Source organism: Nocardia rhizosphaerihabitans, assembly GCF_014646295.1.
Classification (GTDB): Bacteria; Actinomycetota; Actinomycetes; order Mycobacteriales; family Mycobacteriaceae; genus Nocardia; species Nocardia rhizosphaerihabitans.
Genome location: NZ_BMNE01000009.1, coordinates 1 through 57036, shown reverse-complemented (window position 1 = coordinate 57036; position 57036 = coordinate 1). Strand labels below are relative to the sequence as shown.

Sequence of the window (57036 nt, the reverse complement as noted above, 5' to 3'; positions counted from 1 at the left end):
CGCAGCGCCTCCTCGACCACATCCGCCCAGGTGATGGCGCCCGCACGGACCTCGGCCAGCACATCGGGGTGGGTGAGCAGCGCGGTGATCGCCTGATCGAGGAGGTTGACGGTGGTCTCGTGTCCCGCGGAGATGACCAGCAGCAGGGTGCCGATCAGTTCCTCCTCGGTGAGCTGCCCGTCCTCGTCGTCGTCGCGCTGGGCGACGAGCAGGCTGGTCATGTCGTCACCGGGCTGCTCGCGGCGCAGGGCCACCAGTTCACCGAGGATCCGGTACATCTCCATGTAGTTGGCCTGGGACTGCTCCGGGGTGAGCGTGGTGTCGAAGATGCCGTCGACACACGTGCGCAGGCCGGGATTGAGCGACTCGGGGACGCCCATCAGCTCCGAGATCACCTGGATCGGCAGCGGATACGCGAAATGCTCGCGCAGATCGACAGCCTCGCCCTGCGGTGTCCGCGCCAGCTCGTCGAGCAGTTCGGTGGTGATCCGCTCGACCTGTTCGCGCATGGCCTCGGTGCGGCGCGCGGTGAACGCGGGCGCCACCAGGCGCCGTAGTCGCCGGTGGTCGGGGCCGTACGCGGTGAACATGTTCGCCACCGCCACCCACAGGAACAGCGGCCAGTCGGCGGGGATCTCGCCCGCGACGAACGCAGGCCAGTGCTGGCTGGCGTCCTTGGACACCCGCGGATCGGTCAGCAGCTTCTCCAGCAGCGCGGCGTCGGTGATCGACCACGCCTCCACCCCACCGGGCAGCTCGACCAGAGCTGCGGGACCCTGCTCCCGGATGCGCGTGATCTCGCCCTGGATGTCCTCCCCCGTCGTATCGATTACCAACCGACTCGTTACCGATTCCACCATGAACCTCTCGATCACCGGTTTCCCGGACCCCAATGCAGGCGATCGCATCGAAACATACTGCTGGACTAGATTTTCCGATCCGGTTAGCGATGCTACCGGTCGACGTTGTCCATCGCAGCGAGTCCGGCAGTCCGGATACCCCGGCGGTCAGGCCACCGATGCCCGATCACGCACGTAGGCAAGGGCGTTCGCGCCGCCGCTCGCCCCGCCGTGCTGCTCCAGGCACCGATGCAGGTGCGCGAGCGCCTCTTCCAGATGTGGGCCCGGTCCGCGATCCGCGAGGAGGACGACGATCGCCTCCGAGGTGGCGATTCCCGGGTCCGGATCGGCCAGCAGCTCGTCCAGGTAGTGATCGGGTTCGAGCAGTCGCAGGGCCCGGCGCGCATACGCGTGCACGCGGCGCGGCAGGTCGGCGCGAATCAGCTCGACATCCGCAGGCAAGGCCTGCTGCCCTTCCTGCGCCGGATCGACACGCAGCGACCACCATTCGGTGAGCTCGGCAGGCAAGCCGCGCGCATCGATCAGCCCGGGGCCGGTCGCCTCCTCGAGCCTCGCGGGTGGGCGGCCCAGCTGCGCATCGCGCCAGGCACAGAACTCCCACCAACTCGTCGGCGTGGCATTCACTTCCAGCCCGAAACGGACCACCTGCTGCCCGTCCGTCCACGTCCGCACGGTCCGGCTACGGCCGACCGACGCCACCCCACCCGGTGCCACACGCACCCACCTGGCTTCCGAACCCTGAAAGCCATAGGGCGCCAGCAGCTTTCCTGCCTCTCGCGTCAATCGCCGCAACGCCGTATCCACTCCGACCATTCCGGCAGATTAACCACACCCACCGACACCCCCCCGACGATCGGCGTACGGCTAGGAGGCCTCCTCCACGAGGTCGACCGCGTCGTCGGCGGCGTGGATGCGCAGCGCGAAGCGGAACCCACAGGCGGTCTCCAGCGACGAAGTGCGGCGCTCGGACCCGGGAACGCTGTGGACATCGATGCTGACGTCGATGTCCTCGAGGCCGACATGGAAGTGGCCCGCCATCCAGAATTCGGCGGGGCCTGCCGTCCGACCGGCGAGAACGTCGTCGAGATCGGGGTGGAAGTCGCTGCGGCGCAGACAGATCGGGGTGTGCCCATCGGAGTCGGACGGCAGGTAGAGGACGACCGGCCCGTGCATCACGGTCAGCAGTTGCAGGACGTGGCGGGCGTCTTCGGAGGTGTCGACCGCGCGGTGGCGGTTGTTCGGTGTGTGCACGCGCGGAGGGCTGTCACGGTGTCCGGACCCGGCTTGGTAGGGCATGGTGCTCCTTGCAAAGTTATCGACGGTTGTCGGGTTCGCCAGACACTATGGGTGCGCAAGGTTGGTCCAGGGTTGGTGCCGCGGAATCTCGCGCCGCCCGCTGCGTTGACAACGGTATGACGCCGATACCGGACTCGGTCCGCCTCTCGATCCTGGATCGCTCGCGCGTACGACGGGGACAGTCCCATGCCGACGCGCTGCGCGACACCGTCGAATTCGCGGTACGCGCCGAGCGGTGGGGTTATCACCGGTTCTGGGTCGCGGAGCATCACAGCGTGCCCGGCGTCGCCGGGACGGCGCCGACGGTGCTGGCAGCGGCGGTCGCGGCGGCGACCGACCGGATCCGGGTCGGCACCGGAGGGGTGATGCTGCCCAACCATCAGCCGCTGGTGGTCGCCGAACAGTTCGGTGTGCTCGGTTCGCTGTTCCCCGGGCGGATCGATATGGGCCTCGGGCGCTCGGTCGGATTCACCGACGGTGTCCGCCGGGCGCTGGCGCACGACCGTGCGGACGCCGAGGATTTCGATGCGGACCTGGCCGAGCTCCTCGACTACTTCGGCTCGGGCCGGTTCGGCGTGCACGCCAGGTCCGCGGAGGACACCGATATCCCCGCTTTCCTGCTGGCGACCGGCTCCGGCGCGGAGCGGGCAGCGAGGTTCGGATTGCCACTGGTCATCGCTCAGGTCGGGAGCCGCGCGGCCATGGTGCAGGCGATCGAGCGCTACCGGGCCGAGTTCCGCCCGTCGGCGCAGGCCGAACAGCCGTATGTCATCGTCTCGGCGACCGTCATGATCGCCGACTCGGCCGAGCGGGCGCACCGGCTGCTCCTGCCCGAGGCGTGGTCGAGTGCCTACGCACGCACCCACGGCGAGTTTCCCGCGTTGATCTCTCCCGAGGAGGTCGACGCCGCGACGATGACCGACCGCCAGCGCCGCCTGTTCGAGCAGGCGCTCGGCGACCAGATCCACGGCACCGAGGATGACGTCTCGGCGGCATTGGGCCGGTTGATTGCCCACACCGACGCCGATGAAATCCTGGTGCACACGAGCACTTTCGACCGCGAAGCACGGCTGGACTCGCATCGGCGCCTCGCCCAGCTGGCCGGCGCGCGCTCGTCGGCCCGGTAGCTATCCGGCCACGGCCTCGGCCCAGGCGCGGGACAGGATCTCGTCGACGGTCTCCTCCGGCGTCTGGTCGGAGGTGTCGAGCCAGAGGCCGAGATGCGGGGTGTGGTTGCGCAGACCGTCGTCGAGCACGTCGATGGTCCACCGGTTGTAAGCGTCCTTACCCCTGGCCGCCTCCCGTGCCGCGATGACATCCGGCTGGGGCGCGAGCACGACGACGAGCAGCGGACGGTGCCGGATCAGTTCGATCATCTCCGTGAGGTGCTCGCCGAGGACGACATCCTGCGCGATCACCGTGAAACCCTCGCGGAAGTACTCGTCGCAGGTCGCCGCCGTCAGCCGGTGCCGCAACCGCAGTTGCCGCACGGCTTCCTCGGAGGGTTCCGGCGCCATCTCCTCGCGGCCGTTGATCACCATGCGCCGGAACAGATCCCCGCGCACATGCACCGACCTGGGCAACCGCTCGGCCAGCAGCTGGGCCACCGTCGACTTGCCCGCGGCCTGGATCCCGGTGATGAGAATGATGACCTGTTGCAGCGGCGGAGTCATCCGGCGCCTCCTTCCCGATCGGTGGCGCGAACCCGTAGCCGGACAGCCTAGAGCGGGTCCGCGGTGCAGTGCGGCCGAGGCTACACCCACCGCCGGAGCGCCGACCGGCCGAAACTCGGCGGCGCCGACGCGGACGCCGCCTTTCCTCGTGCGACAAACTTCGCGCCGACACTTTTGCGCACGAGACAAACTGAGCGGTCCGCGCCACATATTCCGCCGAGTGGTGTTCCGTGAGGTCCCTCACGCCGAACCCTCGATCCCCCGGCACACGATCTCCGGAACAAGTCGCCGGGCGCCGATAGCCAGCGCGTAGCCGTACGCCGTAAAGCATCGAATCACTCATGTACGCAGCCCACAAGACCAAGATTGCCGATCAAATGTGACTTTCGGTCACATATACGTGTTTACGGAACAGCCGCCCGACCTCAGACCGCTCAGATCGTTTCCGGCACAACGCTTACTCTCCGGTAATGTTCCGTCGCACCGACCGTCGGAAATGATCCCAGGCGCACTCACAGACGTTCAGGAGTTCACGTGTTGCATTCACGTTTTGAATCGATCGGCGCATATCTTCCGTCGAATATCGTGTCGACAGCGGAATTGATTTCCCGTCTGAAAGTGCCACCCTCGTTCGACCTCGAGAAGATCACCGGGATCAAGGAACGGCGGGTGCGCGACACGCGGCCGGACAGCATGGAGGATTCGTTCGCGCTGGCGATGCGGGCCGCGCAGGATTGCCTGTCCCGGTCCCGGTATGGCGCAGGCGAATTGGATGTGATCATCTCCTGTTCGATCACCCGCAGCAATCAGGGCACCCGGATGTACATGGAGCCCTCCTTCGCCTCGACGATCGCGCAGGCGCTCGGCGCCGACGCGGCGATCACCTTCGACGTGTCGAACGCGTGCGCCGGAATGCTCACCGGCACCTACATTCTCGACCGGATGATCCGGGCGGGCGTTGTCCGCAACGGCATGGTCGTCAGCGGTGAGTCGATCACCCCGATCGCCGACACCGCGGTGAACGAGATCTCCGAGAAGTACGACCTGCAGTTCGCGTCGCTGTCGGTGGGCGACTCGGGTTGCGCGGTGGTGCTCGACCAGGCCGTCGACGAGGCCGACATGATCCACTATGTCGAATTGTTCACCGCGGCAGAGCATTCGCACCTGTGCCTGGGCATGCCCAGCGACAAGTCGGCGGGCGTCGCGCTCTACACCGACAACCGCAAGATGCACAACGAGGCCAGGTTCCTGTTGTGGCCGGACGCGCAGGGCACGTTCCTCGAGCAGCAGGGCCGTAGCTTCGCCGACGAGGACTTCGACTACATCATTCATCACCAGTTCGGCGCCGCGGCCGTGCCGTTCATGAACGGCGTCGCCGCGCGCGAGTTCGGCGCACCGATGCCACCGGATCTGAATGTGATCGAGAAGTACGGAAATACCTCGACCACTTCGCATTTCATCGTGCTGCACGATCAGCTGTCCGAACAGAGCATCGAGGCAGGATCGAAATTGCTCCTGGTGCCCGCCGCTTCGGGCGTGGTCGCCGGCTTCCTGTCCACCACCATCTCTTCGCTGAAGGTCTGAGGTTCGTCATGGGCGTGCGTATCCAAGCCACCGGCGCCGACAGGGCTGCCGACACCCACAGCATCGTCGAACACAGTGGCCGCGCGGCGCGGCAGTGCCTGGAGCGGGCCGGTATCCGGCCCGACCAGGTGGGCGTGCTCATCAACACCGGGATCTTCCGTGACTCGAACACGGTGGAACCCGCTGTCTCCGCGCTGATCCAGAAGGCGGCCGGCATCGGGCTCGACTACACCCGCGACGATGCGCGGACGTTCTCCTTCGATCTGATGAACGGCGCGGTCGGCGTGCTCGATGCCGTCCGGGTCGCCGGCTCGGTGCTGGCGACCGGGAGCACCGGACACGTGCTGATCGTCGCGGGCGACACCCACCCGTCGCTCACCCGCGGCACGGCCGATGCCGAATTCCCCTACGCCACCGCGGGTGCCGCGCTGCTGCTCGAGCAGGTCGACGGGCCGGAAGGCTTCGGGCCGGTGCACTCGGCGAGGTCGACGGGCAGTCCCGCCGAGAAGGCCTATGTCGACACCGCGACCATGGGCACCGTCGGCCGCAGCCTGATGACCGTCGAGCGCGACGCCGATTTCGAAGACCGGATCCTGGAGGTGGCGAGCAAGGCGGCGCGCGCCGCGATCGCGGAGGCCGGGACCGACAGCGCGAGCCTGGCATTGATCGCGTCCACTCCCACACCGCATTTCCCGAAGCGGCTGGCCGACGCCCTCGGCATCGACCAGGACGCGGTGCGCACTCCCGATCTGAGCGACGGCGACCCGCACACCGCCTCGCTGCCCCTGGCCTACGACCGCGCGATCACCGAGGGCTCGCTGACCGGCTACACCCACGTGCTGTTCGTCGCGGCGGGTGCCGGTCCGTCCGCGGCCGCCGCGCTCTACCGGCTCCCCGCGGAGACCACCGCGTGACGACGGCGACCTATTGGCAGACCATCGACGATTTCCGGCGCTTCGCCGCCGCGGAACCGGACCGGGCGGCGGTGATCTACCCCGACGGGCAGACCTCCGCCGGTCTGCCCGACTACCGCCGGATCACCTACCGCGAGCTCGACCAGTGGTCGGACGCGATCGCCCAGCAGCTCCTCCGATCGGGGGTGAGCAGCGGGACACGCACCATCGTGCTCGTGCTGCCCAGTGCGGAGCTGTACGCGATCCTGTTCGCGCTGTTGAAGATCGGCGCGGTGCCGGTGGTGATCGATCCGGGGATGGGTGTGCGCCGGATGGTGCACTGCCTGCGCGCGGTCGAGGCCGAGGCGTTCATCGGTATCCCGCAGGCGCATGCCCTGCGGGTGCTGTTCGCGCGCAGTTTCCGCGGCGTGCGCACCACGCTCACGGTCGGGCGGCGCTGGTTCTGGCGTGGCCCGACCCTGCGCGCGTGGGGCCGGACACCGTCGGGCACGCTGCCGGAGCGCTCGCCCGCCGCGCCCGAGGACGTGCTGATCATCGGATTCACCACCGGCAGCACCGGTCCGGCCAAGGCGGTGGAGCTGACCCACGGCAATCTCGCCGCCATGGTCGAGCAGGTGCACGCAGCTCGCGGCAACACTCCGCCGGAGACGTCGCTGATCACCCTGCCGCTGGTCGGCGTGCTCGATCTGCTGCTCGGGTCGCGGTGTGTGCTTCCGCCGTTGATTCCCAGCAAGGTCGGCTCGACAGATCCCGCGCATGTGGTGGACGCGATCGAACGGTTCGGCGTGCGTACCCTGTTCGCCTCCCCCGCCCTGCTCATTCCGTTGCTCGAGCATCTGCGCGCAAAGCCCGCCGAGCTGAGCACGCTGGCCAGTGTCTTCTCCGGTGGCGCGCCCGTCCCGGACTGGTGCGTGGCGGGCCTGCGTGAGGTGCTGAGTCCCGACGCCGAGATCTACGCGGGATACGGCTCGACCGAGGCCTTGCCGATGTCGACGATCGAATCCAGGGAACTCCTCGACGGTCTGGTCGAGCGGGCGCATCAGGGCGACGGGACGTGTATCGGCCGTGCGGCCGATCGCGTCGAGGTGCGGTTGCTCGCGATCACCGACGACCCGGTCGCGACCTGGGACGACGCGGATCGTCCCGCCGGTCCGCGCGCGGTGGGCGAGATCGTCGTGACCGGCCCGAATGTCAGTACCCGCTACTACTGGCCCGCGGCGGCGAACGCGGCGGGCAAGATCGCCGACGGCGAGCGGACCTGGCATCGCACCGGCGACCTGGGCTGGATCGACGAACAGGGCCGGATCTGGTTCTGCGGGCGCAAGAGTCAGCGGCTCGAGACCGCGCACGGGCCGATGTTCACCGTGCAGGTCGAGCAGGTGTTCAACGTGGTGCCCGGGGTCGCGCGGACCGCGCTCGTCGGTGTCGGCGCGCGCGGTGCGCAACGGCCGGTGCTGTGCGTCGAGCTCGAACCGGGCGCCGATCCGAGTGCGGTGCTGACCCGATTGCGCACGCGCGCGGTGGAATTCGAGACGGTGGAGCCGATCAGCGAGTTCCTGATGCATCCCCGGTTCCCCGTCGATATCCGGCACAACGCCAAGATCGGCCGCGAACAACTCGCCCAGTGGGCGGCCAAGCGTCTGGAGGGGCGACGATGAAGATTCTGGTCACCGGTGCGTCCGGATTCCTCGGGGGTGCGCTCGTGCGCGCGCTGGTCGCCGACGGTGCGCACGATGTGTCGATCCTGGTGCGGCCCACCAGCGTTCTCGACGATCTCGGCTCGGCGCTGGAGCACGTCACGGTCGTGCACGGCGATCTGGCCGACCCGGCGTCGCTGGTGCGGTCCGTCGAGGGCATGGACGTCGTGATCCACAGCGCGGCGCGGGTCGACGAGCGCGGTACCAGGGCTCGGTTCTGGGCGGAGAACGTGCAGGCCACCGAGCTGCTGCTGGCCGCGGCCCGCGGGAGCGGCGCCACCCGATTCGTCTTCGTGTCCAGTCCCAGTGCGCTGATGGACCGCGACGGCGGCGATCAGCTCGACGTCGACGAATCGCTGCCGTATCCGCGCCGGTATCTGAACTTCTACTCCGAGACCAAGGCCGCCGCCGAACGTGCTGTGCTCGCGGCGAACACCGACGGGTTCACCACGGTGGCGCTGCGACCTCGGGCGATCTGGGGCGCGGGCGACCGTTCGGGTCCGATCGTGCGGCTGCTCGGCCGGACCGCGGCGGGTTCGCTGCCGGATCTGTCATACGGCCGCACGGTCGAGGCCTCGCTGTGCCACGTGGACAACATCGTGCACGCGTGCCGGCTGGCCGTCACCGCGGACGCCGTGGGCGGCAAGGCCTACTTCATCGCCGACGCCGAGAAGACCGATGTGTGGGGCTTTCTCGGCGAAGTCGCGTCCAGGCTGGGCTATGCGCCGCCGTCGCGTCGCCCGAACCCCCGGGTCCTCGCCGCCGTGGTCGCGGCCATCGAGACCGTGTGGCGGATACCGGCCGTCGCGCAGCGCTGGTCGCCGCCGCTGTCGCGCTACGCCGTCGCCCTGATGACGCGCAGCGCCACCTACGACACCGGCGCCGCCCGCCGCGATCTCGGCTATGCGCCGGTCGCGGACCGCGACACCGGGCTGACCGAGTTCCTCACCTGGCTCGACACCGTCGGCGGCGTGGAGACGCTCGCCAGGCACCTGCGCTAGTCACCGCACGATTCCGGAGGTAATCATGAACGGCAGCACCGCCTTCCGCCGACCGATCACGACGACGGAACGCATGTACTTCCCCATGCGCGATCTCGCGCCGCCGTTCCTGATGCAACTCGTCATCCCCGGCGAGGGCGATATCGACCCAGCGCGGCTGGGCCGGGCGGTGGCCGCCGCCGCGGCGGTGACCCCCGGCGCGCGGCTGGTGCGCCGCGGTGCGGAATGGGTCGACAGCGGCATCACCCCCGCGGTGCGGGTGGTGCGCGGCCACGTGCTCCACGCGCCCGCGCTCGAGACGGATCCCGTGCTCACCAGCCCGATCGGGCCGACGCCGGACACCACTGTCGAGGTGCTGCTGTTGACCGGCGCGCCGGCGACGCTGGTGTTCCGGGTCTTCCACGGCGTGATGGACGGCATGGGCATGGTGCTGTGGGTGCGGAATGTGCTGCGCGCACTGCGCGGCGAGGAGCCGATCCCCCAGCCGCACCCGATCGCGGATCAGGAACTGGTGCCGCGGGTCGGGGCGCCGGGTAAGCCGACGGCGATGGTGCCGCGCTACCGCAGCGCAGTCGGCCGGGGCAGGCAGCGGCGGGGCGTGGCCCGGCATCTGTTGCGGCACCGGAGCATCGATGCGGCAGGACCGGGTGCGCTCGCTCGGGTCTGCGCGCTGCTCGCCGCCGAGACACCGGGGACGTCGCGCATCATGATGCCGGTCGACCTGCGCAGGCACGACCCGGAGCTGCGCTCGACCGCCAATCTCGCCCTGCCGCTGTTCCTGGATATCGAACCCGGCCGGGACTGGACGCAGATCAAGGAGCAGATCAAGACCGGCCTGCACGAGCGGCGCGAGCTGAACCAGCTGGCCAACACCCGGATCACGCTCGTGCCCGATGTCGTCAATCGTGGTGTCCTGCATACGACGAACTGGCTCGGGGCGCGCTTCGGCCGGAACCTGGCCTCGGCCACCGTGTCTCACATGGGCCGGTTCACCGCCGAGGAGCTGGCAGTGCCCGGCTTCCAGCCCACCGGGCTGTATGTGCTGCCCCAGCACAGCGTCGCGATGCCGCTGCTGTTCGGGCTCACCGAGTTCGACGGCCGGACTGACCTGACGGTGTCGGCGCGCAACGGCGACGGGGTGGAAGCCCGCCTGGACGCACTGCTCGACCGGATCGTGGCGACGCTCGAATCCGAGTTCGCCGTGCAGGATTCGGTGGACCGGTCGCTGTGACCGCGCCGGCTCGTCTCGTCATCGCTCGTCCGCGCACGGTCCTGGCTGCTGTCGTCGTATTCATCGGGTTGTGCGCGGCGTTCGGGGCCGATGTCACCCAGCGGCTCAGCGCGGGCGGGTTCACCGATCAGGGCAGCGAGTCGGCCCTGGTGGACCGGCTGGTCACCGAGCATCTCGGGCCGCAGAGTCCCGATGTGGTCGCGTTGTACACCGTGCCGGAGGGCCGGACCGTCGACGAGATCGGCCCGCAGGTCGGTGCGGCGCTGGAGCGGATCGATCCGGCGCTGCTGGCCCGGCCGGTCCAGAGCTATTGGAACGCAGTTCCGCCCGTGAAGAACTTCCTGGTCTCGGATGATCGGCGGCAGGCCGTGGCGCTGGTGTTCACCGCGGGCGACGACACCGCGCGCATCGCCACGTATCCATCGATCGCCGACGCGTTGCGGGTGCCGGGCATCGACACCCGGCTCTCGGGATACAGCGCCCTCAACTCCGAGATCGTCGAGCGGTCGCAGCGTGATCTCGTGGTGGCGGAGTCGATTTCGCTGCCGTTGACGCTGCTGATCCTGGTACTGGTGTTCGGTGGCGTGCTGGCGGGCGCACTGCCCGTGCTGGTGGGTGTGCTCGCGGTGGCCGGGTCGCTCGGCGTCATCCGGTTGCTCACCGAGACCACCGAGGTCACCACCTTCGCTGTCAATATCGCGTCGCTGCTCGGCCTCGGCATGGCCATCGACTACGGCTTGTTCCTGGTCAACCGGTTTCGCGAGGAGTACGCCGAGAGCCGCGACGTTCCCGCTGCCATCACCCGCACCTACGCCACCGCCGGGCGCACCGTCGCCTTGTCCGCCCTGCTGCTGATGTGTGCGTTCGCCGGCACGTTCGTGTTCCCGCAGGCGGTGTTGCGTTCGCTGGGAATCGGTTCCGTCGCCGCGGTAGCGCTGGCCGCCGGTCTCTCACTGACGGTCCTGCCCGCTCTGCTGGCACTGTTCGGCGCCCGGATCGGGCGCGCCAAGCCGACAACCCGCACCGAACGTTTCTGGACCAGGGTGGTCGACGGCGTCCTGCGGCGACCCGGCGTCGTAACGCTCGTGGTCGGCGCGATTCTGCTCGTCCTGGCCGCGCCGCTCACCGGGATCAAGCTCGGCGACATCGACCATCGCGCGTTGCCGCCCGACAGCGAGATGCGCCGCACCGTCGAGGAACTCACCGCGAAGTTCCCCGCCGCGGCCGGCGGCGCGACCGTGGTGATCCGCGGGGTCGACGGCACCCCACCGCAGTCGGGCGCGGTCACCTCGGTACTCGACGACGTCGACGCGATCACCGGGGTCCGCGATGTGCTGCAGGTGGGCCGCGCCGACGACTTCGTCGTCCTGCACGCCTTCCTCACCGCCGCCGACCGCAGCGAGGACGCCACCGCCGCCGTCCAGTCCATCCGGGCACTCGAACCACCGGCGGGCACCGCCCTCGCCGTGGGCGGCGACACCGCGGCGACCGCCGACACCGTCGACTCGATGGTCGCGCGGATGCCGTTGATGATCGCGATGATGGTGCTGGCCACCATGGTGCTGCTGACGGTGGCCTTCCGCTCGATCATGTTGCCGCTCAAGGCCGTTGCGATGGCATTCCTCAGCCTGGCCGCCACCTTCGGCGTGCTGACCATGATCTTCTACCACGGCCACCTCGCCGATCCGCTCGGCATCACCGCGGGCCCGATCCCCGCGGGCATGCTGGTCCTGATCATCGCGGTCGTGTTCGGCCTGTCCACCGACTACGAGGTGTTCCTGCTCTCCCGCATGTCCGAGGCGCACCGGGACGGCGCCGACACCGCCACCGCCGTCCGCATCGGCACGGTCAAGACAGCACGCGTCATCACCGCCGCGGCAGTGCTGCTCATCCTCGTCACCGGCGCCTTCGCCCTGTCCCCGCTGACGCCGATGCGCTTCCTCGGCCTCGGCATGATCATCGCCCTGATCCTGGACGCGACCCTGGTCCGCATGCTGCTCGTCCCCGCCCTGGTCCAGCTGATGGGCCCCGCCAACTGGTGGTTGCCCTTCCGCACGCTCGACAGATCGGACGCCGCCGCGCCTCGAGCACCCGAGGAGAGCACGATGGAGGCGGCACTCGACCGAACAGCAGAAGGAGCGCGCCGATGATCGCGACAACACTCGAGCGGTGGCAGTCGACCCGTGACCGGCTGAAGATCGACGACACTGCGGTTGTCGTCGACAACGACGAGACGGCACTGCTCACCGCCGACGCCCTGCCCGGCGCCGCGCAGGTCCTGGTACTCACCACCAGCGGGATCTCGCCGAACACCGAGGACGTCCCCGTCGATGCCGTCACGGATGTTCGCTGGGCCCGGCGTGGGCCCGCGGGCCGGCATACGCAGCTGCTGCACCGGCCGTCGACCGCCGCCACGCTCGACCTGCTGCCACATCCCGAAGGCGGCTGGTATCGCGAAACCTGGCGCACCACCCACGATTTCACCCCCGACGGCTATCCCGGTGTGCGGGCGGCCGCCACGGGAATCCTCTTCCTCCTCCCTCCCGCCCGGCGAGCAGTCGATCTGGCACGCGGTGCGCTCCGACGAGGTGTGGATGTGGCATCGCGGCGGGCCGCTCGAGCTCAGTCTGGGTGGGGACGGCGACGCGCCCGACGCCGTCGAGCAGGTGGTGCTCGGTCCGCTGATCGAAACCGGTCACCGGGTGCAGTACGTGGTTCCCGCGGGCCACTGGCAGGCCGCGCGACCCGGGGGCGACGACGAGGTCCTGGTGAGTTGTGTCGTCGCACCAGGTTTCGACTTCGCGGACTTCCGCAGCTGAGACGGCTATCCCGTCAGGACGGACGGGAGGAGCTCGAGCGAATCGATGACGTGGATGCCGTGGCGGACAGCCGTCCGGTTCCGGATGTTCGCGCGGTCGAGCCAGCACGCGCGCAGGCCCGCATCGTGCGCGCCGAGCGCGTCGACGAGATATTTGTCGCCGACGAACGCGACCTCGTGCGGTTCGAGTTCCAGCAGTGCGCAGCCGGCGAGGAAGATGCTGGCCGCCGGTTTCGCCGCGCCGTGCTCTTCGCTGCACACCACCAGGTCACCGAAGAAGTCGAGCAGGCCGACCGCGTCGAGCTTGCGGCGCTGCTGCGGGACCGAGGCGTTCGAGACGATGCCGAGCCGGTATCCGGGAGTCAGGTGCCGCAGCACCGGTTCGGCGTCGGGGAACGCCGACCAGGCGGCGCGGCGATGCGCGTCGTACCCGGTGAACCACGCCACGGCCTCCGGCTCGGGGACAGCCGACGGTGCCGTTCGTCGCAGATGGGACAGGAATCTGCGGGCCCGGGCGCGCTGCTGTGCGGGGAACGAGAGCTCCCCGTCGGCGAAGCGGGAGTACTCGGTCTCGGTGATCTCGCGCCAGAGGGCAACGGCGGCGGCGGGATCGGGAAACCGGTCGAGCAGGCCGTCCTGACGCAGGTGCGCGAGCAGACCCGCCGCTTCCGAGGCCGAGTAGTCGAACAGGGTGTCGTCGACATCGAACAGCACACCGCGGATCGGCATGAGATCCCTTCTCTGTCGGCGGCGGTCAGGTGAAAACGTAGTCGGTGAGGGCGAAATGGCCGCTGCGCCAGGCGGCTTCGAGGGTGGAGGCCGGGCGGAGGGGGACGTCGCCGTGTTTGTCGAAATAGTAGCTGTTGGCGGTGGCGCAGCTGTCCTGCCAGAACACCTGGCCGCCGCGGCGGGCGAGCATTTCGCGGAAGTAGCGATCGTTGGCGGCCTCGCTGATCTCGATGCGATCGGCGGCGGTGCTGCGGGCGTGGTGCAGACAGCGCAGGATATGGCGGGTCTGGTTCTCGATCAGGGTGAAGTAGGACGCGCCGTTGTAGCCGTAGGGGCCGATGATGGAGAAGAAGTTGGGGAAACCGGGGACGCTGACGCCCTCGTAGGCCTGCAAACGGTTCTCGTCCCACCAGGTTTCCAGGTCGCGGCCACCGACGCCGTGCAGGTCGTAGGTCGGCATATTGCCCGATTCCATGACCTTGAAGCCGGTGGCGAGGATCAGGACGTCGACGGTGTGCTCGATGCCTGCCGCGGTGCGCACACCGGTCGGTGTGATCTCGCTGATCGTGGTGGTTTCGAGGGTGACGTCGGGGCGATTGAAGGTCGACAGGTAGTCGTTGGAGAAGCTGGGGCGTTTGCAGCCGAGCGCGTACTTCGGGGTGAGCTTCGCGCGGATGGCCGGGTCTTTCACCTGGCGGCGCAGGTGCGCCAGGCCCGCGCGTTCCCCGATCGCGGCGGTCGGCAGCGAGCGGTGGTAATGGGCGGCGAGCGGGAAGGTGAATTCGACGTAGGTCTGGCTCACCAGCCGGGTCAGGGTGCGCCCACCGGGAACTTTCAACGCCAAACGAGCAGGCAGCGGCAACGGCATATCGGGGCGGGGAAGACACCAGATCGGCGTGCGCTGGAACACCGTCAGGTGCGCGACCTCCGGCGCGATCTCGGGAATCACCTGCACCGCGGAAGCACCGGTGCCGATGATCGCGACCCGCTTGCCGCGCAGATCCTGCCGGTGATCCCAGCGTGAGGTGTGCATGGTGACGCCGGCGAAACTCTCGATGCCGGGGATATCCGGCAGCTTGGGCCGGGTGAGCACACCGGTCGCGCTGATCACGAAACGCGCGGTCAGCTCGCCACCGTCGGACGTGTGCAGGACCCAGCGCCGGGCGTCCTCGTCGAAGTCGGCACCGAGAACGGTGGTGCCGAACCGAATTCGCGGTCGCAGCTCGTATTTGTCGACGCACGATTCGGCGTAGGCCTTGAGTTCACTGCCCGGTGCGTACACCCGGGACCAGTCGGTGCGCTGCTCGAAGGAGAACTGGTAGCTGAACGACGGAATATCCACGGCGACACCGGGATAGGTGTTCCAATGCCAGGTTCCGCCGACACCGTCGGCTTCGTCGACGATCAGGAAGTCGTCGAATCCGGCATTGCGCAACGCGATCGCCGCGCCGATCCCGGAGAATCCGGCGCCGACGATGATGATCTCGTGGTCGATTCCGGTGGTGGTCATGCGATCTCCTTCATCCGGTGGCGGCCGGGACGGGCGACGGTGCGGACGACGTGCTCGGCGTCCTCCGCGTAGACGATGGTGTCGACCCGATGCTCGATTCCATCGACCGTGCGCACGCCCAGCGGAACCAGTCGTGCGATCGGCCACGTCACCAGAGTGCAGTGTGGTTGCCGCAGCGTGCGGTAGTAGCTGTTGTGCACGGCGACGCCCGCGGTGTCGTCGGGTGTGAGACGGTGCCGCAGCCACGAATCATGGACTTGGACACGGAGATTGATGCGAGCGATGAGCCGCACCAAGCGCTCCGGCGTATGGCGCAGGACCGCCGCACCGGGAAGCGGCGCGCGTGGCAGAATCCAGACCGCATCGGTCTGGAACACCGTCACCCGCGCGGCCTCTGCGGCGATGCCGGGCAGCAGTCGTGCTGCCGCCGCCCCGCTGCCGATGATCGCGACGCGGCGGCCGGTGAATTCGTGGCGTGGCACGAATTCGGTGCTGTGCGTCTGGCGGCCGGTGAACGTCTCGGCGAAACGAAGAGTCATTTCGCCACCGGTTCGTAGGTGAGTTCGTCCGACCAGGACGGCCTGCGCCCCAGCACGCGGACCGGGAACCGGTCGATACACGCATTGGACACATCGGCCAGCAACTGGAACGGCTGGCGGCGGTGGATCGTGGCCTTACCGTGCATCTTCACCACGTGGTACAGCGGGATCCGCCGGATCGCCGGGCTGCGTTCCCCGACATTCTCGTAGCGGCGCACCGCCTGCCACAGTTTCTCCTCGTCGAGCCCGAGGGCGATGATATTGGTCGACATCCGCGACAGCAGTGGCGCGTACAGCAGCGCGCCGAGCACGAACGACGGGCGCGCCGCGAAACCCGCTGTCTCGATGGCGATCCGGCGCAGCGGTCCGGCCCCGAGCTGTTCGAGAACCTGGAAACCGACGGCCAGGTGCCGGGATTCGTCGCTGTTGATGTGCCGGAACACCTCGTGACACACCGGGTCCTCGACCTCGTCGAGCAGGAACTTCACCAGCGCGCCGTCCAGCGCGGTCTCGAGCGAGGGAATGACCGTGCCGAGCACCGGCAGGGTCAGTTGGTCGGCGTAGCGGTCGAGCCAGCTGATGACGAGGCGAATGTTCTTGTTGGGCACCGGCATCGCGTCACCGTCGAGCATGCCCCATCGGCGCATCAGCGCCAGCTCGGCATTGGCGTGCTTCTGCTCCTCGGCGTGGAAGTACCGGTAGATCTCGCGGAGTGGGCCGGGCGGCGCCTGGTGCACGAGGGCGGCGAAGCCGCGGGCGCCGACATGTTCGATCCACACCAGATCGGCCATGAAGGTGGCCAGGCGGGGGCGCTGCTCGTCGGTGATGGTGTCGGCACCCGGCGCGTCCCAGTCGATGTCGGCCAGGGCCCACTGCTTGGCGCGGACGGTGGCGAGCATATCGGGATAGGCGAACGTCATTGTTCGATCTCCTTCTTCTGTGCTTGATCAGCGCACGACCCGCTCCAGCAGGCCGGCCGAACGGGTATAGGTCGCGGGCATCCACCGTTTGGCCTGCCACAGCATCTTGGCCTCGAGCTGCGGCACCACATACAGCTCGCCGTGGTCCACGGCGTCGAGGGTGGTGCGGGCGATCGCGGCGGGCGCGCGTCCGGTCCACCGCAGGAGCAGTCCACCGAGCCGTTCGGCGGTCTCGTCCATCGGGGCATCCGCCTGCATGATGTTGGTTTTCACGCCGGTCGGGCACAGCACGGTGACACCGACGCCGGTGCCTGCCAGTTCGGCCGACAACGTCTCCGACAGCGCCAGCACCCCCGCCTTGCTGACGTTGTAGGCGGCCATGCGCGGCGCGGCGCCGAACGCGGCCGCCGAGGCGACATTCACGATCGCGCCGCGACCCGCCTCCCGCAGAATCGGCGCGAAGACGTGGCAGCCGTGGATGACGCCCCACAGATTCACGCCGAGCGTGCGCTGCCAGTCGTCGAGGGCGAACTCGCCGACCACCGGTCCGCCAGCCCCGATGCCCGCATTGTTGACGACGACGGTGGGCGCTGCGCCGAACCAGTCCTGTGCGGTGGCGGCCAGCCGGGTGACCTCGGCGATCGCGGTGACATCGCAGACGGTGCCGATCGCCTTCCCGCCCGCGGCCTCGACGAGTCCGGCGGTCTCGGCGGCGCGGTCGGGATCGATGTCCGAGCACACGACGCGGCCGCCGCGCTTGCCCAGTTCGACGGCGAAGGCACGTCCGATGCCGCTGCCCGCGCCGGTCACCACGGCATCGGCGTTCGTGGTCCGGCGGCGTCCGCCGAAGGGAAACAGTCGCATGGAAACTCCCGGGTCGACCCGGTGAGACTCGAACTGGTGGCAACTGCCACCATTGGCCGCACCTGACACCAATTAGGCTCGCAGAGGAGTACTTTGTCAACCATGGATGTGCGCGCACCGGCACGAACCTGGGGTGGGCTGACCGCCGACCAACGCAGGGCGCAGCGGCGGACCAGCCTGGTCGACGCCGCCCTCGGCATCTGGATCGAGAACGGCTGGGCCGCGGTGACCATGCGCGGCGTCTGCCAGCGGACCTCGCTCAACGACCGGTACTTCTACGAGCATTTCGCCGATCGCGACGAACTGCTCGCCGCGGCCTGGGACGAGGTGTGCACCGAGGTGTTCGTCGACCTGGCGAGCATCGTCGCCCAGAACACCGAGCGCACACCCCTGGAGATCCTGCGCGCGGCCATCGCCCGCGCCGTCGAGCTGCAATCCGACCCCCGTGGCCGCGCCAGAATCCTGCTCGCCGACCACGCGGGCAGCGCGGTCCTCGAGCAGCGGCGCAAGACCATGCTCACCGATGCCACCGATCTGCTGATCGCGGCCGCGTGGCCCTATCTGCGTCCCGGCGTCGACGAGACCGCCATCCGCATGAGCACGCTGGCCGGGATCGGCGGCTTCATCGAACTGCTGTCCGCCTGGCGCACCGGCGGGCTCGACGTCGATGCCGAACGCATCGTCGAGCACACCAGCGCGATCGCGGCCCAGCTGGGAACGATGTTCCTCCCTCCGGAGATCATCGGCGACCCCTAGTAGGGGCGCGTCTACGACGACGGCCTGCCGGATTCCCGGTGGGCGATCACTCACCACGAGGTGGGCGAACTCGGCGAGATCGCCCTCACTTTCGACCGCGTGCGCTGAAACCTACGGCGCGACCCGGGCTCCCACCCCGAGGTCACGCAGCGCGGCGGTCAGGAACTCGTCGACGGCATCGGTCCGTTCCAGTTGCACGAGGTGGCCCGCGTCCGCAACCTTCACCACCGCACGCAGATCCGGGACGTTCGCGCGCAGCACGGCGAGCGGGTCGCGGCCGCTGAAACCCTCCATGTCGGGGTCGTTCTCGCCGTAGAGGAAGTAGGTGGGCACCGGGACCTGCGCGCCCGCGAAGGCTTCGGTGAGCGCCCAGTTGCGATCGAGATTGCGGTACCAGTTCAGGCCGCCGGTGAAGCCGGTGCGTTCGAACTTCGTTGCCAGTGTGTCGAATTCGGCTTCGGAGAGCCACGGCCACGGCAGCTCGGGCGCCTGTGGCAGGACGTCGAGGTAGCCGAGTCCCGGCGGATTCTTCCAGGTGTCGAGGTAGTGGTAGTCGCCGGAGAGCGAGTAGTACACGCGGGCGAGGAATTCGCGGGGGCGGGCCGCCAGTTCGGCATCGGCCACGCCCGGCTCCTGGAAGTAGGCCAGGTGCAGGAAGTGCCGCTGCGCCGCCTTGGTCCAGAATTCGGAGGGGGCTCGCGGCGGTCGCGGGGAGAACGGATTGTTGAGCACCACAACGGCATCCACGCGTTCGGGTGCGCGCAGCGACAGCTCCCACACGAGCTGGGCGCCGAAATCGAGACCGACGAACACGGCCTTCTCGGCGCCGATGTCGTCGAGCAGCGCCAGCAGGTCACCGATCACCGCCTCGTTCGTATAGGCCGCGACGTCGGCGGGGGCATCGGTGCGGCCGTACCCGCGCAGGTCGGGGGCGATACCGCGGAATCCGGCCGCGGCGACCGCTGCGAGCTGGCGGTGCCACACGAACGAGGTGTGCGGGAAGCCGTGACAGAAGACGACCGGATACCCCTGCCCCTGCTCGGTGACGTGCATCCGGATGCCGCCGGTGTCCAGGAATCGATGGGTCAGCTCCACTACCGTCTCCATTTCTAGAACGTGTTCTTATTTTGACGGTAGTGTCTGGAGGTCATGAGCGGAACACCCAAGATTCTCGCCGGCAAGGTCGCGGTGGTGACCGGGGCCAGCCGCGGTATCGGCAAAGGCATCGCCCAGGAGCTGGGCGCGGCCGGAGCCACCGTGTACGTCACCGGCCGCACCACCACGCCGGGTAGGTTGCCCGGCACCGTGCACGCCACGGCGGAGGAGATCACCGCGCTGGGCGGACACGGGGTCGCCGTCGTCTGCGATCACGCCGACGACGCCGCGGTCGAGAAGCTCTTCGCCCAGGTCCGCGACGAGCAGGGGCGGCTCGACGTGCTGGTGAACAACGTCTACAACTCCCCCGCCGCCGCCCGCTGGCTCGGGCGCAAATTCTGGGACGTGCCGCCGAAGGCGTGGGACGAGACCTTCGACATCGGTGTGCGGTCGCACTATGTGGCCAGCGTCTTCGCCGCTCCGCTGCTGATCGAGTCGGCCGGTCTGATCGTCAACGTGTCCTCTCCCGGTGCGCGGCGCTACATGCACAACGCCGTCTACGGCGTCGGCAAGACCGCCCTGGACCGGCTCACCGCCGATCTCGCCCACGACCTCGACGGCACCGGCGCGACGGCGATCTCGATCTGGCCCGGCATCGTGGATACCGAACTGCTGCAAATGGTTCCGGCCGACGATCAGGGTCGTCGCCAGGTCACCCTGCCGGGCGAGGGCACCTTCGATCTGAACGCCGCCGAGACGCCCCGCTTCCCCGGCCGGGCCGTGGTTGCCCTGGCCGCCGATCCGGATCGCGCGGCACGCGCGGGCACCGCGTGCAAGGTCGCCGACCTGGCCGAGGCCTACGGATTCACCGACGTCGACGGCCGGATTCCACGCGCCGACTGAGCCGGGCCCGATCGGTCTGCGCACACCCCTGGAAATAGGTGAGACAGTGCGTTACATTCAAATCAGGGCCCGCCGGCTCGACGGCGATCCTTGTGACGATGGAGAGAAACAATGACGTTCTCTAAGACCGCAGCCACGAACCCGGACTACGCCGACACCCTGCTGACACTGTCGGAGGGGTCGGTCCACCGCAGGTTCGATCCCTACCTCGATATCGACTGGGACGCACCAGAATTCGCGATCGACCGTGATGATCCGCGCTGGGTGCTCTCGGCCGAGCTCGACCCGCTGGGCGCCACCCGGTGGTATCAGGAGCTGCCGCTCGAGCGACGGATCGAGATCGGCCGCTGGCGGCAGGCCAATGCCGCCAAGGTCGGGCTGGCCTTCGAGTCCATCCTCATCCGCGGGATGATGCAGTACGCCATGGCGCTGCCCAACGGCTCCCCCGAATTCCGCTACTGCCTCCACGAGATGACCGAGGAGTGCAACCACATCCAGATGTTCCAGGAGCTGGTCAACCGCATCGGCGACGACGTGCCGGGCATGCGGCCGATGTTCAAGCTCGCCTCACCGTTCATCGGCGTCGCGGGCGGCTATTTCTGGGCCATCCTGTTCATCGGCATCCTCGGCGGCGAGGAACCGATCGATCATTACCAGAAGGCCCTGATCAGGTCGGGCAACGCGACCCAGCCGACGCTGCTGCGGATCATGGAGATCCACATCGCCGAGGAGGCGCGCCACATCTCCTTCGCCAACGAGTTCCTGCGCGCCCACCTCGCGCGGATGAACCCGGTGAGCACCGCGGTCTGCGCCGTCGCCTTCCCGATCGCGATGCGCTGGCTCGCCGACGAGCTCGTCAAGCCGTCGAAGTCGTTCGCGAAGAAGTTCGACATCCCCGACGAGGTGTTCGCCGACGCGTTCTGGCGCAGCCCCGCCTCCCGCAAGATCCTCAGCGGATTCTTCGGCGACATGCGCGCACTGGCCGACGAGCTCGGGCTGATGAACCCGGTGACCAAGCAGCTGTGGAAGCTGCTGAAGATCGACGGCGGCCACGCCCGCTACCGCAGCGAACCACTTCGCCGCCTCGCCTGATCCCGGCTACGCCCGGTAGCCGTCGGTTCCCGCGCGCGACATGACGATCGTGGGGACCACGGCCTGGGCGGACAGGCGCAGCAGGGAGTCGACCATCTCGACGATGTCGTTGACCGCGAGCATCCGCTCGGGGGGAATCCGGTCGTGGATCCAGGCGCTCATGTCGGTGTCGACGTAGGCGGGGGCGATCGAGGTGGCGGTGACGCCGTTGCCGGATTCTTCGGCGTTGAGGGTGGTGAGCAGGGAGATGAGGGCTGCTTTGGCCGCGCCGTAGACGGCGAGCCCGGCCTCGGCGTAGACGCCGGTGATCGAGGACAGCGCGATGACTTTCGCGCCGTGGCCGGGATCGGCGGCTGCCCCGGCGCGCAGCATCGGCAGGGCGCCCTGGATGAGCTGGATGGGTGCGCGCACGTTGACGGCGATGGTCTTGTCGAAACGCCGCATCGAGGACTCGGCCAGTGGGCCCGCGGTGCCGACGCCGGCGTTCAGGATCAAGGCGGACATCGTCGCGAATCGGTCGGTGTGCGCGGTGAGTACCCGCGCTACACCCTCCTCGTCGGACATATCGGTGGCGACCGGGACCACCTCGGCGGCGCCGTTGGCGCGCAGCTCGGCGGCGACCACGTCGAGACGGTCGGCGTCGCGCGCGGTGATGGTCAGCGAATAGCCCTGCTGGGCAAGCCGATTCGCGATGCCGAGACCAATGCCCCGCGAGGCGCCGCTGATCAGGGCGGACTTGGTCATTTCCGGGTTCCTTTCAGTGCGCGCAGGCCCGCGGCCATGAACTCCGGGGTGGCCTCGGCGGCGCGTTCGGCCGCGGCTCCGGAGTCGGAGCCCTGCCGTGCCCGGTGGGTGATGCCCTCGCCGATGATGCCGAGTTTGAAGTTGGCGAGCGCGAGGTAGAAGCCCCAGTCACCGAGGTCGCGGCCGGAGGCCGTGGCGTAGGACTGCGCGAGGGTGTCGGCGGAGGGCATCCGGTCGCTGGTCCACGCGGCCGACGAGCCGAGGACCAGGTCGAACACCGGCGAGCGGTAGACGCACATCAGGGCGACATCGGTGAGGGGATCGCCAAGGGTCGACATCTCCCAGTCGACGACGGCGCGCACGCGGCCCGGATCGGTCGCGTCCAGGATCGTGTTGTCGATGCGGAAGTCGCCGTGCACGATCGAGGCGGCCGATTCGGTCGGCAGCGCCTCCGTCAGCGCGGCGTGCAGCGCGGCGACGTCGGCGAGTTCGCGGGTCTTCACCCGATCCCATTGGGACGCCCACAGATTCACCTGGCGTTCGACGAAGCCGGTGGGTCGCCCGAACTTCTCGAGCCCCACCGCCTGCGGATCGACCTCGTGCAGGCGGGCCAGCACCCGCACCAGCTCGGCCGCGCTCGCCTCGACCTGGTCGTCGCTCAGGGTGGCGAGGTCGTCCTGATCGCGGATCACCAGGCCGTCGACATATTCGACGACGGTCATCGGGGCCCCGAGTGCGGTGCCCTGAGCATCGAAAGCGACGGTTTTCGCGACCGGAACCGCCGAGCCTTGAAGTGCTTCGGTGACCGTGAATTCGCGGGCCATGTCATGCGCGGACGGGGTGAGCCCGGCGACGGGTGGACGCCGCACCACCCAGGTCGAGTGGTCGTCGGCCGCCGTGTAGGTCAGATTCGAGCGGCCGCCGCTGATCAGTTCCACCCGCAGCGCACCGCGCACCGGCACGCCGCTGTCGCGCAGGAACTGTTCCAATGCAGCGACATCCATGCCGGGCAGACTCATTCGGCACCCTGCTGTGCACGCTTGGCCGCACTCACCGCGCGTTTGGCGATGGCCCAGCGATGCACTTCGGACGGACCGTCGTAGATCCGGAACGGACGGACCTCGCGGGACAGCCGGGCCAGCGGCAGGTCGGCGGAGACGCCGAGGCCGCCGCACATCTGCATGCTGCGGTCGATGATCCGGAAGATCGCCTCGGCGGCATAGGTTTTCGCGATCGAGGTGGCGTTCGCCGCCGGCTCGCCACGGTCGAGTTCCCAGCAGGCGCGGGTCAGCAGCGCGCGGGTGGCGGCGATATCGATCTCGTTGTCGGCGATCATCTGCTGGATCATGCCGAGATCGCCCAGCCGCGAACCGAATCCACGTCGCTCGGCGACCCGCGACACCGCCACGTCGTGGCCGCGGCGGGCCGCGCCGAGCCAGCGCATCACATGCGTCATGCGGGCGGGGCCCAGTCGCACCTGGGCGTATTCGAACCCGCGGTCGACCGCTCCGAGCACCGCCGAATCCGGGACCAGCAGGTCCTCGAAGAACACCTCGCAGTGACCGCCGAGCATCGACCGGTCCAGGGTGTCGATATGCCTGCCCACCCGGACTCCGGGAGTGTCGGCGGGGGCGAGGAACATGGTCGCGCCGCCGCGGTCACCGGGCTCGCCGGAGGTGCGGGCCATGATGATGAAGAAGCCGGCACCGTCGGCGCCGGTGATGAACCACTTGTGGCCGTTGATCCGCCAGCCGCCCTCGGCGCGCACCGCGCGGGTGGTCAGCGCCGAGGGGTCCGAGCCTGCGCCGGGCGCCGGTTCGGTCATCGCGAAGGCCGAGCGCACGTCACCGCGCGCGAGTGGCGCGAGGAACTGTTCCTTCTGCTCGGGGTCGGCGATGTGGGCGAGCATGTGCACATTGCCCTCGTCCGGCGCGGCGATGTTCAGCGCCGTCGGGCCGAACAGGGAGTAGCCCGCCTCCTCGAAGATCGGGGCTCGGTCCGACATCCCCAGGCCGTGCCCGCCGTATTCGACCGGCGCGTGGGGTGCGAACACACCGGCCTCGCGCGCTTCCCGCTGCAGATCGGCGCGGAGTGCGTCGCCGCCCGCGGCGGTGATGTCGCCGTCGTCGGCGTCGTCGAGCGGGATGACCCGGTCGCGAATGAAGGCGCGGGTGCACTCGGCCAGGCGCTGCACCTCGGGCGGCTGGGACAGGTCGATCGCCACGGGCCAACTCCTCGACTCGACTTGCCGAACGTTCGCTCGGCACTGAACACCCACGACACTGACACGTCAGGTAAAAGCTGTCAATTGCCAGAGTTTCCCATCGAGGATCGTTCAGCTATTCTGAACACTATGAAAACACCCGAGGGCGCACCCACCGCCCTCGGCGCACGGCTGCGACAGGCCAGGACCGCGGCGGGTTTGTCGTTGCGGGAGACCGCGCGCCGCATCGATGTCAGCCCGGCCACCCTCAGCGCCATCGAGACCGGCAAGACGGGTGTCTCGGTCCCCCGGCTCCACCTGCTGGCAGCCGAACTCGGCACCACGGCGCAGTGGCTCATCGACGAGCAGCCGACCCGAACGCCGGTACCCCGACAGCGCGCCGCGACCGATCCGGGGCACGAGACGGCCCCGGCCTGGCGCGAGTTCCCGCCGCTGGATATCGATCCCGTCCTCGCCGCCGCCATCGACTCCTTCGTCGAAACCGGGTACCACGGCGCCACGATGCGGTCGATCGCGCAGCGAGCAGGCATGAGCGTGCCGGGCGTCTACCACCACTACCGCGACAAACAGGACCTGCTCGTGCGGGCGCTCGATCTGACCATGGACGAGCTGCACCGGCGGGTCGGCGCGGCCCGAGAAGAGGCGAGCACCGGGCGCGACCGGGTGACCCGGGTCGTCGAAGCACTCGCCCTGTTCCATACCCACCGCCGCGAACTCGCGTTCATCGGCGCCAGCGAGATGCGCAGCCTGAACCCCGACAATCGCCGCCGGATCACCGCGTCCCGCAACGAGATCCAATATCTCCTCGACGAAGACATCGACACCGCGCTCACCGAGGAGAACCTCAGCACAGCACACGCGAGGGCCGCGGGGCGCGCGATCTCGACAATGTGCACCGCTCTGCCGCAGTGGTTCCGCCTGGATGGTCCGGCCACGCCCGAACAGATCGCCACCGAGTACGCCGACTTCGCGCTCGGGTTGTTGGGCATCCGCCGGTAACGCGCGCATCAGTCGAGCCTTGGTGCGCGGCAACCGAAAACGGCCTGGACGCGGTCGATCCGGCGCTGGTGCGGCCCGCCCCGAAACTCTCGGGGCGGGCCCTTCCCCATGCACCATGCGGCGCCGCCACGTCGCACGGCAGGGTCCATGGTAGACGCGACAACCTCATCTGCCTCGCAACCACACCAGGACTACCGTGAAAAACATGCTGGAGCCTGGGCTTTCCGCGGAATTCGCCGTCGATGTCACCCCGCGCGCCATCGGCGCGACACTCGGTAGTGGCGATGTGGAGATACTCGGGACCGCTAGGGCGCAGCGGATTCCGCGCCGAGCGCGGCGAACCATTCGAGATAGTCCGAGGTGACGGTGCGCAGCCGGGCGACCGGCCAATCGTCGGGCTGAAGTTCGCCGGGCAGGACAGGATCGGTCGTCAGGTGATCCAAACCCGCGCAGACGGCGGCGAATCTGGCTGTGGGGTCCGGAGTTTCGATGGCCGCCAGCAGCGCGTGGCCGCGGGCGGACCAGGCGGGCAGCGACCAGAGGCGGGCAGCGAGGAGCGCGGGATCGTCGACGGGCCGGGTGTGCAGCCGGAAGGTGGTGTCGTCGAGGGCGGCGGGCCAGGCGCGGTCGAGGTTGGCCGGGCGCATCCAGACGCCCTCACGGAGTTCGGCCAGGCGCAGCGACAGCAGGGTCGCGCGCAGGGCGGCGCGGTCGGCGGGCGGGCGGCCGGTGGCGGTGACGACGACCTGTTCCCAGTCGCCGGTCCACGGGCGGGTCGGCGGCGCGGCGAGTTCGGTGCGCCGGGCGCGCAGTGCCGGGGTGAGGGTGTAGGCGCGGTTCTCGCGCAGCAGATCGCCGGCGGCGACCATCCGGGAGACGGCGACGCGAACGGTCGCCTCCGGGTAGCCGACGGCGGTGGTGGCGGCGCAGATCTCCCGCGAAGTCATCGTCGGGGAATCGGCCGCGATGAGGATGCGAACAAGCGCGGAGCGGGCCGACACCGGACGGACATCGGTATCGGAGCCGGTCACAGGGTGTTGCACGGGTCGAGTCTACATATTTCACTATTGCCACGACCGTTTGTTATCTGTAACGTTACCGGGCACCAGCCGCCTCGCCGGCGTCGTCGACGACAAGGAGCTCCCCCATGACCGCCACCTTCCCGCTGGCCGGGCGCACGATGATCATGTCCGGCGGCAGCCGCGGCATCGGCCTGGCCATCGCGGTCGCCGCAGCGCGCCAGGGCGCCAATATCGCGCTGCTGGCCAAGACCGACGTGCCCGATCCCCGCCTGCCCGGCACCATCCACACCGCGGCCGCCGAGATCGAAGAGGCGGGCGGTCAGGCGCTGGCCGTCGTCGGCGATGTCCGCGACGAGGCTTCGGTGGCGAACGCCGTCGCCCAGACGGTGGAGCGGTTCGGCGGCATCGACTACTGCGTCAACAACGCCTCGGCGATCGCACTGGCCCCGACCGAGGAACTGCCGATCAAGCGCTTCGATCTGATGCAGCAGATCCAGATCCGCGGCACCTACCTGCTCTCCAGCGCCTGCCTGCCGCACCTGCGCCGCAGCGTGAACGCGCACATCCTGAGCCTGTCGCCGCCACTGAACCTGGCTCCGCGCTGGCTCGGCGAGCACCCCGCCTACATGGTGGCCAAGTACGGGATGTCGCTGCTCACGCTGGGCTGGGCCGCCGAATACGCCGAGCACGGCGTCGCCGCGAACTGCCTGTGGCCGCAGACGCTGATCGCGACCGCCGCGGTGCAGAACCTGCTCGGCGGCGACGATGCCATCGCCAAGGCCCGCACCCCGCAGATCGTGGCCGACGCCGCGGTCGCCATCCTGGGCCGCGACGCCCGCACGACGACCGGCAACACCTTCCTCGATGTCGATGTCCTCGCGGCCGAGGGCGTCACCGATCTGTCCGGCTACGGCGGGTCGGGCGAGCTCGAGTACGACATCTTCGTCGACCCGCCGCAGGCCTGACCTGACGGCTGCCCAACTGTGACCAGACCGCGTCCGTTTTGTCCGGATACCCTGGGAAGGTGCAGATCGAGGTAACGCCCCTGCCCGGGATCGGCGTTCGCAAGGATTTCCCGGTGCGCAAGGGCGGCAGGCGCATCGGTGTCGTCGAGCACCGCGACGGCTCGATCGATCTGATCGTCGGCAGGCCGGGCAATCCCGATGCCAGCGATCAGATCGCCCTGTCGAGCACCGAGGCGTCGGCACTGGCCAGCCTGCTCGGCGCACCGCAGGTGGTCGCCCAGCTCGAGGCCGAGCATCGCGAGTTCGACGGGGTCAGCACCGGCCAGTTCCCGATCGCGGCGCACTCGCCCTACGACTGCCGCACGCTCGGCGACACCCGGCTGCGCACCCGCACCAAGGCCTCGATCGTCGCGGTCATACGATCCGGCGCGGCCCTCGCCTCACCCGGGCCGGAATTCGTGTTCACGGCAGGCGATGTGCTCATCGTCGTGGGGTCGGCCGACAGCCTGAAAGCCGCCGCGCAGATCCTGCACGACGGCTGAGCGGACGGAATCTATCGACGGTGCAACGATCGAACGGTGACCGCGCCCCACAGCACCAGCCGCACGGCGGCCGCCATGTAGAAGACATACGCCAGCAGGACCAGGACGGGACCGTAACTGCCCGCCCAGTCTCCCAGCCGCAGCAGCGCGACGACGCCGAGACCGACCAGGACGAGGCCGATGATCAGCCCGGGCATCGCCAGCGGGGCGATGGACGATTCGACGGCGGGAGTCGCGGTGACGCGACGATCTCGGCCGGTAACTGACAGATTGCTGTTCGATTCGAAGTAGATGCCGCTCATAACCATGAGGTCCCTTCCGGGCGGCCGTCCCGACACGGCCGGTTGGTGATCCGCAGGGGATCTTTCGAGGCCGGTCGCGCCGAAACGGACAGGCGGGGCGTTTGTGACGGAAGGTCCCCGACGACCCTGTCCGTTGATCACAAACGGTTAACGTTCAGCAATTACGAGCGTGCCAGTTCGGGTCGCCGAATGACAGGCAGTGTGATCTGCGTCACATCGAACACCCGTGCGACACGAAGCGATAACGCACGTTACATTTCCGGCAAACACCCCGCGGAACTGGCGGAATCGCTGCGCAACTGGACATTTGGTCAACAGACGCACAGCGATGTTATTTATCGAACCGTTACGCCCCCTGACGTGCGACAACGCACAGCGGCGGACCGCAACCTACCCGGAACCTCGACACGACAGCGTAACCTCGGCGAACCGCCAGCAGCGCCCCACACACAGCGGAACCCACACGCCCGAAACGGTTTTCGGGTATCACCGACTGTGAAACCAAGCTGACACCCCGGAGTTCTCCTACGATGGGCGGCGGCACAACACCAGCACTGTGTGAGGGGGCGTCGAACGATGAGCGACAGCGCGAAGGTGATCGACCAGTCCAGTCCGAGCATCGCCAGGGTCTACGACTATCTACTCGGCGGCAAGGACAACTACGAGGTCGACCGCGCGGTCGGCGACCACTTCAAGCAGAATCTGCCCGGATCCGTGGCGATCGCGACCACCAACCGGCAAGCCCTCACCCGCGCGGTGCGCGAGATGGCCGAGGCCGGGCTGACCCAGTTCCTCGACTTCGGCAGCGGCCTGCCCACCGCCGACAACGTGCACCAGGTCGCACAGCGGATCAATCCCGACGCCCGCGTCGTCTACATCGACAACGACCCGATCGTGCTCGCGCACGGCCGCGCGCTGCTGGCGACCAACGACAACACCACCGTCGTGCAGGCCGATGTGCGCGATTCCGCGGGCATCCGCGCCGACGAAGTGGTGAACCGGCTCATCGACTTCGACAAGCCGGTCGCCTTGATCTTCAGCGCCATCCTGCATCACCTCAACGACGACGAGGACCCGCGGGCGGTCGTCGAATACTGGACCGATCAGATCCCGGTCGGTAGCAGCGTGTTCATCACCCACTTCCGGTCCGGGCACAACACCGAGACCGTCGCGGCCGAGGCGAAGCTGCAGTCCACCTTCGGCCGCGGCCGCTGGCGCACCGACGACGAGATCGCCGACCTGTTCGGCGACCTGCAACTGCAGGAACCGGGCGTGATCGCGGCCGCGCTGTGGCGCCAGGACGAGCCGGGCGGCGACGGGAAACCGCAGCTCGTCTCGCCCGCCCGCACGCTGTCGGTGTGGGAGGAACTCATCGTGGCGGCCATCGCCGACAAGCGGTAGGGCGGTTCGTCCGACTCGCAAATATCGGCAAATTTCCGGCGACGACATCTCGTCTGTTCGTACGGGTGAACGCGACACGGTCGGCTATCGTCTCGATCTAGTTTTTTTCGATGCTGCTGGATCGTTCGTGTCGCTTCGCCGCAATCACGTGCCGCGTGAGATCCACGCCTCGTGTTTCCGGCGACCCCATCAGACGAAGGACGCCGGTCACCATGCCCGCACCCGTTATCCTCCACGGCCGCATCGTACGGCTGGAACCCCTTGCACCCCACCATGTTCCCGGCCTGGTCGCGGCTGCCGCGGCGCTCGGACCTGCCGGGTTCACCATCGTCCCGCACGGTGAGCAGGAGGCGCGCACCTACGTCTTCCAGGCCGAGGCCGCGCAGCTGGCAGGCACCGTCCTGGCCTTCGCGATCGTCACCGTCGACGAGGAGTGCGTGGTCGGGGCTACCAGATTCACCCGGCTCGACTACTGGCAGGGTCCACTGAGCTGGCCGCTGTCGGCCGAACCCGTCACCGTCCTGCCCGGCGGGGCGATCCCCGACGCGGTGGAGATCGGCAACACCTGGTTGACGCCCGCGGTCCGCGGCGGCCTGGTGAATCTCGAAGCCAAGCTGCTCATGCTCACCCACGCCTTCGACGGCTGGGGTGTGCGCCGGGTGACCTTGCGCGCCGACGCCCGCAACCTGCGGTCGCGTGCCGCGATCGAACGGCTCGGGGCGGTGAGCGACGGTGTGCGCCGGGCACATTCGCGTGGCCTCGACGGCGCGGTGCGCGACACCGCGTTCTATTCGATCCTGCAGGACGAATGGCCGGGGGTGCGGCTGCGCATCACCGAGCAGCTGGCCGCCCGCGCCGCGATGCCGCGCGCGCCGCTGATCCCGGCAACCGCCGAGTCGTTGCGGCCCTTGGCTTCTCCGATCGGCTGACCGGGGTCACCTCGGCACGGACTCGATCCGCTCGACGATGATGTCGGCGAGTTCGTGCGGGCGCTCCTCGGGCAGCCAGTGTGAGGCGCCGTCGATCACCGCCAGGCGATAGTCGCCGGTGACGTGCCGCTCGGTCAGTTCGGCGCCGCGGCGCCCCAGCGCCGTGTCACCGGTGCTCCAGATGTGGGTCACCGGGACCCGGACCGGTGCCGACATCGCGCGCCGAGCGGCGAACGGGAGCGCGCGGTACCAGTTCAACGCGCCGGTGAGCGCACCGGTGTCGAGGATCTCGCTGTGCACCCGGGCGATCGCGTCCGGTGTCATGCCGGTGCCTGCCAGCGCCCGGTCCATCAGGTCGGGCCGGGCGAGCATGAGCCGCTCGGGCAGCACCGGGAGCTGGAACAGGCCCATGTAGTACGAGCGGGCGAGCTGATCGCTGCTCACCAGCGAGCGCACGAACGCGCCCGGGTGCGGCACGGACACCGTCACCAGCGTGCGGATCAGGTCGGGCCGGGCGCCGGCCAGCGACCAGGCGACCATGGCGCCCCAGTCGTGACCGACCAGATGCACCGGGCCGCGGTCGATCTCGCGGATCAGTGCGACCACGTCGTCGGCCAGTTCGGAGACCCGGTAGGCGAATCGGCCGCGCGGGCGCGCGCCCGGCGAGTAGCCGCGCTGATTCGGGGCGAGGGTGCGGTAGCCGCGGGCGTTGAGCAGCGCGGTGAGCTCGGACAGCGAGCTCGCTGTCTGCGGAAAGCCGTGCAGCGCAACGACGACAGGGCCGTCGATCGGACCGGAGTCCACCACGTCGAACCGCAGTCCGGCGCGGGTGAAGGAGGTCAGTCGGTTGTTCACGGGATCCTCCGGTCGATCGACGGCCAAATTGACTGATTGGTAAATTACCTCGCGTTCAGCGGACCGTCAACGACCGGTGCCGCCGTGGACGACCGCGACTTCGGCGCCGCCGAGATCGAAGGCCCGATGCAGCACGCGCACCGCCTCGTCCAGGTCCGTGTCGCGGACCAGCACCGAGATCCGGATCTGCGAGGTGGCGATCAGGTCGAGGTTGATGTTCGCCGCGGCCAGCGCCTCGCAGAACGTCGCGGTGACGCCAGGATGATTCTTCATCCCGGCGCCGATCAGCGAGACCTTGCCGACCCGATCGTCGTAGCGGACGTCGGCGAAACCGATGTCGGCGCGGCGCTCGCGCAGCAGTGCCACCGCGCGGGCGCCGTCGGCGGCGGGCAAGGTGAAGGTGATGTCGGTGCGGCCGGTGCCGGTGTTCTGCACGACCATATCGATGGGGATCTCGGCGTCGGCGACCGCGCGGAACACCGCCGCCGCGTAGCCCGGCTCGTCGGGCAGGCCGACGACGGTGACCTTGGCCTCGGTGCGATCGTGCGCGACACCGGTCAGCACGGCCTGGTCGGCGGGGATGTCGGCCATCGAGCCGAACACGGTGGTGCCGACGGCGTCGGTGTAGGACGAGCGCACATGGACCGGCACGTGGTAGCGGCGCGCGTACTCGACGCAGCGCAGCATCAGCACCTTCGAACCGCAGGCCGCCATCTCCAGCATCTCCTCGTAGGAGATCTGGTCCAGTTTCTGCGCGTCGGGCACGATGCGCGGATCGGCGGTGAAGACGCCGTCGACATCGGTATAGATCTCGCAGACATCGGCATTCAGCGCCGCGGCCAGCGCGACAGCGGTCGTGTCGGAACCGCCGCGACCCAGGGTCGTGACGTCGCGGCTGTCCTGGCTCACGCCCTGGAAGCCGGCGACGAGCACCACCTCGCCGTCGTCGAGGGCGCGGCGGACCCGGTCCGGGTCGACCTGGATGATCTTGGCGTTGCCGTGCGCACCGGTGGTGATCACGCCGGCCTGAGAGCCGGTCAACGACCTGGCATCGGCACCCAGCGCGTGAATCGCCATGGCCACCAGGGCATTCGAGATCCGTTCACCCGAGGTGAGCAGCATGTCCATCTCGCGTGGCGGTGGTGCGGGCGCCACCTGGCCCGCCAGATCCAGCAATTCGTCGGTGGTGTCGCCCATGGCGGAGCAGACCACCACCACATCATGACCCTGCTTCTTCGTCTCCACGATCCGCTCGGCGACCCGCCGGATCCGCTCGGCGCTCGCCACCGACGATCCGCCGAATTTCTGCACAACCAGGGCCATCCCTCGTCCTCTCCCCTGCTCGCCCACGCGCGATCCGCGGGTGACACTGTCGAGTATCCCGGGATTTCTGGCACGACTGTCCTGATTGGTGGTGAAAACAACTGCCGCCGAATCGATTCGGCCGCGATACTGGCTGGACGGGGGTGGCGCCAGTCGTGGCCGTTCCCGGCTCGGCAGCTCTCGGCGGTTAGGCGAATTCCCATGACCAATCAGCTCTTTCGTTCCGCGCGGCCCCCGTTCGGGGTCGCCGTTCTCGGCACCGGATCACTCGCCGCGGAGGTCACGCGGATCCTGCGCGACACGCGTGCCGATTTGCGGGAACGCGCCGGGGCGGAGCTGGTGCTCGACGGGCGGCCGGAGCTGGTGGTGGATGCGACCGAGGACGTCGGCTCGGTGACGGCGGTGCTCGACGCACTGCGCGAGGGCCGGTCGGTGATCACCGCGAACACCGCGCTGATCGCCGAGCACGGGCACCGGCTGGCCGCGGCCGCCGAGCAGCACGGCGCCGACCTCTTCTTCGAAGCGGCGGTGGCGGGCGGGGTTCCGGTGGTGCGGCCGCTGACCCAGTCGCTGTCCGGCGACCAGGTGAATCAGGTGCTCGGGGTCTTCCCCGCCGAGCACAGCAGGCACGCGGCCGCGCAGGCGGCGATCCTGGCGACGCTGGCGTTCCACACCAGGGTGGAGGTCGGTGACGTGCACTTCGAGGAGTCCGGCGCGGCGACGGCACACGATCTCGACGCCGCCGAGGCGCTGGGTTTGCGCCTGCGCACGCTCACCGTGTGCACCCGAGTCGCCGAAGACGGTGGCAAGGAACAGATCTCGGTCCGCGTCCACCCCGCGTTGCTCCCGGCGACCGATCCCCTCGCCCGGGTCGACGCGCCGTACAGTGCGGTGGCCGTCGACGCCACGGGCGCGGGCAGGCTGATGTTCTACGGTGACGGCGCCGCCACCGCCACCGCGTCGGCCCTGCTCGGCGACCTGATCACCGCGGCCCGCAATCGCGTCCACGGTGGGCGCGCACCCCGCGCCTCCTACTACGCCGAACTCCCTGTCGCCCCACTCGGCGACACCCCGACCCGCTACTACCTGAACCTGCGAGTCACCGACCATGCCGGTGCACTGGCCCAGGTCGCGGCGGTGTTCGCGAACCACGGGGTGAGCATCGCCCGTGTGCGCCAGGAACACCACGGCGACGACGCCCACCTCATCGTCCTCACCCACCGCGCCCTGGAGTCGGCGCTCACCGACACGGTCGACGCGCTCACGGACGCACCCTGTGTCCGCGAGGTGACGACTCGGTGGCGGATCGAGGGCACCGACGACTAGCGCCGCTGCCTGGGCGAGTTGCTTTCGGGGCGCTGGTTACTCGCCCCGCCGGGCATCCGTCCGTTCGAAGCGGCGGGCGAAATCGAGGATCCGTGCCGTAGCCGCCGCCGGGATCTGGTCGAGGACGCCGTGCCCGACGCCGGAGAAGATCTCGACTTCGCAGATCGGCAGATTGTCGCGCAGGCGCTTCTCGGCGAGTGCGGTGTCGACCACCTGCGAATCCGCGCCGAAGATCGCCAGGGTCGGGATCGTGATCGTCGCCAGCCGCTCGTCGGTGAACATCCGCGGGTAGCCGATCGCGGGGGCGTACCCGAGAGCTGCCCGCACGCCGGCGAATTCCGCGTCGGTCAGGGTGACGCCAGGGTTGAGCCAGTCGTTCATCTTGCGGAGGTTCTTGTCGGTCGGCCGGGCGCCGATCCGGATCATCGTCCACAGCACCTTCCATGTGATCTTCGTCAGGGTGCCGCCCGGCTCGATGATCGTCAGGCTCGCCAATCGTCGCTGCTGGGTGGTGGCGATCGCCATCGCCTGCCAGCCACCCTGTGAGTACCCGACCAGGTGTACCCGGTCGACGCCGAGACCGTCGAGGACCTCGCCGAGCCAGGCGCCGAAGCGCGTTTCGTCGATCGGCGCGGTCTGCTCACTGAAGCCTGGCGCGCCGATCATTTCGGGCATATAGACGACCCGATCGCGAGCGAAGTCCTCGATGACATGACTCCACGAGAGGCTGTTACCGCCGAGCGAATGCATCAAGACGATCGGAACGCCTTCTCCCCGACCGGCTTTCCTGACCCGGGTGGAGCCGAAGGACGTGGCGATGTCGACCGTGGTGGACGTCATCGGCCACTGCTTCTCCAGCTCCCGATAGGTCCGGACATATTCCTCGCGCGCCTTGTCGTTCTTGAACTTCCCGATCTTCGCCATGACCACCCCTGTTTCTCGTTGGTGATATCACCGTACCACAAAGGTGGTATGGGCGTACCATGAAGAACTCACCGGACCGAACGGGACAGAGGAGTAGCAAGTGCCGCGGTTGGCCGATCACGAAGAACGGCGCAGGTCTATCACCGGTGCCGCGCGCCGGGTCATCGCCAGGGGTGGGCTCGACGCCGCCACCTTCCAGTCCGTCGCCGCCGAGGCCGGGGTCTCGGTGCGGTCGGTGCAGTACTACTTCGGCACCAAACGCGAGTTTCTGCTCGCCACCCATCGCGCCGTCGTCGCGAATTCGGGTGCGCGCCTGCACCAGGCGCTGGCCGCGCTCGGACCGGAGGCGGGCCCCCGCGATATCGTCCGCGCGATCCTGCTCGGCCTGCTCCCCCTCGACGAGCCCAGTCGCGAGGACGCCGTCATCCTCGGCATCTTCCATGCCGCGACGCTCACCGGCCCCGACCTCGACTCCACCGACACCGCCGAGACACCGAACTACATCGTCGACGCGGTCGCCGCCCAGCTCAGGCAATTACGCGGCCCCGATGCCGAGGAGCCGACCATCCGGGCCGACGCCGAGCTGGTCCTGCTCACCGTCGCCGGGCTGGCCCAGGGAATGCTCACCAATACCGACATGGCCGCCCGCGCAACCCACCTCGTCGACCACCTGCTCGACCGGGTGATGAACGCCTGACCTCCGAAACACAGCGAGCCCCGGGCAACTGCCCGGGGCTCGCGTGGTGACGATCTACTTCTTGCGTTCCTTCTTCTCGCGCACACGCACCGAGATGCGGACGGGCGAGCCGTCGAAGCCGAACTCCTCACGCAGGCGGCGCTCCAGGAAGCGGCGGTAGCCCGCCTCGAGGAAGCCGGTGGTGAACAGCACGAACGTCGGCGGGCGGGTGCCTGCCTGGGTGGCGAACAGGACGCGGGGCTGGCGGCCGCCGCGCATCGGCGGCGGGGTGGCCGCGATGACTTCCTTGAGCCAGGTGTTCAGGCGACCGGTGGAAATGCGCTTGTCCCAGGACTCGAGCGCGGTCTCCATCTGCGGCACCAGCTTGGCCACGGCGCGGCCGGTGTGGGCGGAGATGTTGACCCGCTGGGCCCACGGCACCCGCACCAGGTCGCGATCGATCTCGCGCTCGAGCATGTAGCGGCGGTCCTCGTCGACCAGGTCCCACTTGTTGAACGCCAGCACCAGCGCTCGGCCGGAGTCGGCGACCAGGCTGATCACGCGCAGGTCCTGCTCGGTGATCGGCACCGAGGCGTCGATCAGCATGATCGCGACCTCGGAGGCCTCCAGCGCCGACTTGGTGCGCAGCGAAGCGTAGAACTCGGTGCCGGAGGCATTGGACACCTTGCGGCGCAGACCGGCGGTGTCGACGAACTTCCACACCTTGCCGCCCAGTTCGACCAGCGAGTCGACCGGGTCGACGGTGGTGCCCGCGACATCGTGGACGACCGAACGCTCGTCGCCGGCGAGCTTGTTGAGCAGGCTCGACTTGCCGACGTTCGGCTTGCCGACCAGCGCAACGCGACGCGGACCTGCGGCGCCGGTGCCTTCGCGCGGGGTTTCGGGCAGTGCGGTGAGCACGTCGTCGAGCAGGTCGCCGGTGCCACGACCGTGCGCGGCCGAGACCATCCGTGGCTCACCGAGACCCAGCGACCACAGGCTGGCGGCCTCGAGTTCGACCTTCTGGTCGTCGACCTTGTTGGCCACCAGGATCACCGGGATCTTGGAGCGGCGCAGCTTGCGCACCGCGGCCTCGTCGGTCGCGGTGGCGCCGACGGTCGCGTCGACGACGAGCAAGATCGCGTCGGCGGTCGCCATCGCCACCTCTGCCTGGCGGGCGACATGCTGCTGCAGGCCCTTGGCGTCGGGCTCCCAGCCGCCGGTGTCCTGCACCAGGAATCGGCGCCCGGCCCAGCTGGCCTCGTAGGAGATGCGGTCGCGGGTGACGCCGGGGACGTCCTCGACGACGGCTTCACGACGGCCGAGGATGCGGTTCACCAGGGTCGACTTGCCCACGTTCGGGCGGCCGACCACCGCGACGGTGGGCATCGCGAGGTGTTCGTCACCCTCGTGCTCACCTTCGAAATCGGCGATCTCCCAATCGGTTTCGTCGGACCAGGTGCCGTCTCCGACCAGAACCTCTTCGTCGATCATCGCGAACCTCCTGTCGTGGCCGAAAGCTGCTGGGCCACCACGCGGTAGAGCTCGTCGATGGTCTCGTCCATCGTCAGGTCACTGGTGTCGACGAGCACCGCGTCGGCGGCGGGGCGCAACGGCGACACCGTGCGGGTGGAATCGAGGGTGTCGCGACGCTGCACGTCGGCCAGCACGGCCTGGTAGTCGTCGCCGCGGCCCTCGCGGATGTTCTGGGCATTGCGCCGCTGGGCGCGCGCCTCCGCGGAGGCGGTCAGGTAGATCTTGGCGTCGGCGCCGGTGAGCACGACGGTGCCGATGTCGCGGCCCTCGACCACGATCCGTCCGGCCATCGCGGCGATCTCGCGCTGCAAGGCGACGAGCTGCTCGCGCACCTCGGCCACCGCGGACACCGCGGAGACGGCCTTGGTGACGGCATCGCCGCGGATCTCGGCCGAGACGTCCTCACCGTCGAGCTCGATCACCTCGTGGCTCGGGTCGGTGCCGATAGACAACGGCAGCGCCGCAACGGTTTCCGCGATCGCGACCGGATCGGTCAGGTCGACCTCGGCGCGCAGCACGCACAGCGTCGCGACCCGGTACATGGCGCCGGTGTCGAGGTAGCGGGCAGCCAGGCGGGTCGCCAGCCTGCGCGACACACTGGACTTGCCGGTGCCGGACGGGCCGTCCATGGCGACGACGAGCGTGCCCTCACCGGTCATCCGGTCGCCGGCGAACTCCACCGGGAAATCCACTCCGTTCACAGCTGCACCGCCTCGTAGAGTTTGCCGATCTCGTCTCGGCCGAGCACGCGCAGCGTGCCGGGACGCTGGTCGCCCAGTGCCACCGGGCCGATGTGGGTACGCACCAGCCGGATCACCGGGTGGCCGACCTCGTCGAGCAGCCTACGCACGATGTGCTTGCGGCCCTCGTGCAACACGAGCTTGACCAGCGAGCGGCCCTCGTAGGCCTCGAGCAGCATGAACTTGTCGACCTTGGCCGGGCCGTCTTCGAGCTCGACGCCCTCGCGCAGGCGCTTGCCGACCAGGCGGTAGTTGACCTCGCCGTTGACGGTGGCCAGGTAGGTCTTGGGCACCTCGAACGACGGGTGCATCAGGCGATGCGCCATCTCGCCGTCGTTGGTGAGCAGCAGCAGGCCCTCGGTGTCGGCGTCGAGACGGCCGACATGGAACAGGCGCTGACCGGCGGCGATCCGCTCGGCGACGATGTCGCCGACGCAGGGACGACCCAGATCGTCGGACATCGTGGACTGCCAGCCCTTGGGCTTGTTCAGCACCAGGTGCACGAGTTCGTCGCGGACGACGACGCGGGTGCCGTCGACGCGCACGACCGCGTTCTCCGGATCGACGCGCAGACCCTGCTCCCGCACGATCTTGCCATCGACCTCGACGCGACCGGCGGCGATCATGTCCTCGGCCGCACGGCGCGAGGCCACACCAGCCTTGGCGAGCACCTTCTGCAGGCGTTCGCCTTCGCCCCACGGCAGCTTCTTCGGGCCCTCGGTGTTCTCGGCGTGCTGGTGCCGGGCGGGCTTGGCGTTGTTCAGGATCGTCGGTGCGACGACCTTGCGCTGCGGCTTGGCGGACTTGGTCTTGCGGGCGGGCGCCTGCGAGGTCGCCGGGCGGGCGGTGCTTCCTGCCCGCTGGCCGCCGCGTGCCGGGCTGCCCGCCGAGCCGGAGCTGCGCTGGTAGCCACCCTCGCGGCGGTCGTCACGCTGGTAGCCGCCACGGCGATCATCGCCGCCACGCTCGTAGCCGCCTGCGGAACCGCCGCGTCGATCGTCGGTCGCGCCGCGCTGGTAGCCGCGGCCCGCCGATCCGCGCCGGTCGTCGGAGCCGCCACGGGTGGAGCCACCCGAGGAGGAGCGGCGGCCGGTCGACTCACCGCGCTCGTATCCGCCGGTGCCGCGGCGGCCGCTCGCATCACTGCGGCTGCCCGACTGCCCGGTGCCGCCGCGGGTTCCCGCGGTTCGGTTCGCGCCGCTACGGGGCTGGTCGCTGCGTTTTCTTCGGTCCGGTGTGCCATCTCGGCGAGCGGAATTATTCATCTGTCCTGTCAATCGTCGGTGCCGAGATCCATGTCGGACTCGGTCGGTTTCTTCAGCCTGGTGAACCGGGGATCGGTCTCCATGCTCTCGCTGATCTCGTCGATCAGGTCGACGCCGGGAAGCAGCGGCGCCAGCGGTGGCAGGTCGCCCAGTGAGGCGAGCCCGATCCGTTCGAGGAACAACTCGGTGGTGCGATACATCGTGCCGTTGGTCTCCGGGTCCTGACCCGCTTCCGCGATCAAGCCCCTGGCCAGCAGTGTGCGCATCACTCCGTCGACGTTCACCCCGCGGACCGCGCTGACCCTGGTCCGGGTCACCGGCTGGCGGTAGGCGATCACCGCCAAGGTCTCCAAGGCGGCCCGGGTCAGCTTCGTCCGGGCCCCGTCGAGCAGTACGCGCTCGACGTAGGGCGCGTACTCCTGTCGAGTATAGAAGCGCCAGCCGTCACCGACGAAACGCAGGTCGATGCCGCTGCCCCGCGCGGTGAGCTCCGCCGACATGGCCCGCAGCGCGGTCTCGACCCGCTCCGCGGTGTCGTCCAGGGCCGCTGCCAGCTGTTCTACCGGCGCGGGAGCGTCCACGACGAGCAGCATCGCCTCCAGCGCCGACCGCAGTTCGGGATCGTCGAGCGGCTCGGAAGTGAACTCCACCACTGCCTCGGTCATACTGTGCCCTCCTGGATGATCGGGAGCCCTCCGTGGTTACGCTGCGCTGCCGCCTCCGGGCCTGACCCGATCATCCGTAGTCCTCCTCGAACGTCAGTGCGGCGGCTTCGGCATCAGGATCGAGCTCGCCGAGCCAGCTCACGGCCAGCGGGCCGAGCGGATCGGGCTGGTCGAACGCGATGGTCTTGCCGCGGTACAACTCGAGCAACGCCAGGAACCTGGCCACGATTTCCACCGGCACCGTGCAGTCGTCGACCAGTTCGGCGAAAGTGGTCCACCCGCCGGGACCGCGTTCCTTGAGCCGGGCCAGCACCAGCTCGGCCTGCTCGGCGACCGAGATGGTGTGCATGTGCAGATGTCCGAGGCCGACCTGGGCGATCGGGCGTGGCCGGAACGCGGCGGCGGCGATCTCGGCGAACGCGGCGATGTCGACGCCGAGGGTCACCTCGGGCAGCAGCCCTTCGAACTGTTCCTCGAGCGCCACCGAGCGCGGATACCGGCGCAGCGCGGCCGCTTCCAGCTCGGCCAGCAGCGCGGCCACCTGTTTGAACGCCCGGTACTGCAGCAGGCGGGCGAACAGCAGGTCGCGGGCGTCGAGGAGTTCCAGGTCGTCGGCGTCGGTCATCTCGCCCGACGGCAGCAGCCGGGCCGCCTTGAGGTCGAGCAGGGTGGCGGCGACGACGAGGAATTCGGTGGTCTGATCGAGGATCTTGTCCGCGCGCAGCTTGGTGTTCTCGGCGAGCTCGGCGGTCAGCGCCTTGGTGTAGGCGATGAACTCGTCGGTGACCTGATGCAGCGCGACCTCGGTGACATCGAGTTTGCGCGAGCTGATCAGCGTCAGCAGCAGATCGAACGGCCCCTCGAAGTTCGTCAGCCGCAGGTGGAACCCGGTGTTCTCGGCGGCGGGTGCCGCTTCTTCGTGAGCCTCTTGCACCTCGGGTATTGCGTCGATCACCGGCCCGACCGGTGGATGACTTCGCGTGCCATGGCCCGATACGACTCGGCGCCCGCCGATTTCGGCGCCCAGGTGGTGATCGGCTCACCGGCGACGCTGGCGTCCGGGAACCGCACGGTGCGGGAGATGGCGGTGTCGTAGACCAGATCGCCGAACACCTCGACCACGCGCGACATCACCTGACGGGAGTGCAGCAGCCGGGCGTCGAACATGGTGACCACGATGCCGTAGAGGCTCAGGCGCGGGTTGAGCCGGTCGCGCACCTTCTCGACGGTGTCGTTGAGCAGAGCGAGGCCGCGCAGCGAGAAGTACTCGCATTCCATCGGGATGATGACGCCGTCGGAGCAGGCCAGCGCGTTGACGGTGAGCAGGCCGAGCGAGGGCTGGCAGTCGATGAGGATGTAGTCGTAGCGATCGCGCACACCCGAGAGGGCACGGCCGAGCGACTGCTCTCGACCCACCTCGTTGACCAGCTGGATCTCGGCCGCGGAGAGGTCGATGTTACTGGGTAACAGGTCCATGCCGTCGACCTTGGTGGTCTGCAGCACGTCGTCGACCGTGGCCTTCCCGCCGATCAGCAGGTTGTGCACGGTGAGGTCGAGGTCATGATGGGCGACGCCGAGACCGGCCGAGAGCGCACCCTGCGGGTCGAGGTCGACGAGCAGCACGCGGCGGCCGTATTCGGCCAGGGCCGCACCGAGATTGATGGTCGAGGTGGTCTTGCCGACCCCGCCCTTCTGGTTGCACATGGCCACCACGAGCGCGTCGCCGTGACGCTGCACCTGCGGGGGCTCGGGTACCAGTCGCAGCGGGCGCCCGGTCGGGCCCATCTCGACGGCCTCGGCGACCTGCTCCGGTCCACCGTCCCACGGTGTTTCCGCTGTCGTCACGATCCGCTGCTCCTTATACGTTTTCCTGCCGGTAACCCCTGTCGAGGGTAGCGAGGCCGATTCGGCTCGGACTCGCTTTCGTACGGTCCAGCTCTGGGTAGACGCTACCGCTCGGACCGGTGAGGTACGGCATGGCAACGCCGGGCGTGTTCGCACCATACCCGCCGGGCGCGATCGTGCGGTGGAGGTTCACGTGGCCCGCGGATGCGCGGTCGCCCAGACCTCGCGCAGGGTGCTCACCGTCACGAGCGTGTAGATCTGGGTGGTCGTCACCGAGGCGTGGCCAAGCAGTTCCTGCACGACGCGCACATCGGCGCCGCCGTCGAGCAGATGCGTCGCGAAGGAATGGCGCAGGGTGTGCGGCGACACCGTCGCGCCGATGCCCGCCCGCTCGGCCGCGGTCTGCAGTACCTGCCAGGCACTCTGCCGCGACAACCTGCCGCCGCGCGCGTTGAGGAAAAGGGCTCCGGCGGAGCCTTTTCCGCTCGCGGCGAGGGTGGGGCGGCCACGGACCAGGTAGGCGTCGACCGCGGCGAGGGCGGGTCTGCCGATCGGGACGAGCCGCTGCTTGCCGCCCTTGCCGTGCAGGACGACACAGCGCTGCTCGGCATCGATGTCGTCGACATCGAGCCCGACCATCTCCGAGATACGTGCTCCCGTAGAGTACAGCAGTTCCAGCAGCGCCCGATCGCGCAGACCACGCGGCCCACCGTCGGCGCCGCCCGAATCACCGTCGCCGCCTGCGGCTTCGAGCAATCGCAGCACTTGGTCGTAAGGCAGCGCCTTGGGTAACCGCCGACCCGGGGCAGGCGGTTTCACGGCATGCGCCACGTCGGTGTCGGTGATCCCCTCGGCGGCGGCGAACCGGTGCAGGCCACGCACCGCGATCAGCGCCCTGGCCACCGATCCCGCGGCCAGCGGCGGATGATCTTCCCCACCGGAACGCAGCACCATGGTGAACTCCGCGACATCACCCTGCGCGACCGCGCTCAGGTTCGCGATGCCGCGTGCGGTGAGGAAAGCCCGGTAGCGGGCCAGGTCACGACGATAGGCGCCGAGGGTGTTGCGCGCGGCTCCGCGCTCGACCGCCAGGTGGTCGAGATAGGCGTCGATCTCCCGCGACAGCACGCCCGGCCCCGGCTAGTCCCCGCCGACCGCTGCGGCTGGGTCGGCCGCCGTGCTCACGCGTCGCTACCGGGGGCCGCGGACTCGGCGGCCTTGCGACGCAGGAACGCTGTCGGCTGACCCGCCCACGGCGCGTCGGCCGGACGCAGGGGAATCCCGCTCGCCGTGGCCGCGGCGTACGCGAGCACGCCGGCGACCGCCGTCGCGTTCACGATCTCTCCGGCCAGCGCCACGCGGACCGCCTCGGCGACCGGCATCCTGACCAGCTCGAGATCGGCTTCCTCGTGCTCCGGGTCGGGCCGGTCGGTCTCGGTGAGCCCGGTCGCGAAGAACACCCGCAGCGCCTCGTCGGTGAACCCGGGCGACAGCGCGACATCCACCAGCACCGACCACTCGGCGGCGGCCAGGCCCGTCTCCTCGGCCAGCTCGCGCTTGGCCGCGGTGAGCGGGTCCTCGCCGTCGATGTCGAGCAGCCCGGCGGGCAGTTCGAGCAGCCGGGTACCGATCGGATGCCGGTACTGGCGGATCAGAACGACATTGCCGTCGTCGTCGAGCGCGAGCACCGCGACAGCGCCGTGGTGCTCGATGACCTCGCGCTCGACGATCCGCCCGTCCGGCATCGCGACCTGATCCTGGCGCAGAGCCACGATCGCGCCGCTGTAGAGCACCCGGCTGGAGACCGTCTCGAAGTCGTGACTACCGGGCTTGCTCACGTTGCTGCTCTCCCGCTCAGAGATCCGCGGCCTGCTCCGCGAGCTCTTCCTCCGGGAAGTCTACGGGAAGGCGTTCGGCCAGTTTGTATTTCAATGCCGCGTTGATTAGCGCGGCGAACAGCGGATGCGGCCTGGTCGGACGGCTCTTGAGCTCCGGGTGCGCCTGCGTGGCGACGAAGAACGGATGCACCGCGGCCGGGTACTCCACGAACTCCACCAGGTGCCCGTCGGGCGAGGTGCCCGAGAACACCAGACCGCTCTTGGCGATGGCGTCGCGGTAGGCGTTGTTGACCTCGAACCGGTGCCGGTGCCGCTCGGAGACGTGCTCGGAGCCGTACGCCTGCGCGACGACCGAGCCCTTCTGCAGCGTGGCCGGGTAGGCGCCCAGGCGCATGGTGCCGCCCAGATCGGCTTCACCGGCGACGACGTCTTCCTGGTCGGCCATGGTCGAGATGACCGGGTTCTTGGTGTCGGGCTCGAACTCCGCCGAGTTGGCGTCGTCGATGCCGACCGAACGCGCCGCCTCGATGACCACGCACTGCAGGCCGAGGCACAGGCCGAGTAGCGGGATGCCGCGGTGGCGGGCGTAGCGGATCGCGCCGAGCTTGCCCTCGATGCCGCGGATGCCGAAACCACCGGGGATCAACACCGCGTCGACCTCACGCAGCGCCGCCTGGGCGCCCGCCTCGGTCTCGCACTCGTCCGAGGGCACCCAGCGGATGTTCACCTTCGCCCGGTGCGCGAAGCCACCGGCGCGCAGCGCCTCGGTCACCGACAGGTAGGCGTCGGGCAGGTCGACGTACTTGCCGACCAGCGCCACCTCGACGGTCTCGCGCGGCGAATGCACGCGGTCGAGCAGGTCGCCCCACACGGCCCAGTCCACATCGCGGAACGGCAGTCCGAGCTTGCGCACGACGTAGGCGTCGAGGCCTTCGCTGTGCAGCACCTTCGGGATGTCGTAGATCGACGGCGCGTCGGGGGTGGAGATGCACGCCTCCACGTCGACGTCGCACATCAGCGCGATCTTGTTCTTGAGCCCCTGCGGCACCTCGCGGTCACAGCGCAGGATCAGCGCGTCGGGCTGGATACCGATATTGCGCAGCGCGGCGACCGAGTGCTGCGTCGGCTTGGTCTTGAGCTCACCCGAGGGCGCCAGATACGGCACCAGCGACACATGCAGGAAGAACACATTGTCGCGACCCACATCATGGCGGATCTGACGCGCCGCCTCGAGGAACGGCTGCGACTCGATATCGCCGACGGTGCCGCCGATCTCGGTGATCACCACGTCCGGCACCTGGCCCTCGAGATCGGGGCCCTGCATCGCCATGATGCGGTTCTTGATCTCGTCGGTGATGTGCGGGATCACCTGGACGGTGTCGCCGAGGTACTCGCCGCGCCGTTCCTTGGCGATGACCGTCGAATAGATCTGCCCGGTGGTCACGTTCGCGTCCTTGGATAGGTCACGATCGAGGAACCGCTCGTAGTGGCCGACGTCGAGGTCGGTCTCGGCGCCGTCCTCGGTGACGAACACCTCGCCGTGCTGGAACGGGTTCATGGTGCCCGGATCGACATTCAGATACGGGTCGAGCTTCTGCATCGTCACCCGCATGCCGCGCGCGGTCAGCAACTGACCGAGGCTGGAGGCGGTGAGACCCTTACCCAATGAGGAGGCGACGCCACCGCTCACGAAGATGTGCTTGGTGGCAGTTCGAGCCTGATTCCGTGTTTGACCCACGGAACTCCAGAGTAACAGGCGCCCGCCTCTCCGCGTATTTAGCGGGTCGTTTGCGACGGGGTGTGTTGGCAGTCGGACAGGCGGTGAGATGGTCGGCGACTGCTGGGCGTACCCGGCGAGTTACCCATGTGCTCACGAAATCAGTCGTCTCGACGGGCCATGGAGATGGCTGTCAGCGCGGCATCGCGACCATCGTCAGCGAGGTGGCGGTCGGGCCGGTTCCGTAGCGGCCCGCGCCGCCGGAGAGTTGTTCGGTGAAGGCGAGAGCTGTTGTCACCCTGCCTATTTCGCGGTCGACATTGTCGACCGTGGTGACCGTTGCGGCCAGGGGTGCCTGGGCGCGGACGTGGGCGATGGCGGCGGTGTCCTCGGCGGCGCCTGCCCGGCCCGCGAGCACGGTCCCTGCCGCCCTGGCACGGACCGCGCCAGTGAAGCGGGCAATAGTCGCGCCCTGTCCGGTGTCGGATGCGACACCGTTGCCGGTGACCACCACGGCGAGTTGCGCGGGTCGCACTGGAGTGTCGCCGTAGGCGAGGAAGCCGCCCCCGCGCAAGGTCTCCAGGACCAGCGCGAGTTCGGGCCCGGTGCTGCGCGGCTGATTGGTCGCGGGGTCGAGCAGCAGGGTCAGGCCGAGCAGGTCGCCCGCCATGCTGCCCTGATCGACCGCGCCGGTCCGCAATTGCGCGCCCGCGGGGACGATATTGGTCAGCGCCGAGCGCATCCGGTCGCCCTCGCCCGCGTCGACGAACGAGTCGGTCAGCGCGATCCGGCCGGTCACCGCGGCACCTGCCGTCTCGAGGGCCTTGCTCACGCCGTCGATGTCGCCGGGGTCGGCGTCGGGGGTGGTGAACACGACGACGCTGCGGTCGGCCAGCGTGCCGCCGAGAATGCGCCCCGCCGACCCGGCGATGAACTGATCGGCGGCATCGAGCCTGCCGGTCAACTGCTCGTTCTGCGCGGCCAGCGCGTCGACCTGGCCGCGCAGATCACTCTTGTCCGAACGCAGCCCGGACAGCATGTCCGCGGCCAGGGTCTGCGAGCCGAGCACCACCCCGACGGCCAGGGCGAGGAAGATCGCCGCGATCGAGATGGCATGGTGACGCAACGAGATCACAGCCGACCACGCACCCATAGGACGAACTGGTTCCAGTACTCGACCGCCCAGTCCAGCATCTCGGACCCGTTGCGCGAGGCCAGGATCACCACGACGATCGCGACCAGCGCCGCCAGCACCACCATCGCCAGCGCCGCGCCCGAGGACCGCTGCCGGTACAGCGTCGACATCGCCTTCGCGTCGACCAGTTTCGCGCCGACCTTCAACCGGGTCAGGAACGTCGCCGGATTGCTGTCACGACGGCCACGGTCGAAGAAGTCCTCCAGCGTCGCGGGCGAACCGGCCAGCACGATCAGCGACGCGCCGTGATGGTCGGCCAGCATCAGCGCCAGATCCGTCGGCGAGCCCGACGACGGGAACGTGGTCGCGCCGATACCCAGATCCTGGATGCGTTCCAGACCCCTGGCGTGCCCGTCGGTGTCGGCGGGCAGGATCATCTCGGCGCCGGATCGCAATGTCTCCGTGCTGATCTCGTCCGGATCGCCGACGATCAGATCGGGCGTGTACTTGAGCTTGCGCAAGGTGTCGGCGCCACAGCCGACGCCGATCAGGATCGGCGCGTACTCCTTGATGAACGGCTTGAGCCGCTGCAACTCCTCGAGATGCCCCGGCCCGTCGGCGATCACGACCACGTGCCGGTTGCGCAGTTCCAGCTCGATGTCGGGGACACCGATGCCGTCGATCAGCAGCGCGCTCTCGGTGCGGACGAACTCGGTGGTGTTGCCCGCGAACGCGTCGAGGTGATCGGCGAGGCCGTTACGCGCCTCGATCATCAGGTCGGCGACGTCCGACTCGTCGAACTCGATGCCCTGGACCAGGACCTCGGGTTCCTTCTTGATGATCAGCTTGTCCTCGTAGACGATGCCGTCGTCGATGCGCACCTTGGCGCCGTCCTTGATCTTGCCGAAGGCATCGGAGGACACCGTGTCCACCAGCACGATCCCGTTGGCCACCAGCACTTCCGGGCCCAGATTGGGATATCGGCCCGAGATGGACGGAGACGTGTTGATCACCGCGACGACACCGGCCTCGACCAGCCGGTCCGCGATGTGGCGGTCCAGATCGGTTTCGTCGAGGACCACAATGTCCCCGGGACTGACGCGTCGCAACAGGCGCCGGGTGTCGCGATCCACCCGGGCGATCCCGGTGACACCAGGCAGCGTTTCCGTGTTCCTCGACAACAACGCCGGCATCTTCATGTCGCCGATGATGCGGCCAAACCCTCAACCTTTGGTGGAGGCGCGCCGATTTGCCGGTCGCATTCGTCCGAGCACAGCAATCTGTCGGCACACCCGGTTCCTCGTCAGCTGACGGCCCGCACGTAGCGCACCACGCACCCACAGAACCGGATTATGTTGGGAGAATGGACTTTTCCCGCGATCGCGGCACCGCCATCGGCGTGGTGTGCGTCGCGATCTACGTGACGGCAGTGACCGCGCTGGCACTCATCGGGCATACCGCGCTGCGGACCCGCGTGCGCGGACTGATCAACGCGCCGATCACCATGTTCGCCGCGGCACTGTCCTGAGTTCAGGACGCTCGAAAGGTGCCGTAGCCGGGCAGGACGGTCACGCTCGGACCGATATTGCCGCCGACTGCGACCGAATAGACCCCGGCGACGATCTGTCCCGCGCCGGTGTGGACGGTGACGGGGCCGACGGGGCACTGGGCCGGATCGGTGCACGGATAGATGTAGGGCACGTCGACGATGCCGGACTGGCCGGTGTTCACGTTCAGCCACTGCACACGGGCCCGCAGCCACGGCGAACCGTCGCCCTTGTAGGGCAGCACGGCACTCACCCCGAAGGAGGTCTGTCCCGGCTGATTTCCGGTCGTCGCGGTGACGGTGACATGGTCGGTGCCCGGCCCGTTCATGCTCCAGCCCCAGAACGCCGCTGCCCCGGTCAACGGGGTGGTCACCGGCTCGGCGGCCGCGACACCGGTCGCACCGAGCACTGCCGTCGCGGCGACGGCGGTCGCACCGCCGATCCTGCTGATCCATCGCATCGTCTCGCGCTACCTTTCGGCCGGTCCCCGTCTGCACGGGGACACTCCACAAAGTTCGGCTGACCAACGATCTCCGGCCAGTATGTCGGACGCACCGGCGAGCCGGTGACCGCCGAGCGGAGATGGCCAGATCGGAGCAGGGGTGGCAATTACCCGTATGCTGCGGGTCACAGACATCTCGGACAGGAGACACATCATGCCCCGCAGCACCGTCGAGACGGTTTTCGACGCCCCTCGCGACATCGTCTACCGCCTCTTCACCGAGCGTGAAGCCGTCAGCCCGTACCTGCCGATCCAGGTCAAGCTGATCAAGCAGGGCGATCCGGCCACCGGCGTCGGCGCGCAGCATCTGCTCGGCTTCGGCAAGGCGGGCGTCACCGAGGAGATCACCGCGCTGGTCCCCGGCGAGCGGATGGAATACAAGATCGTCAAGGGCGCGCCGGTCAAGCGCCACGTCGGCATCGTCACCTTCGCCGATACCTCCGCCGGCGGCACCCGCGTGGTCTACACGATGGACTCCGAGCCGTCACTGCCCGTGCCGGCACCGGTGCTCGAGTTCGGCCTGCGTCAGCTGACCAACCAGCTCATCGGCGGCGTGCGCAAAGCACTGAAGTAGTCGCCTCGACGTCGCCCGCGTCCCGCGCGGGCGACGTCATCCGCGGATCAGGCCGGTGCTCGCTCCGCCCGCGCGGTTTCCAGCAGTTCCTCCGCGTGCGCGCGGCCGGTCTCGGTGTCGTCCAGACCCGCGAGCATGCGCGCCAGTTCCACCACCCGCTCGTCGTCGGTCAGGGTGCGAACCCCGCTGTCCACCTTGCCTTTTCCGTCGTCGGACTTGTTCACCACGAGGTGGGTGTCGGCAAAGGCCGCCACCTGCGGCAGATGCGTCACCACGATGACCTGGTGGGTGCGGGCGAGCCGTGCCAGCCGCTTGCCGATCTCCACCGCCGCCCGGCCGCCGACACCGGCGTCGACCTCGTCGAACACCATGGTCGCGCCGTGATCGGACCCGGCCAGGACGACCTCGAGCGCCAGCATCACCCGCGAGAGCTCACCGCCGGAGGCGCTCTTGCTCAACGGCAGCGACTGCGCGCCGGAATGCGCCGAGAGCCGGAACTCGACTTCGTCGACCCCGTTCGGCCCGGCGTGCAGCTGCTTTCCGTCGATATCGATCGGCGCCGAATCCTGGGCGCCCGCGGGTACGGGGCGCACCTGCACCTCGAGCCGGGCCTTGCCCATCGCCAGCCCACCGAGCTCGGTGCTCACCGCCGTGGCCAGCTTGCCCGCCACCTTCGCTCTGGCGGCGCTGAGTTTGCGGGCGGCCTCACGCACCTTGCCCGCCGCGGTCTCGACTTCACCCGCGAGTTTGGCCAGCGCGTCCTCGGACACGTCGAGCGAGTCCAGGCGGGCGCGTGATTCGTCGGCCCAGGCGATCACGCCGTCGATGTCAGGCGCGTATTTGCGGGTCAGCGATTTCAGCTCGGCCTGGCGGGTGAGCATCGAGTCGAGCGCGCCGGGATCCGACGGCAGCTCCGACAGATAGCCGCTGAGTTCGGTGGTCACGTCGACGACCACCGCGATCGCCTCGCCGAGCCGCGGCGAGAGCCCGCTCAGCCCCGGATCGTCGGCGGCATCCAGCCGGGCCCGCGCGCCACCGAGCAGGTCGAGCACGCCCCCGCCGTCGGCGGGCGCGTCGGTGGGACCGGACAGTGCCTCGTGCGCGGCGACGGCCGCCTCACGCAGCGAATCCAGGTCGCTGAGCCTGCGGATCTCGGCGACCAGACGGGCGTCCTCGCCGGGTTCCGGTGCGATGCCGTCGATTTCGGCGAGCGAATGCTTGAGCCGGTCGGCTTCGAGCGCCAGTTCCCTGCTGCGCGCCGTCCGCTCGAGCAGCTCGGTGCGGGCATCGAGCCACGATCGACGGTGCACCTGATACTTGCGCAGCAGCCCGGCGACGCCGTCGCCGGCGAACTGATCGAGCGCCGCGAGTTGCTGTTCCGGGCGCTGCAGGCGCAGCTGGTCGTTCTGGCCGTGCACGGTCAGCAGCCGGGAGGTGAACTCACCGAGGACCGCCGCCGGCACACCGCGACCACCGAGGTGCGCACGCGAACGCCCGTCGCTGTTGACCGTGCGCACGGCGATCACGCTGCCGTCCTCGTCGGCCTCGGCGGCGGCGGATTCCAGCACCTCGCTGACGGCCGCGCGGGCCGCTTCGTTGACATCGTCGATGACGAACCGGCCTTCGACCACGGCCTTCGCCGCGCCGAGCCGCACCCGGCCCGCGTCGGCGCGCGCGCCGCTGAGCAGGTGCAGGCTGGTGACGACCATGGTCTTGCCCGCACCGGTCTCACCGGTGAGCACGGTCAGACCCGCATGGAACTGCGCGGTCGCCGTCGAGATGACGCCTAGTCCGTCAATCCTGATCTCTGTCAGCATCGCGGCTGTTCTCCGTTCGATGTCTACCCCGCCAGCCGGTGACCGGCAGCTGGAACTTGCGCACCATCCGGTCGGCGAACGGCGCGGAATCCAGCCGCACCCACCGCACCGGTCGTTCGCCGCGGACCACTTCGGCGCGGCCACCGCGCGGCAGGGCCAGGGTGCGCCTGCCGTCGAGGAACACGATCGCGTCGTGTCCGGTCGCCACCGTCTCCACGGCGATCAACGAATCCGGGCTGGTCACCAGCGGACGCGCGAACAGCGCATGGGCGTTGCTCGGAATGACCAGCATCGCTTCGAGTTCCGGCCACACCACCGGTCCGCCCGCGGAGAACGCGTAGGCAGTCGACCCGGTCGGCGTGGAGATGAGGATGCCGTCGCAGCCGAACGACGAGACCGGCCGCCCGTCGACCTCGAGCACCACTTCCAGTACGCCCATGCGCTGCGCGTTCTCGATACTGGCTTCGTTGAGCGCCCAGCCGCGTTCGACGATCGTGTCGTCGACCCGGACGGTGACGTCGATGGTCATCCGGTCTTCCACGGGATAGTCCCGGTCGACCACCTGGGCCAGCGCCTCGTCGAGGTGCTCGGCCTCGGCTTCGGTGAGGAAACCGATGCGGCCCAGATTGATTCCGAGCACGGGCACCCCGCTCGGGCGACCGAGTTCGGCCGCGCGCAGGAAGGTGCCGTCACCGCCGAGGGCGAGCACCATCTCGCAGCCCAGCGCCGCGGACGGGCTGTGCGGCACCACCCGCACCGGGTAGCCGCCGGGCTCGTCCTCGAATCGGGTGCTGTCGGCCTCGTCGGCCAGTACCCGCAGGCAGATGCCCGCTTCGGCGAAGATCTTCGCCACCCGGTGCGCGGTCTCGATGATCTCCGCGCGACCGGGATGGGCGACGAGCAGGATCTCCCTGCCGCCGTCGTGCGTGTTCACTGCGGACCCTCCTCGACCGCACGGGCCACCAGGGCCTCCACCTGCGCGGTGTCGTACTCGAACGGCCCGACCTTGCGCAGCCACAGGAAGTACTCGACATTGCCCGACGGTCCGGGCAGCGGGCTGGCCACCACACCCTGTGTCCGCAACCCGAGCGCGCCCGCCGCGGCGGCGACTTCGCACACCACTTCGGCGCGCAACGCCGGATCGCGCACCACGCCACCGGAACCGACCCGTTCCTTGCCGACCTCGAACTGCGGCTTCACCATCGGCAGCAGATCCGCGCCGTCGGCGGCACAGGCCGCGAGCGCGGGCAGCACCAGTCCCAGCGAGATGAACGACAGGTCACCGACGACGGATTCGACTGTGCCGCCGATGGTTTCGGGGGTGATGTTGCGCACGTTGGTCCGGTCGTACACCTGGACCCGGTCGTCGTTCTGCAACCGCCAGATCAGCTGGCCGTACCCGACGTCGACCGCGGCCACCTCCTTCGCGCCGCGCGACAGCAGCACGTCGGTGAACCCACCGGTCGACGCTCCCGCGTCCAGGCATCGCTTACCCGCGACACTGAGCCCCTGCGGCTCGAACGCCTCGAGCGCGCCGAGCAGCTTGTGCGCACCACGCGAGGCCCACGACACCTCGTCGGGTTCCTCCCGCACGATCAGCGGGGTACCGGTCTCCACCGCCGTCGCCGGTTTCACCGCGACGGTTCCGGCAATCAGGACGCGCCCCGCGCTGATCAGCTCGACCGCGTGTTCTCGCGATCGCGCCAATCCGCGGCGAACCAGTTCGGCGTCCACACGCGCTCGCCTGGCCACCTCAGATCTTGTCCACTGTCGCCAGGGCATCCACCAGCACGTCGTGCGCCTGCTCGAGGATGCGCGCACGACGGGTGATGTCGGCACCGGCCTCGGTGTTCTCGGCCGGGCCGGTGACCGAGGGGGTCGCGCCGAGTTCGGCGAGCAGCGCGTCGACCTCGGCCTTGATCCGGTTCGGGTCGGCCGGTTCCGGCCGCGCCTGACCACCGGGCAGGTGACTGCCCGGCAGTGGGATCCCGGGGCGGGGTGGCTGTGGCGCGCCGGTCGGCGGTGAACTCGGAGTACTCATCGTGTCGTCAACGCTATCGGATTTCCGAATCGACTGCGCGCACCCGTACCGCCCGGCCGGGGTGCTGTCGCAACAGTTCCGCGACAGCCGCAGGCGCGACCGCTTCCGGCACGATGTCGGCGTTGAGGGCGTCGAGTGAGGTGGCGATATAGGTGGGCACCTGCGCCGGGGGCGCGATGACCACTTCCTCGAGCGTGCTGACCCCGGTCAGCACCAGCAGCGAGTCGAGCCCGAGCCCGTTGGCGCCCTCGATATCGGTGTCGAGGCGATCGCCGACGACCAGCGCGTTGCGGGCGCCGCAACGCTCGAGCGCGTCTTCCATCAGCGGCGCGTACGGCTTGCCCGCGACCAGCGGCTCACGATCGGAGGCGGTGCGCAGCGCCGCGACCATGGACCCGTTGCCCGGCGCGAGTCCGCGCTCGTTCGGCAGGGTGCGGTCGGTGTTGGCGGCGACCCACAACGCACCCGCCCGCAGCGCGTACGCGGCTTCGGCGAGGTCCGGCCACGCGGTGGTCGGCGAATGCCCCTGGACGACGGCTTCGGGCGGTACGTCGCCGAACCGGCGGATCGGCACGAGGCCGACCGCTTCGACCTCGGCGGCGAGATCGTCGGTGCCGACGACGAGCACCCGGGCTCCGGGGGCCAGCCGGTGCGCCAGCATCCCGGCCGCGGCCTGAGCGCTGGTCACCACGTCCTCGGCCGTGGCCGGATAGCCCAGCTCGGCCAGATGGTCGGCGACCGGGCCCGGCCCACGGGCCGCGTTGTTGGTGACGTACACCAGCCGCTGCGCCGAATCACCGTCCGGAGCGAGCGCTTTCGGGGCACCGTCGATCACCTCGGGACCGCGGTACAGCGTTCCGTCCAGATCGAGCAGCAAAGCGTCGTATTGATCGCGTAGCCGGTTCACACACCCTCACTCCGTCGTTACTGGCGGGCCGAACACACCTGCCGACCCTAGGCGAACCCACCGACAGCTCTGGGCCGTCGAATCGTGCTCGCACCCTTCATGATCGAGCATGCCGTGACCGTCCGTGCACGGTGTGCCCGGTTTCGGCGCACGGCCTCGCGCGCGTCGCCACCGCCCCGGTGATTCAAGTCACCACCGGCCACTTCACCACTCAACGGCATGGCTCAGTACGCGGCCGCCGAGCGGTACCCGCCGCCGAGGCCGGTGTTCCGCCATCGTCAGCGGCGAGCCAATCCTGTTCCACCTGGTCGAACACCACCCTGCAGGTGCCGCTCGGCCGTACCGGCCCGCTCTGTTCGGCGCCTTCTGACCCTGACGCAGAACGGCCGCAGGACGGGAACCGCTATCGGGTACCCGGCCTGCGGCCGTCGAGTGCTGGAGCTACTACGCGTCCCCGGTGAGTTCCGCGGCGCGGTCCTCGGCGTCGGTTTCGTCGTCGAGGTCGGCGGCAGCGGCATTGAGGAACCACTGCAGACCGTCGTCGGTGCGGCCCGCCGCGACCAGCGCGTCGGCGTAGGCGTAGAACAGGCGCGCGGCGGCCGAACCGGTGCGCGCCGGATCCAGATCGGGGGTCTGCAGCGTCACGACGGCCTGGTCGAACTGACCCAGGTCCATCCGCGCGCCGGCGACCACGATCCGCAGCTCGGTGGCCTCGTCACCACTGAGCGCCTGCGCCTCTTCGCTGCGGCCGAGCTCGATGGCCCGTTCCGGCCGCCCGAGACCGCGCTCGCAGTCGGCCATCACGGCGAGCAGCCCGGAGCCACCCGACATGCGTCGCGCGGTCCGCAGCTCCGAGAGCGCCTCGGCCCATTCCTCGGCGTGGTACGCCACCACACCCGCGGTCTCGCGCACGACCGCGATGCGGCCCGCCCGCTGCCGGGCGGCCCTGGCATGTGCCAGGGCGAGGCGGGGGTCGTCTTCGAGCAGCTCGACGGCCATCACCATGTGCCGGGCGACGGTCTCGGCATTGTTCTTGTCCAGGCTCAACAGATCGCGGCGCACGGCCGGATCGAGATCGGAGGCCTGGACGTCTTCCGGCAGATCCGGCTCGTCCGGACGCGCCGCGCGGCGGTCGGTGGACCGTCCGCCCGCGGTCCGGGCGCCTTCGCCGCCGCGACGGCGGTCGTCACGGTCATCGGCGCCACGGCTGCCGTAGCCGGACTCCGCCGCGCGAGCCGAGGTCTCTGCCGCGTCGCGATCGTCGGCTACCTCGTCGATGTCCTTGTTCGCAGGCTCGGCGACTACCTCGTCCGCGGACTCGGCGCGCTCGGTGGCCGACGAGGTGTCGTCGGACTGCTCAGTGGACGCGGGTGCGATCTCATCGCTTGCTGCTGCCTCGACGTCGGCCGACTCGATGTCGGCCTGCTCGATACCCGTGGCATCGGCGTCCGATGCGGCCGCCGACGAGACAACGCCGAGGACATCGCCTTCGCGCTCGCGCCGCTTCTCGCGGTACGTGCCGTCCAGCGGCGCACCGTCCTCGCCGACGTAGCGGTTCCCACCGGAGTCGCCGCCCCGCTTGAAGCCACCGCGCCCGCGATCGTTGTCTTCGCGCCGCTGGTAGCCGCCACGATCCGAGCCCTCGCCGCGCTTGAAGCCGCCACGATCCGAACTTCCACGCGAACGGTCATCGCCCTCGTTGCGGCGGAAGCCACCACGATCGCCGGAACCGCCACGGCCCGTATCATCGCGACGCTGGTAACCACCACGGTCACCGCTGTCGCGACGGAAACCACCGCGGTCGCCGCCACGATCGGCACCACCACGCGAACGATCGTCACCTTCGTTGCGGCGGAAGCCACCACGGTCCGAACTTCCACGCGAACGATCGTCACCTTCGTTGCGGCGGAAGCCACCACGGTCCGAACTTCCACGCGAACGGTCATCGCCCTCGTTGCGGCGGAAGCCACCACGATCGCCGGAGCCTCCACGGCCCGCGTCATCGCGCTGCTGGTAGCCACCACGGTCGCCACTGTCGCCGCGCCGGAAGCCGCCGCGGTCACCGGAGGAGCCACGACTCGCATCGTCGCGCTGCTGGTAACCGCCACGGTCGCCACTGTCGCTGCGCCGGAAACCACCACGGTCGCCGGAGCCACCGCGACCCGCGTCGTCGCGCTGCTGGTAGCCACCACGGTCGCCACTGTCGCCGCGCCGGAAATCGCCGCGGTCCGAACCACCGCGCGAGCGGTCGTCGCCTTCGTTCCTGCGGAAGCCCGAGCCACCGCGGGGACGGTCGTCGTTGTCGCGCCGGAAGCCGCCGCGGTCACCACGGTCATAGCCGCCGCGCGAACGGTCGTCACCTTCGCGACGCTGGTAGCCGCCGCGATCGCCACCACGATCCGAACCGCCACGGGGACGGTCGTCATCGTGGCGGCGGTAGCCACCACGGTCGCCGCCGCGGTCGAAACCACCTGCGGGACGGTCGGATTCGTCACGACGACGGAAGCCGCCGCGGTCACCGGAGGAGCCACGGCTCGCGTCGTCGCGCTTCTGGTAACCGCCACGGTCGCCACTGTCGCTGCGGCGGAAACCACCACGGTCATTGTCGTCGCGGCGCTGGTAGCCACCGCGGCCTGCATCGTCGCGGCGCTGGTAGCCGCCGCGATCGCCGCCACGGTCCGAGCTGCCGCGCGAGCGGTCGTCATTGTCGTTGCGGCGGAAGCCGCCACGATCGCCGGAGCCGCCGCGGTCATCGCGGTTGAAGCCGCCACGCTGGCCCTCGGAACCACCACGGCTGCCACGATTGTCGTCGTTGCGGCGGAAACCGCCGCCTTCGCCACGTCCTGCGCCACGGTTGTCGCCGTGTCCGCCTCGGGGGCGATCGGTCGGTTCGCCGCGCCGGCCGAAACCGCGGGCGTCTCCGTCCCGGCGGAAAGGCTTCCGTCCGTCGTTGTGTTCCGACACGGCGATCCCTTTCTAGATTCCCCGGCCTCGGGGAGTGTTGTCATGGCCCCGCCTACAAGAATTCAACCACGGGCGGAGGACGGGGCATCGTCCGCCTGGTGTGCCAGGACCGTCATCGGCCCCACAAACGCCGATAGGGGACCCAATTCTGGGTCCCCTATCGCGAAGGATGTTCCGGCGGTGTCCTACTCTCCCACACCCTGTCGAGTGCAGTACCATCGGCGCAGGT

General features: G+C 69.2%; 55 protein-coding genes and 1 pseudogene (1 of these 56 only partly in view). 20 read left to right on the top strand and 36 right to left on the bottom strand.

Features of this window, described 5'->3' with window-relative positions:
* The 3 genes from IEY60_RS29540 to IEY60_RS29530 all read right to left on the bottom strand — a co-directional run.
* Positions 1-860, bottom strand: the 5' portion of a protein-coding gene (locus tag IEY60_RS29540; RefSeq protein ID WP_189033798.1) for a cytochrome P450 family protein. The gene continues 376 nt to the left of window position 1, outside the view; only the first 860 of its 1236 coding nucleotides appear in the window; its start codon is at positions 858-860; its stop codon lies off the left edge, out of view.
* Positions 861-1007: 147 nt separating this feature from the next.
* Entirely contained in the window at positions 1008-1673 is a 666-nt protein-coding gene (locus tag IEY60_RS29535; RefSeq protein ID WP_189033797.1) for a hypothetical protein, read from the bottom strand.
* A 51-nt stretch (positions 1674-1724) separates the two neighbouring features.
* The gene (locus IEY60_RS29530; RefSeq protein WP_189033796.1) at positions 1725-2156 is read right to left on the bottom strand and encodes a DUF779 domain-containing protein; all 432 of its coding nucleotides are present in this window, start codon (positions 2154-2156) and stop codon (positions 1725-1727) included.
* A 116-nt stretch (positions 2157-2272) separates the two neighbouring features.
* On the opposite strand from IEY60_RS29530, the gene IEY60_RS29525 reads away from it, so the two are divergent.
* Positions 2273-3283 (top strand): LLM class flavin-dependent oxidoreductase, encoded by a 1011-nt coding sequence (locus IEY60_RS29525; protein ID WP_189033795.1) that lies wholly within the window; start codon positions 2273-2275, stop codon positions 3281-3283.
* On the opposite strand, the gene IEY60_RS29520 is transcribed toward IEY60_RS29525, so the two are convergent.
* Positions 3284-3829 carry an AAA family ATPase gene (locus IEY60_RS29520; protein WP_189033794.1) on the bottom strand — a complete coding sequence of 182 codons (546 nt, stop codon included), beginning with the start codon at positions 3827-3829 and terminating at the stop codon, positions 3284-3286.
* Positions 3830-4363: 534 nt separating this feature from the next.
* Here IEY60_RS29520 and IEY60_RS29515 point away from each other — a divergent pair.
* The 7 genes and pseudogenes from IEY60_RS29515 (at position 4364) to IEY60_RS36050 (ending at position 13075) form a co-directional block, all read left to right on the top strand.
* A complete protein-coding gene (locus IEY60_RS29515) occupies positions 4364-5413 on the top strand; it encodes a 3-oxoacyl-ACP synthase III family protein (protein ID WP_189033793.1) in 1050 nt (349 codons plus the stop codon).
* 8 nt (positions 5414-5421) lie between these two features.
* On the top strand, positions 5422-6327 hold the full coding sequence (locus IEY60_RS29510; protein WP_189033792.1) for a beta-ketoacyl-[acyl-carrier-protein] synthase family protein: 906 nt from the start codon (positions 5422-5424) through the stop codon (positions 6325-6327).
* Entirely contained in the window at positions 6324-7985 is a 1662-nt protein-coding gene (locus IEY60_RS29505; protein ID WP_189033791.1) for a fatty acid CoA ligase family protein, read from the top strand. Before IEY60_RS29510 ends, IEY60_RS29505 begins: the two co-directional genes overlap by 4 nt.
* Positions 7982-9025, top strand: a complete 1044-nt coding sequence (locus IEY60_RS29500) for an NAD-dependent epimerase/dehydratase family protein (RefSeq protein ID WP_189033790.1) — start codon at positions 7982-7984, stop codon at positions 9023-9025. The genes IEY60_RS29505 and IEY60_RS29500 overlap by 4 nt, the downstream gene beginning before the upstream one ends.
* A gap of 25 nt (positions 9026-9050) precedes the next feature.
* The gene (locus IEY60_RS29495; protein WP_189033789.1) at positions 9051-10256 is read left to right on the top strand and encodes a peptide synthetase; all 1206 of its coding nucleotides are present in this window, start codon (positions 9051-9053) and stop codon (positions 10254-10256) included.
* The gene (locus IEY60_RS29490) at positions 10253-12406 is read left to right on the top strand and encodes an MMPL family transporter (RefSeq protein WP_189033788.1); all 2154 of its coding nucleotides are present in this window, start codon (positions 10253-10255) and stop codon (positions 12404-12406) included. Before IEY60_RS29495 ends, IEY60_RS29490 begins: the two co-directional genes overlap by 4 nt.
* 236 nt (positions 12407-12642) lie before the next feature.
* Positions 12643-13075, top strand: a pseudogene (locus IEY60_RS36050) (cupin domain-containing protein).
* 5 nt (positions 13076-13080) lie between these two features.
* Here the strand turns inward: IEY60_RS36050 and IEY60_RS29480 are convergent.
* Genes IEY60_RS29480 through IEY60_RS29460 form a run of 5 tightly spaced genes read right to left on the bottom strand, consistent with a single transcriptional unit; the run spans position 13081 to position 17636 of the window.
* Positions 13081-13803 carry an HAD family hydrolase gene (locus tag IEY60_RS29480; RefSeq protein WP_189033787.1) on the bottom strand — a complete coding sequence of 241 codons (723 nt, stop codon included), beginning with the start codon at positions 13801-13803 and terminating at the stop codon, positions 13081-13083.
* A 25-nt stretch (positions 13804-13828) separates the two neighbouring features.
* The gene (locus tag IEY60_RS29475; RefSeq protein WP_189033786.1) at positions 13829-15313 is read right to left on the bottom strand and encodes a flavin-containing monooxygenase; all 1485 of its coding nucleotides are present in this window, start codon (positions 15311-15313) and stop codon (positions 13829-13831) included.
* A complete protein-coding gene (locus tag IEY60_RS29470; RefSeq protein ID WP_189033785.1) occupies positions 15310-15852 on the bottom strand; it encodes an NAD(P)/FAD-dependent oxidoreductase in 543 nt (180 codons plus the stop codon). Before IEY60_RS29470 ends, IEY60_RS29475 begins: the two co-directional genes overlap by 4 nt.
* On the bottom strand, positions 15849-16772 hold the full coding sequence (locus tag IEY60_RS29465; protein WP_189033784.1) for a ferritin-like domain-containing protein: 924 nt from the start codon (positions 16770-16772) through the stop codon (positions 15849-15851). Before IEY60_RS29465 ends, IEY60_RS29470 begins: the two co-directional genes overlap by 4 nt.
* 27 nt (positions 16773-16799) lie before the next feature.
* Positions 16800-17636, bottom strand: a complete 837-nt coding sequence (locus IEY60_RS29460) for an SDR family NAD(P)-dependent oxidoreductase (RefSeq protein WP_189033783.1) — start codon at positions 17634-17636, stop codon at positions 16800-16802.
* 102 nt (positions 17637-17738) lie between these two features.
* On the opposite strand from IEY60_RS29460, the gene IEY60_RS29455 reads away from it, so the two are divergent.
* Positions 17739-18392, top strand: a complete 654-nt coding sequence (locus IEY60_RS29455; protein ID WP_189033782.1) for a TetR/AcrR family transcriptional regulator — start codon at positions 17739-17741, stop codon at positions 18390-18392.
* Positions 18393-18503: 111 nt separating this feature from the next.
* Here IEY60_RS29455 and IEY60_RS29450 read toward each other — a convergent pair whose 3' ends face one another.
* Positions 18504-19499 carry an alpha/beta fold hydrolase gene (locus tag IEY60_RS29450; protein WP_189033781.1) on the bottom strand — a complete coding sequence of 332 codons (996 nt, stop codon included), beginning with the start codon at positions 19497-19499 and terminating at the stop codon, positions 18504-18506.
* 42 nt (positions 19500-19541) lie between these two features.
* On the opposite strand from IEY60_RS29450, the gene IEY60_RS29445 reads away from it, so the two are divergent.
* Positions 19542-20390 (top strand): SDR family NAD(P)-dependent oxidoreductase, encoded by an 849-nt coding sequence (locus IEY60_RS29445; RefSeq protein ID WP_189033780.1) that lies wholly within the window; start codon positions 19542-19544, stop codon positions 20388-20390.
* A gap of 111 nt (positions 20391-20501) precedes the next feature.
* Positions 20502-21482 (top strand): AurF N-oxygenase family protein, encoded by a 981-nt coding sequence (locus tag IEY60_RS29440; RefSeq protein ID WP_189033779.1) that lies wholly within the window; start codon positions 20502-20504, stop codon positions 21480-21482.
* 6 nt (positions 21483-21488) lie between these two features.
* On the opposite strand, the gene IEY60_RS29435 is transcribed toward IEY60_RS29440, so the two are convergent.
* From IEY60_RS29435 to IEY60_RS29425, 3 genes are read right to left on the bottom strand one after another with little or no spacing between them, the layout of a single operon-like run.
* Positions 21489-22226 carry an SDR family NAD(P)-dependent oxidoreductase gene (locus IEY60_RS29435; RefSeq protein WP_189033778.1) on the bottom strand — a complete coding sequence of 246 codons (738 nt, stop codon included), beginning with the start codon at positions 22224-22226 and terminating at the stop codon, positions 21489-21491.
* On the bottom strand, positions 22223-23245 hold the full coding sequence (locus IEY60_RS29430) for a phosphotransferase family protein (RefSeq protein ID WP_229740234.1): 1023 nt from the start codon (positions 23243-23245) through the stop codon (positions 22223-22225). The genes IEY60_RS29435 and IEY60_RS29430 overlap by 4 nt, the downstream gene beginning before the upstream one ends.
* A complete protein-coding gene (locus IEY60_RS29425) occupies positions 23242-24450 on the bottom strand; it encodes an acyl-CoA dehydrogenase family protein (RefSeq protein ID WP_189033777.1) in 1209 nt (402 codons plus the stop codon). The genes IEY60_RS29430 and IEY60_RS29425 overlap by 4 nt, the downstream gene beginning before the upstream one ends.
* A gap of 129 nt (positions 24451-24579) precedes the next feature.
* Here IEY60_RS29425 and IEY60_RS29420 point away from each other — a divergent pair, with 129 nt between their 5' ends.
* Complete coding sequence (locus tag IEY60_RS29420; protein ID WP_189033776.1) at positions 24580-25449, top strand: TetR-type transcription factor C-terminal domain-containing protein; 870 nt, start codon at positions 24580-24582, stop codon at positions 25447-25449.
* Positions 25450-25754: 305 nt separating this feature from the next.
* Here the strand turns inward: IEY60_RS29420 and IEY60_RS29415 are convergent, their stop codons facing one another.
* Complete coding sequence (locus IEY60_RS29415) at positions 25755-26492, bottom strand: PaaX domain-containing protein, C- domain protein (protein ID WP_229740233.1); 738 nt, start codon at positions 26490-26492, stop codon at positions 25755-25757.
* Between the two features lie 104 nt (positions 26493-26596).
* Between IEY60_RS29415 and IEY60_RS29410 the strand changes: the two genes are divergently transcribed.
* Both IEY60_RS29410 and IEY60_RS29405 read left to right on the top strand, forming a co-directional pair.
* Entirely contained in the window at positions 26597-27436 is an 840-nt protein-coding gene (locus IEY60_RS29410; protein ID WP_189033775.1) for an SDR family oxidoreductase, read from the top strand.
* Positions 27437-27495: 59 nt separating this feature from the next.
* Complete coding sequence (locus tag IEY60_RS29405) at positions 27496-27978, top strand: cation:proton antiporter regulatory subunit (RefSeq protein WP_189033774.1); 483 nt, start codon at positions 27496-27498, stop codon at positions 27976-27978.
* Positions 27979-27989: 11 nt separating this feature from the next.
* Here the strand turns inward: IEY60_RS29405 and IEY60_RS29400 are convergent, their stop codons facing one another.
* On the bottom strand, positions 27990-28280 hold the full coding sequence (locus IEY60_RS29400) for a hypothetical protein (protein ID WP_189033773.1): 291 nt from the start codon (positions 28278-28280) through the stop codon (positions 27990-27992).
* A 576-nt stretch (positions 28281-28856) separates the two neighbouring features.
* Here IEY60_RS29400 and IEY60_RS29395 point away from each other — a divergent pair.
* Complete coding sequence (locus IEY60_RS29395; RefSeq protein ID WP_189033772.1) at positions 28857-29681, top strand: SAM-dependent methyltransferase; 825 nt, start codon at positions 28857-28859, stop codon at positions 29679-29681.
* Between the two features lie 212 nt (positions 29682-29893).
* On the top strand, positions 29894-30610 hold the full coding sequence (locus IEY60_RS29390) for a GNAT family N-acetyltransferase (protein ID WP_189033771.1): 717 nt from the start codon (positions 29894-29896) through the stop codon (positions 30608-30610).
* A 6-nt stretch (positions 30611-30616) separates the two neighbouring features.
* Here IEY60_RS29390 and IEY60_RS29385 read toward each other — a convergent pair whose 3' ends face one another.
* Together IEY60_RS29385 and IEY60_RS29380 are read right to left on the bottom strand one after the other, a co-directional pair.
* Entirely contained in the window at positions 30617-31465 is an 849-nt protein-coding gene (locus IEY60_RS29385; RefSeq protein WP_189033770.1) for an alpha/beta fold hydrolase, read from the bottom strand.
* A gap of 66 nt (positions 31466-31531) precedes the next feature.
* Positions 31532-32788 carry an aspartate kinase gene (locus tag IEY60_RS29380; RefSeq protein WP_189033769.1) on the bottom strand — a complete coding sequence of 419 codons (1257 nt, stop codon included), beginning with the start codon at positions 32786-32788 and terminating at the stop codon, positions 31532-31534.
* A gap of 201 nt (positions 32789-32989) precedes the next feature.
* Between IEY60_RS29380 and IEY60_RS29375 the strand changes: the two genes are divergently transcribed.
* On the top strand, positions 32990-34114 hold the full coding sequence (locus tag IEY60_RS29375) for an ACT domain-containing protein (protein WP_189033768.1): 1125 nt from the start codon (positions 32990-32992) through the stop codon (positions 34112-34114).
* Between the two features lie 36 nt (positions 34115-34150).
* Here the strand turns inward: IEY60_RS29375 and IEY60_RS29370 are convergent, their stop codons facing one another.
* On the bottom strand, positions 34151-35038 hold the full coding sequence (locus tag IEY60_RS29370; protein WP_189033767.1) for an alpha/beta fold hydrolase: 888 nt from the start codon (positions 35036-35038) through the stop codon (positions 34151-34153).
* Positions 35039-35138: 100 nt separating this feature from the next.
* Between IEY60_RS29370 and IEY60_RS29365 the strand changes: the two genes are divergently transcribed.
* Positions 35139-35735: a TetR/AcrR family transcriptional regulator gene (locus IEY60_RS29365; RefSeq protein ID WP_189033766.1), complete on the top strand. Its 597-nt coding sequence runs from the start codon at positions 35139-35141 to the stop codon at positions 35733-35735.
* A gap of 54 nt (positions 35736-35789) precedes the next feature.
* On the opposite strand, the gene der is transcribed toward IEY60_RS29365, so the two are convergent.
* The 11 genes from der to steA all read right to left on the bottom strand — a co-directional run bounded on the left by der (position 35790) and on the right by steA (position 47654).
* Entirely contained in the window at positions 35790-37208 is a 1419-nt protein-coding gene (gene der / locus IEY60_RS29360; protein WP_189033765.1) for a ribosome biogenesis GTPase Der, read from the bottom strand.
* The gene (gene cmk / locus IEY60_RS29355) at positions 37205-37909 is read right to left on the bottom strand and encodes a (d)CMP kinase (protein WP_189033914.1); all 705 of its coding nucleotides are present in this window, start codon (positions 37907-37909) and stop codon (positions 37205-37207) included. The genes der and cmk overlap by 4 nt, the downstream gene beginning before the upstream one ends.
* 38 nt (positions 37910-37947) lie before the next feature.
* A complete protein-coding gene (locus IEY60_RS29350) occupies positions 37948-39255 on the bottom strand; it encodes a pseudouridine synthase (protein ID WP_189033764.1) in 1308 nt (435 codons plus the stop codon).
* An 8-nt stretch (positions 39256-39263) separates the two neighbouring features.
* Positions 39264-39920: an SMC-Scp complex subunit ScpB gene (gene scpB, locus IEY60_RS29345; protein ID WP_189033763.1), complete on the bottom strand. Its 657-nt coding sequence runs from the start codon at positions 39918-39920 to the stop codon at positions 39264-39266.
* A gap of 70 nt (positions 39921-39990) precedes the next feature.
* Positions 39991-40875: a segregation and condensation protein A gene (locus tag IEY60_RS29340; protein WP_373291787.1), complete on the bottom strand. Its 885-nt coding sequence runs from the start codon at positions 40873-40875 to the stop codon at positions 39991-39993.
* Positions 40872-41705 carry a ParA family protein gene (locus IEY60_RS29335; RefSeq protein ID WP_229740260.1) on the bottom strand — a complete coding sequence of 278 codons (834 nt, stop codon included), beginning with the start codon at positions 41703-41705 and terminating at the stop codon, positions 40872-40874. The genes IEY60_RS29340 and IEY60_RS29335 overlap by 4 nt, the downstream gene beginning before the upstream one ends.
* Positions 41706-41954: 249 nt before the next feature.
* Complete coding sequence (xerD, locus tag IEY60_RS29330) at positions 41955-42893, bottom strand: site-specific tyrosine recombinase XerD (protein WP_189033760.1); 939 nt, start codon at positions 42891-42893, stop codon at positions 41955-41957.
* 53 nt (positions 42894-42946) lie between these two features.
* Entirely contained in the window at positions 42947-43603 is a 657-nt protein-coding gene (locus IEY60_RS29325; RefSeq protein ID WP_189033759.1) for an NUDIX domain-containing protein, read from the bottom strand.
* A gap of 16 nt (positions 43604-43619) precedes the next feature.
* The gene (gene pyrG / locus IEY60_RS29320; RefSeq protein ID WP_189033758.1) at positions 43620-45341 is read right to left on the bottom strand and encodes a CTP synthase; all 1722 of its coding nucleotides are present in this window, start codon (positions 45339-45341) and stop codon (positions 43620-43622) included.
* Between the two features lie 172 nt (positions 45342-45513).
* Complete coding sequence (locus IEY60_RS29315) at positions 45514-46455, bottom strand: copper transporter (RefSeq protein WP_189033757.1); 942 nt, start codon at positions 46453-46455, stop codon at positions 45514-45516.
* Positions 46452-47654: a putative cytokinetic ring protein SteA gene (gene steA, locus IEY60_RS29310; protein ID WP_189033756.1), complete on the bottom strand. Its 1203-nt coding sequence runs from the start codon at positions 47652-47654 to the stop codon at positions 46452-46454. Before steA ends, IEY60_RS29315 begins: the two co-directional genes overlap by 4 nt.
* Before the next feature lie 164 nt (positions 47655-47818).
* Between steA and IEY60_RS29305 the strand changes: the two genes are divergently transcribed.
* Positions 47819-47983 carry a hypothetical protein gene (locus IEY60_RS29305; RefSeq protein ID WP_189033755.1) on the top strand — a complete coding sequence of 55 codons (165 nt, stop codon included), beginning with the start codon at positions 47819-47821 and terminating at the stop codon, positions 47981-47983.
* A 2-nt stretch (positions 47984-47985) separates the two neighbouring features.
* On the opposite strand, the gene IEY60_RS29300 is transcribed toward IEY60_RS29305, so the two are convergent.
* Positions 47986-48462, bottom strand: a complete 477-nt coding sequence (locus tag IEY60_RS29300) for a hypothetical protein (RefSeq protein ID WP_189033754.1) — start codon at positions 48460-48462, stop codon at positions 47986-47988.
* A gap of 196 nt (positions 48463-48658) precedes the next feature.
* Here IEY60_RS29300 and IEY60_RS29295 point away from each other — a divergent pair, with 196 nt between their 5' ends.
* On the top strand, positions 48659-49078 hold the full coding sequence (locus IEY60_RS29295) for an SRPBCC family protein (RefSeq protein ID WP_189033753.1): 420 nt from the start codon (positions 48659-48661) through the stop codon (positions 49076-49078).
* Between the two features lie 47 nt (positions 49079-49125).
* Here IEY60_RS29295 and recN read toward each other — a convergent pair whose 3' ends face one another.
* From recN to IEY60_RS36610, 6 genes are all read right to left on the bottom strand, one after another.
* The gene (recN, locus tag IEY60_RS29290) at positions 49126-50895 is read right to left on the bottom strand and encodes a DNA repair protein RecN (protein ID WP_189033752.1); all 1770 of its coding nucleotides are present in this window, start codon (positions 50893-50895) and stop codon (positions 49126-49128) included.
* A complete protein-coding gene (locus IEY60_RS29285; RefSeq protein WP_189033751.1) occupies positions 50873-51829 on the bottom strand; it encodes an NAD kinase in 957 nt (318 codons plus the stop codon). The genes recN and IEY60_RS29285 overlap by 23 nt, the downstream gene beginning before the upstream one ends.
* The gene (locus IEY60_RS29280; RefSeq protein WP_189033750.1) at positions 51826-52647 is read right to left on the bottom strand and encodes a TlyA family RNA methyltransferase; all 822 of its coding nucleotides are present in this window, start codon (positions 52645-52647) and stop codon (positions 51826-51828) included. Before IEY60_RS29280 ends, IEY60_RS29285 begins: the two co-directional genes overlap by 4 nt.
* A 1-nt stretch (position 52648) precedes the next feature.
* Positions 52649-52936, bottom strand: coding sequence for a hypothetical protein (locus tag IEY60_RS29275; protein ID WP_189033749.1), 288 nt, complete (start codon positions 52934-52936; stop codon positions 52649-52651).
* A gap of 13 nt (positions 52937-52949) precedes the next feature.
* The gene (locus IEY60_RS29270; protein WP_189033748.1) at positions 52950-53843 is read right to left on the bottom strand and encodes an HAD-IIA family hydrolase; all 894 of its coding nucleotides are present in this window, start codon (positions 53841-53843) and stop codon (positions 52950-52952) included.
* A gap of 444 nt (positions 53844-54287) precedes the next feature.
* Positions 54288-56807 (bottom strand): hypothetical protein, encoded by a 2520-nt coding sequence (locus IEY60_RS36610; protein ID WP_373291786.1) that lies wholly within the window; start codon positions 56805-56807, stop codon positions 54288-54290.
* Positions 56808-57036 lie beyond the last annotated feature (229 nt).

Coding starts and splice junctions, on each gene's coding strand:
- IEY60_RS29305 (WP_189033755.1), top strand. CDS start 47,819: ATGGACTTTTCCCGCGATCGCGGCACCGCCATCGGCGTGGTGTGCGTC.
- IEY60_RS29510 (WP_189033792.1), top strand. CDS start 5,422: ATGGGCGTGCGTATCCAAGCCACCGGCGCCGACAGGGCTGCCGACACC.
- IEY60_RS29475 (WP_189033786.1), bottom strand. CDS start 15,313: ATGACCACCACCGGAATCGACCACGAGATCATCATCGTCGGCGCCGGA.
- IEY60_RS29450 (WP_189033781.1), bottom strand. CDS start 19,499: ATGGAGACGGTAGTGGAGCTGACCCATCGATTCCTGGACACCGGCGGC.
- IEY60_RS29400 (WP_189033773.1), bottom strand. CDS start 28,280: ATGAGCGGCATCTACTTCGAATCGAACAGCAATCTGTCAGTTACCGGC.
- IEY60_RS29375 (WP_189033768.1), top strand. CDS start 32,990: ATGACCAATCAGCTCTTTCGTTCCGCGCGGCCCCCGTTCGGGGTCGCC.
- IEY60_RS29410 (WP_189033775.1), top strand. CDS start 26,597: ATGACCGCCACCTTCCCGCTGGCCGGGCGCACGATGATCATGTCCGGC.
- steA (WP_189033756.1), bottom strand. CDS start 47,654: ATGAAGATGCCGGCGTTGTTGTCGAGGAACACGGAAACGCTGCCTGGT.
- IEY60_RS29530 (WP_189033796.1), bottom strand. CDS start 2,156: ATGCCCTACCAAGCCGGGTCCGGACACCGTGACAGCCCTCCGCGCGTG.
- IEY60_RS29435 (WP_189033778.1), bottom strand. CDS start 22,226: ATGACCAAGTCCGCCCTGATCAGCGGCGCCTCGCGGGGCATTGGTCTC.
- IEY60_RS29465 (WP_189033784.1), bottom strand. CDS start 16,772: ATGACGTTCGCCTATCCCGATATGCTCGCCACCGTCCGCGCCAAGCAG.
- IEY60_RS29380 (WP_189033769.1), bottom strand. CDS start 32,788: ATGGCCCTGGTTGTGCAGAAATTCGGCGGATCGTCGGTGGCGAGCGCC.
- IEY60_RS29440 (WP_189033779.1), top strand. CDS start 20,502: ATGACGTTCTCTAAGACCGCAGCCACGAACCCGGACTACGCCGACACC.
- IEY60_RS29350 (WP_189033764.1), bottom strand. CDS start 39,255: ATGAATAATTCCGCTCGCCGAGATGGCACACCGGACCGAAGAAAACGC.
- IEY60_RS29275 (WP_189033749.1), bottom strand. CDS start 52,936: ATGAGTACTCCGAGTTCACCGCCGACCGGCGCGCCACAGCCACCCCGC.
- IEY60_RS29520 (WP_189033794.1), bottom strand. CDS start 3,829: ATGACTCCGCCGCTGCAACAGGTCATCATTCTCATCACCGGGATCCAG.
- scpB (WP_189033763.1), bottom strand. CDS start 39,920: ATGACCGAGGCAGTGGTGGAGTTCACTTCCGAGCCGCTCGACGATCCC.
- IEY60_RS29395 (WP_189033772.1), top strand. CDS start 28,857: ATGAGCGACAGCGCGAAGGTGATCGACCAGTCCAGTCCGAGCATCGCC.
- der (WP_189033765.1), bottom strand. CDS start 37,208: ATGATCGACGAAGAGGTTCTGGTCGGAGACGGCACCTGGTCCGACGAA.
- recN (WP_189033752.1), bottom strand. CDS start 50,895: ATGCTGACAGAGATCAGGATTGACGGACTAGGCGTCATCTCGACGGCG.
- IEY60_RS29300 (WP_189033754.1), bottom strand. CDS start 48,462: ATGCGATGGATCAGCAGGATCGGCGGTGCGACCGCCGTCGCCGCGACG.
- IEY60_RS29390 (WP_189033771.1), top strand. CDS start 29,894: ATGCCCGCACCCGTTATCCTCCACGGCCGCATCGTACGGCTGGAACCC.
- IEY60_RS29295 (WP_189033753.1), top strand. CDS start 48,659: ATGCCCCGCAGCACCGTCGAGACGGTTTTCGACGCCCCTCGCGACATC.
- IEY60_RS29535 (WP_189033797.1), bottom strand. CDS start 1,673: ATGGTCGGAGTGGATACGGCGTTGCGGCGATTGACGCGAGAGGCAGGA.
- IEY60_RS29480 (WP_189033787.1), bottom strand. CDS start 13,803: ATGCCGATCCGCGGTGTGCTGTTCGATGTCGACGACACCCTGTTCGAC.
- IEY60_RS29460 (WP_189033783.1), bottom strand. CDS start 17,636: ATGCGACTGTTTCCCTTCGGCGGACGCCGCCGGACCACGAACGCCGAT.
- IEY60_RS29470 (WP_189033785.1), bottom strand. CDS start 15,852: ATGACTCTTCGTTTCGCCGAGACGTTCACCGGCCGCCAGACGCACAGC.
- IEY60_RS29500 (WP_189033790.1), top strand. CDS start 7,982: ATGAAGATTCTGGTCACCGGTGCGTCCGGATTCCTCGGGGGTGCGCTC.
- IEY60_RS29525 (WP_189033795.1), top strand. CDS start 2,273: ATGACGCCGATACCGGACTCGGTCCGCCTCTCGATCCTGGATCGCTCG.
- IEY60_RS29430 (WP_229740234.1), bottom strand. CDS start 23,245: ATGAGTCTGCCCGGCATGGATGTCGCTGCATTGGAACAGTTCCTGCGC.
- cmk (WP_189033914.1), bottom strand. CDS start 37,909: ATGACCGGTGAGGGCACGCTCGTCGTCGCCATGGACGGCCCGTCCGGC.
- IEY60_RS29420 (WP_189033776.1), top strand. CDS start 24,580: ATGAAAACACCCGAGGGCGCACCCACCGCCCTCGGCGCACGGCTGCGA.
- IEY60_RS29455 (WP_189033782.1), top strand. CDS start 17,739: ATGGATGTGCGCGCACCGGCACGAACCTGGGGTGGGCTGACCGCCGAC.
- IEY60_RS29335 (WP_229740260.1), bottom strand. CDS start 41,705: ATGGGCCCGACCGGGCGCCCGCTGCGACTGGTACCCGAGCCCCCGCAG.
- IEY60_RS29370 (WP_189033767.1), bottom strand. CDS start 35,038: ATGGCGAAGATCGGGAAGTTCAAGAACGACAAGGCGCGCGAGGAATAT.
- IEY60_RS29495 (WP_189033789.1), top strand. CDS start 9,051: ATGAACGGCAGCACCGCCTTCCGCCGACCGATCACGACGACGGAACGC.
- IEY60_RS29445 (WP_189033780.1), top strand. CDS start 19,542: ATGAGCGGAACACCCAAGATTCTCGCCGGCAAGGTCGCGGTGGTGACC.